60 protein-coding genes (1 of these 60 running past the window's edge) are annotated in these 56351 nt (G+C 59.0%); 9 read left to right on the forward strand and 51 right to left on the reverse strand.

Annotated elements, in window-relative coordinates; all coding sequences use genetic code 11:
* The first annotated feature begins 195 nt into the window (after window positions 1–195).
* A complete protein-coding gene (gene edd, locus GAO09_RS18640; protein ID WP_153355801.1) occupies window positions 196–2016 on the forward strand; it encodes a phosphogluconate dehydratase in 1821 nt (606 codons plus the stop codon).
* Window positions 2017–2093: 77 nt separating this feature from the next.
* Here the strand turns inward: edd and GAO09_RS18645 are convergent, their stop codons facing one another.
* Window positions 2094–2597, reverse strand: coding sequence for a cysteine hydrolase family protein (locus tag GAO09_RS18645; protein ID WP_153355803.1), 504 nt, complete (start codon window positions 2595–2597; stop codon window positions 2094–2096).
* 90 nt (window positions 2598–2687) lie between these two features.
* On the opposite strand from GAO09_RS18645, the gene GAO09_RS18650 reads away from it, so the two are divergent.
* Window positions 2688–3623, forward strand: a complete 936-nt coding sequence (locus GAO09_RS18650; protein ID WP_153355805.1) for a GlxA family transcriptional regulator — start codon at window positions 2688–2690, stop codon at window positions 3621–3623.
* Window positions 3624–3693: 70 nt separating this feature from the next.
* Here GAO09_RS18650 and GAO09_RS18655 read toward each other — a convergent pair whose 3' ends face one another.
* A complete protein-coding gene (locus GAO09_RS18655) occupies window positions 3694–4098 on the reverse strand; it encodes a rhodanese-like domain-containing protein (RefSeq protein ID WP_153355807.1) in 405 nt (134 codons plus the stop codon).
* Between the two features lie 85 nt (window positions 4099–4183).
* Here GAO09_RS18655 and ftrA point away from each other — a divergent pair, with 85 nt between their 5' ends.
* Window positions 4184–5155: a transcriptional regulator FtrA gene (ftrA, locus tag GAO09_RS18660; RefSeq protein WP_153356667.1), complete on the forward strand. Its 972-nt coding sequence runs from the start codon at window positions 4184–4186 to the stop codon at window positions 5153–5155.
* Window positions 5156–5161: 6 nt separating this feature from the next.
* On the opposite strand, the gene GAO09_RS18665 is transcribed toward ftrA, so the two are convergent.
* The 44 genes from GAO09_RS18665 to flgF all read right to left on the reverse strand — a co-directional run bounded on the left by GAO09_RS18665 (window position 5162) and on the right by flgF (window position 46173).
* Window positions 5162–5518, reverse strand: coding sequence for a hypothetical protein (locus tag GAO09_RS18665; protein ID WP_153356670.1), 357 nt, complete (start codon window positions 5516–5518; stop codon window positions 5162–5164).
* Window positions 5519–5702: 184 nt separating this feature from the next.
* Window positions 5703–6794 (reverse strand): ABC transporter ATP-binding protein, encoded by a 1092-nt coding sequence (locus GAO09_RS18670; RefSeq protein ID WP_153355809.1) that lies wholly within the window; start codon window positions 6792–6794, stop codon window positions 5703–5705.
* Between the two features lie 34 nt (window positions 6795–6828).
* Window positions 6829–8487 (reverse strand): beta-galactosidase BglA, encoded by a 1659-nt coding sequence (bglA, locus tag GAO09_RS18675; protein ID WP_153355811.1) that lies wholly within the window; start codon window positions 8485–8487, stop codon window positions 6829–6831.
* A gap of 53 nt (window positions 8488–8540) precedes the next feature.
* A complete protein-coding gene (locus tag GAO09_RS18680) occupies window positions 8541–9767 on the reverse strand; it encodes a carbohydrate ABC transporter permease (protein ID WP_153355813.1) in 1227 nt (408 codons plus the stop codon).
* Between the two features lies 1 nt (window position 9768).
* The gene (locus tag GAO09_RS18685) at window positions 9769–10782 is read right to left on the reverse strand and encodes a carbohydrate ABC transporter permease (protein ID WP_153355815.1); all 1014 of its coding nucleotides are present in this window, start codon (window positions 10780–10782) and stop codon (window positions 9769–9771) included.
* A gap of 286 nt (window positions 10783–11068) precedes the next feature.
* A complete protein-coding gene (locus GAO09_RS18690) occupies window positions 11069–12430 on the reverse strand; it encodes an ABC transporter substrate-binding protein (RefSeq protein WP_153355817.1) in 1362 nt (453 codons plus the stop codon).
* Window positions 12431–12547: 117 nt separating this feature from the next.
* The gene (gene folD, locus GAO09_RS18695; RefSeq protein ID WP_153355819.1) at window positions 12548–13447 is read right to left on the reverse strand and encodes a bifunctional methylenetetrahydrofolate dehydrogenase/methenyltetrahydrofolate cyclohydrolase FolD; all 900 of its coding nucleotides are present in this window, start codon (window positions 13445–13447) and stop codon (window positions 12548–12550) included.
* 127 nt (window positions 13448–13574) lie between these two features.
* Window positions 13575–15380 carry a GumC domain-containing protein gene (locus GAO09_RS18700; RefSeq protein WP_153355821.1) on the reverse strand — a complete coding sequence of 602 codons (1806 nt, stop codon included), beginning with the start codon at window positions 15378–15380 and terminating at the stop codon, window positions 13575–13577.
* Between the two features lie 114 nt (window positions 15381–15494).
* Window positions 15495–16178, reverse strand: a complete 684-nt coding sequence (locus tag GAO09_RS18705) for a hypothetical protein (protein WP_153355823.1) — start codon at window positions 16176–16178, stop codon at window positions 15495–15497.
* Between the two features lie 153 nt (window positions 16179–16331).
* Window positions 16332–16874 carry a hypothetical protein gene (locus GAO09_RS18710; protein ID WP_153355824.1) on the reverse strand — a complete coding sequence of 181 codons (543 nt, stop codon included), beginning with the start codon at window positions 16872–16874 and terminating at the stop codon, window positions 16332–16334.
* A complete protein-coding gene (locus tag GAO09_RS18715; protein WP_153356673.1) occupies window positions 16874–17239 on the reverse strand; it encodes a hypothetical protein in 366 nt (121 codons plus the stop codon). The genes GAO09_RS18710 and GAO09_RS18715 overlap by 1 nt, the downstream gene beginning before the upstream one ends.
* A 25-nt stretch (window positions 17240–17264) precedes the next feature.
* Window positions 17265–17813, reverse strand: a complete 549-nt coding sequence (locus GAO09_RS18720) for a rod-binding protein (RefSeq protein WP_324185771.1) — start codon at window positions 17811–17813, stop codon at window positions 17265–17267.
* Between the two features lie 132 nt (window positions 17814–17945).
* Window positions 17946–18356 carry a hypothetical protein gene (locus GAO09_RS18725; RefSeq protein ID WP_153355826.1) on the reverse strand — a complete coding sequence of 137 codons (411 nt, stop codon included), beginning with the start codon at window positions 18354–18356 and terminating at the stop codon, window positions 17946–17948.
* Between the two features lie 9 nt (window positions 18357–18365).
* A complete protein-coding gene (gene fliR / locus GAO09_RS18730) occupies window positions 18366–19127 on the reverse strand; it encodes a flagellar biosynthetic protein FliR (protein WP_153355828.1) in 762 nt (253 codons plus the stop codon).
* A gap of 55 nt (window positions 19128–19182) precedes the next feature.
* Window positions 19183–21270 (reverse strand): flagellar biosynthesis protein FlhA, encoded by a 2088-nt coding sequence (gene flhA / locus GAO09_RS18735; protein WP_153355830.1) that lies wholly within the window; start codon window positions 21268–21270, stop codon window positions 19183–19185.
* 112 nt (window positions 21271–21382) lie between these two features.
* Window positions 21383–21649, reverse strand: a complete 267-nt coding sequence (gene fliQ / locus GAO09_RS18740) for a flagellar biosynthesis protein FliQ (RefSeq protein WP_153355832.1) — start codon at window positions 21647–21649, stop codon at window positions 21383–21385.
* A gap of 41 nt (window positions 21650–21690) precedes the next feature.
* On the reverse strand, window positions 21691–22248 hold the full coding sequence (gene flgD, locus GAO09_RS18745; protein WP_153355835.1) for a flagellar hook assembly protein FlgD: 558 nt from the start codon (window positions 22246–22248) through the stop codon (window positions 21691–21693).
* Entirely contained in the window at window positions 22239–22688 is a 450-nt protein-coding gene (flbT, locus tag GAO09_RS18750; RefSeq protein ID WP_153355838.1) for a flagellar biosynthesis repressor FlbT, read from the reverse strand. The genes flgD and flbT overlap by 10 nt, the downstream gene beginning before the upstream one ends.
* Window positions 22685–23032 (reverse strand): flagellar biosynthesis regulator FlaF, encoded by a 348-nt coding sequence (flaF, locus tag GAO09_RS18755; RefSeq protein WP_153355841.1) that lies wholly within the window; start codon window positions 23030–23032, stop codon window positions 22685–22687. The genes flbT and flaF overlap by 4 nt, the downstream gene beginning before the upstream one ends.
* Window positions 23033–23069: 37 nt before the next feature.
* Complete coding sequence (locus GAO09_RS18760; RefSeq protein WP_153355844.1) at window positions 23070–24113, reverse strand: flagellar hook-associated family protein; 1044 nt, start codon at window positions 24111–24113, stop codon at window positions 23070–23072.
* A 2-nt stretch (window positions 24114–24115) separates the two neighbouring features.
* Complete coding sequence (gene flgK, locus GAO09_RS18765; RefSeq protein WP_153355847.1) at window positions 24116–25567, reverse strand: flagellar hook-associated protein FlgK; 1452 nt, start codon at window positions 25565–25567, stop codon at window positions 24116–24118.
* A gap of 32 nt (window positions 25568–25599) precedes the next feature.
* Entirely contained in the window at window positions 25600–26811 is a 1212-nt protein-coding gene (locus tag GAO09_RS18770) for a flagellar hook protein FlgE (RefSeq protein WP_153355850.1), read from the reverse strand.
* Window positions 26812–26984: 173 nt separating this feature from the next.
* On the reverse strand, window positions 26985–27656 hold the full coding sequence (locus GAO09_RS18775) for a response regulator transcription factor (RefSeq protein ID WP_153355853.1): 672 nt from the start codon (window positions 27654–27656) through the stop codon (window positions 26985–26987).
* 280 nt (window positions 27657–27936) lie between these two features.
* Entirely contained in the window at window positions 27937–28623 is a 687-nt protein-coding gene (locus GAO09_RS18780; RefSeq protein WP_235938294.1) for a transglycosylase SLT domain-containing protein, read from the reverse strand.
* Entirely contained in the window at window positions 28562–30013 is a 1452-nt protein-coding gene (locus GAO09_RS18785) for a flagellar hook-length control protein FliK (protein WP_153355856.1), read from the reverse strand. The genes GAO09_RS18780 and GAO09_RS18785 overlap by 62 nt, the downstream gene beginning before the upstream one ends.
* Entirely contained in the window at window positions 30010–31329 is a 1320-nt protein-coding gene (motC, locus tag GAO09_RS18790; RefSeq protein ID WP_153355859.1) for a chemotaxis protein MotC, read from the reverse strand. The genes GAO09_RS18785 and motC overlap by 4 nt, the downstream gene beginning before the upstream one ends.
* 2 nt (window positions 31330–31331) lie before the next feature.
* Complete coding sequence (locus tag GAO09_RS18795; RefSeq protein ID WP_153355862.1) at window positions 31332–32630, reverse strand: MotB family protein; 1299 nt, start codon at window positions 32628–32630, stop codon at window positions 31332–31334.
* A complete protein-coding gene (locus GAO09_RS18800; RefSeq protein WP_153355865.1) occupies window positions 32627–33271 on the reverse strand; it encodes a hypothetical protein in 645 nt (214 codons plus the stop codon). The genes GAO09_RS18795 and GAO09_RS18800 overlap by 4 nt, the downstream gene beginning before the upstream one ends.
* 302 nt (window positions 33272–33573) lie before the next feature.
* The gene (locus GAO09_RS18805) at window positions 33574–34533 is read right to left on the reverse strand and encodes a flagellin N-terminal helical domain-containing protein (RefSeq protein ID WP_153355868.1); all 960 of its coding nucleotides are present in this window, start codon (window positions 34531–34533) and stop codon (window positions 33574–33576) included.
* Window positions 34534–34820: 287 nt separating this feature from the next.
* On the reverse strand, window positions 34821–35735 hold the full coding sequence (locus GAO09_RS18810; protein ID WP_153355871.1) for a flagellin N-terminal helical domain-containing protein: 915 nt from the start codon (window positions 35733–35735) through the stop codon (window positions 34821–34823).
* A 341-nt stretch (window positions 35736–36076) separates the two neighbouring features.
* The gene (locus tag GAO09_RS18815; protein ID WP_153355874.1) at window positions 36077–37024 is read right to left on the reverse strand and encodes a flagellin; all 948 of its coding nucleotides are present in this window, start codon (window positions 37022–37024) and stop codon (window positions 36077–36079) included.
* 246 nt (window positions 37025–37270) lie between these two features.
* Window positions 37271–38008 carry a flagellar type III secretion system pore protein FliP gene (fliP, locus tag GAO09_RS18820; protein WP_153355877.1) on the reverse strand — a complete coding sequence of 246 codons (738 nt, stop codon included), beginning with the start codon at window positions 38006–38008 and terminating at the stop codon, window positions 37271–37273.
* Entirely contained in the window at window positions 38005–38535 is a 531-nt protein-coding gene (locus GAO09_RS18825; protein ID WP_153355880.1) for a flagellar basal body-associated FliL family protein, read from the reverse strand. The genes fliP and GAO09_RS18825 overlap by 4 nt, the downstream gene beginning before the upstream one ends.
* Window positions 38536–38564: 29 nt before the next feature.
* Complete coding sequence (gene flgH / locus GAO09_RS18830) at window positions 38565–39284, reverse strand: flagellar basal body L-ring protein FlgH (RefSeq protein ID WP_153355883.1); 720 nt, start codon at window positions 39282–39284, stop codon at window positions 38565–38567.
* Window positions 39281–39805, reverse strand: coding sequence for a MotE family protein (locus GAO09_RS18835; protein ID WP_153355886.1), 525 nt, complete (start codon window positions 39803–39805; stop codon window positions 39281–39283). The genes flgH and GAO09_RS18835 overlap by 4 nt, the downstream gene beginning before the upstream one ends.
* A gap of 14 nt (window positions 39806–39819) precedes the next feature.
* Complete coding sequence (locus tag GAO09_RS18840; protein ID WP_209018759.1) at window positions 39820–40932, reverse strand: flagellar basal body P-ring protein FlgI; 1113 nt, start codon at window positions 40930–40932, stop codon at window positions 39820–39822.
* 2 nt (window positions 40933–40934) lie between these two features.
* A complete protein-coding gene (gene flgA, locus GAO09_RS18845; RefSeq protein ID WP_153355892.1) occupies window positions 40935–41429 on the reverse strand; it encodes a flagellar basal body P-ring formation chaperone FlgA in 495 nt (164 codons plus the stop codon).
* A 20-nt stretch (window positions 41430–41449) separates the two neighbouring features.
* Window positions 41450–42238: a flagellar basal-body rod protein FlgG gene (gene flgG, locus GAO09_RS18850; protein ID WP_153355895.1), complete on the reverse strand. Its 789-nt coding sequence runs from the start codon at window positions 42236–42238 to the stop codon at window positions 41450–41452.
* Window positions 42239–42260: 22 nt separating this feature from the next.
* Window positions 42261–42599: a flagellar hook-basal body complex protein FliE gene (gene fliE, locus GAO09_RS18855; protein WP_153355898.1), complete on the reverse strand. Its 339-nt coding sequence runs from the start codon at window positions 42597–42599 to the stop codon at window positions 42261–42263.
* Window positions 42596–43015, reverse strand: coding sequence for a flagellar basal body rod protein FlgC (flgC, locus tag GAO09_RS18860; RefSeq protein WP_153355902.1), 420 nt, complete (start codon window positions 43013–43015; stop codon window positions 42596–42598). Before flgC ends, fliE begins: the two co-directional genes overlap by 4 nt.
* Before the next feature lie 4 nt (window positions 43016–43019).
* Entirely contained in the window at window positions 43020–43406 is a 387-nt protein-coding gene (gene flgB / locus GAO09_RS18865; RefSeq protein ID WP_153355905.1) for a flagellar basal body rod protein FlgB, read from the reverse strand.
* Window positions 43407–43459: 53 nt separating this feature from the next.
* Window positions 43460–44038 carry a flagellar protein gene (locus GAO09_RS18870; protein ID WP_410769376.1) on the reverse strand — a complete coding sequence of 193 codons (579 nt, stop codon included), beginning with the start codon at window positions 44036–44038 and terminating at the stop codon, window positions 43460–43462.
* 3 nt (window positions 44039–44041) lie between these two features.
* Window positions 44042–45424: a flagellar protein export ATPase FliI gene (gene fliI / locus GAO09_RS18875; RefSeq protein ID WP_153355908.1), complete on the reverse strand. Its 1383-nt coding sequence runs from the start codon at window positions 45422–45424 to the stop codon at window positions 44042–44044.
* Window positions 45425–45438: 14 nt separating this feature from the next.
* On the reverse strand, window positions 45439–46173 hold the full coding sequence (gene flgF / locus GAO09_RS18880) for a flagellar basal-body rod protein FlgF (protein WP_153355911.1): 735 nt from the start codon (window positions 46171–46173) through the stop codon (window positions 45439–45441).
* Window positions 46174–46423: 250 nt separating this feature from the next.
* Here flgF and motA point away from each other — a divergent pair, with 250 nt between their 5' ends.
* The 6 genes from motA (at window position 46424) to GAO09_RS18910 (ending at window position 51747) form a co-directional block, all read left to right on the forward strand.
* On the forward strand, window positions 46424–47299 hold the full coding sequence (gene motA / locus GAO09_RS18885) for a flagellar motor stator protein MotA (protein WP_153355914.1): 876 nt from the start codon (window positions 46424–46426) through the stop codon (window positions 47297–47299).
* A 3-nt stretch (window positions 47300–47302) separates the two neighbouring features.
* Window positions 47303–48256, forward strand: coding sequence for a FliM/FliN family flagellar motor switch protein (locus tag GAO09_RS18890; protein ID WP_153355917.1), 954 nt, complete (start codon window positions 47303–47305; stop codon window positions 48254–48256).
* A 76-nt stretch (window positions 48257–48332) separates the two neighbouring features.
* Window positions 48333–48956 (forward strand): flagellar motor switch protein FliN, encoded by a 624-nt coding sequence (gene fliN / locus GAO09_RS18895; protein ID WP_153355922.1) that lies wholly within the window; start codon window positions 48333–48335, stop codon window positions 48954–48956.
* Window positions 48957–48985: 29 nt separating this feature from the next.
* Window positions 48986–50050, forward strand: a complete 1065-nt coding sequence (gene fliG, locus GAO09_RS18900) for a flagellar motor switch protein FliG (RefSeq protein WP_153355925.1) — start codon at window positions 48986–48988, stop codon at window positions 50048–50050.
* A 168-nt stretch (window positions 50051–50218) separates the two neighbouring features.
* A complete protein-coding gene (gene flhB, locus GAO09_RS18905; RefSeq protein WP_324185685.1) occupies window positions 50219–51307 on the forward strand; it encodes a flagellar biosynthesis protein FlhB in 1089 nt (362 codons plus the stop codon).
* Window positions 51304–51747 (forward strand): hypothetical protein, encoded by a 444-nt coding sequence (locus tag GAO09_RS18910; protein ID WP_153355928.1) that lies wholly within the window; start codon window positions 51304–51306, stop codon window positions 51745–51747. Before flhB ends, GAO09_RS18910 begins: the two co-directional genes overlap by 4 nt.
* Before the next feature lie 68 nt (window positions 51748–51815).
* Here the strand turns inward: GAO09_RS18910 and visR are convergent, their stop codons facing one another.
* From visR to cheD, 5 genes are all read right to left on the reverse strand, one after another.
* On the reverse strand, window positions 51816–52562 hold the full coding sequence (visR, locus tag GAO09_RS18915) for a transcriptional regulator VisR (protein ID WP_153355931.1): 747 nt from the start codon (window positions 52560–52562) through the stop codon (window positions 51816–51818).
* 14 nt (window positions 52563–52576) lie between these two features.
* Window positions 52577–53314, reverse strand: a complete 738-nt coding sequence (gene visN, locus GAO09_RS18920; RefSeq protein WP_153355934.1) for a transcriptional regulator VisN — start codon at window positions 53312–53314, stop codon at window positions 52577–52579.
* 307 nt (window positions 53315–53621) lie between these two features.
* Window positions 53622–55319 carry a flagellar basal-body MS-ring/collar protein FliF gene (fliF, locus tag GAO09_RS18925; RefSeq protein ID WP_153355937.1) on the reverse strand — a complete coding sequence of 566 codons (1698 nt, stop codon included), beginning with the start codon at window positions 55317–55319 and terminating at the stop codon, window positions 53622–53624.
* A gap of 115 nt (window positions 55320–55434) precedes the next feature.
* Entirely contained in the window at window positions 55435–55824 is a 390-nt protein-coding gene (cheT, locus tag GAO09_RS18930; protein WP_153355940.1) for a chemotaxis protein CheT, read from the reverse strand.
* Window positions 55825–55904: 80 nt separating this feature from the next.
* Window positions 55905–56351: the 3' portion of a chemoreceptor glutamine deamidase CheD gene (cheD, locus tag GAO09_RS18935; protein ID WP_153355943.1), read on the reverse strand. Its footprint extends 111 nt past the window's final position; only the last 447 of its 558 coding nucleotides appear in the window; its start codon lies beyond the right edge, outside the window — the gene reads right to left on this strand; the stop codon is at window positions 55905–55907.

A 56351-nucleotide genomic window follows, 5' to 3' on the forward strand; every position in this document is an offset into this window, starting at 1 on the left:
ACGAGATGGACATGCCCATCCGCGCCGTTCTGAACCGTGCCGCTTCACCGCTGCAGATCTACTGGGCGCCGTAACAGGCGCCCTCCCCGGCGCGCCGCTCCATCTGAACGGGCGCCGGCATAAAAATTTACGACAAAAACAATCCCGGTGGCTTCGGCCTCTCCCAAACCGGGATTGACCGAAGGAGGATTGCACATGGCCGCCCATTCCAGCATCGAGGCGATTACCGCGCGTATCGTCGAAAGATCGAAACCGCATCGTGAAGCCTATCTCGACCGATTGAACCGCGCCGTGACGCGTGGCACGCATCGTTCGGTTCTTTCCTGCGGCAACCTTGCGCACGGATTTGCGGTCTGTTCCCCCGCCGATAAGGGCGCGCTCGCCGGCGACGTCGTCCCGAACCTCGGCATCATCACCTCCTATAACGACATGCTTTCGGCCCACCAGCCGTTCGAAACCTATCCGGACCTGATCCGCGAAGCGGCCCGCGAAGCCGGCGGCGTGGCGCAGGTGGCAGGCGGCGTTCCCGCCATGTGCGATGGTGTCACGCAGGGCCAGCCCGGCATGGAACTGTCGCTGTTTTCTCGCGACGTGATCGCCATGTCGGCCGGTATCGGCCTTTCCCACAACATGTTCGACTCATCCGTCTATCTCGGCGTCTGCGACAAGATCGTTCCCGGCCTCGTCATCGCCGCGCTTTCCTTCGGCCACCTGCCGGCCGTGTTCATTCCCGCCGGCCCGATGACCTCAGGGCTTCCGAACGACGAAAAGTCGCGCATCCGCCAGCTTTATGCCGAAGGCAAGGTCGGCCGCGCCGAACTCTTGGAATCCGAATCCAAATCCTACCACGGCCCCGGCACCTGCACGTTCTACGGCACAGCCAATTCCAACCAGATGCTGATGGAAATCATGGGCTTTCATATGCCCGGTTCGTCCTTCATCAATCCGGGCACGCCGCTGCGCGATGCATTGACCAAGGAAGCAGCCAAGCGCGCGCTGGCGATCACCGCTCTCGGCAACGAATTTACGCCTGCCGGCGAGATGATCGACGAACGGTCTATCGTCAACGGCGTTGTCGGCCTGCATGCGACGGGCGGCTCGACCAACCACACGATGCACCTTGTCGCCATGGCGCGTGCTGCCGGCATCCACCTGACATGGGCGGATATTTCCGAGCTTTCGGACATCGTGCCGCTTCTGACCCGCGTCTATCCGAACGGTCTTGCCGACGTGAACCATTTTGCCGCTGCCGGCGGCATGGGCTTTTTGATCAAGCAGCTGCTCGCAGGCGGTCTCGTTCATGACGACGTGCGCACTGTCTTCGGCCAGGGTCTGGAGGCTTACACCATTGAAGCCAAGCTCGGCGACAATGGCGGCGTTGCCCGCGCACCGATCCCGGAAGTCAGTGGTGATCCAAAAGTTCTGACGACGATCGACAAGCCTTTCCAGGCTAATGGCGGCCTCAAAATGCTACATGGCAATCTCGGCAAGGCGGTCATCAAGATTTCGGCCGTCAAGCCGGAGCGCCATATCATCGAGGCCCCAGCGATCGTCTTCCACACCCAGAAGGAATTGCAGGACGCCTTCAAGCGCGGCGATCTCAACAACCGCGATTTCATCGCCGTCGTGCGTTTCCAGGGCCCGAAGGCCAACGGCATGCCGGAACTGCACCAGCTGACACCGCCGCTCGGCGTGCTGCAGGACCGCGGCTTCAAGGTGGCTCTGGTCACCGACGGCCGCATGTCCGGCGCGTCCGGCAAGGTGCCGGCGGCGATCCACATCACCCCGGAAGCCAGTGACGGTGGCCCGATCGCCAAGATCAGGGATGGCGATATCGTCCGCCTCGACGCCACGACCGGCACGCTGGAAGTGCTGGTGGATGCGGCCGAGTTCGCAGCCCGCCCGGCCGCGACCGCCGATCTGTCGGAAAACGAATTCGGCATGGGCCGCGAGCTGTTTGGCGCGTTTCGCCGCAATGTCGGCCATGCCGATCAGGGCGCGAGCGTGTTTGCCTAGAATTTGCAAGGGTCGAACGTAATCGGCCCCTGCCATCCGATCCTGCAGCTGCGGACTGGTTCGCGGCTGCAGTCGTATCAGGGCCAGAGATCGCCGGCATTCACCACGGGCAACTTCGATTTCAGCGCATTGAGGGCAATGGCGTGCACGACCGGCAGCGGCGCTGCACAGAGGTCGCCCACAACCTTCACCTCGAAACGATCGGCTTCGCGTGACATGGCGGTGAAGACGACGCAGTTCTGGGTCATCATTCCGCAAATCAGGAGAGTGGTTACCCCCTCCAGATGGCTCGACAGATCCGTCTCCTGAAAGGCATCGGCGAAGTGCTTGGTGACGACCGGGGCATTGCCTGCGGCGGAAAGTATGGCAGGCCTGATGGCGACACCGGTGCCGGAGGCGGCAAACAGACCTGCATTCCCCGGTGATACGTGGCGTACCAGAATGATCCTGTCTCCAGCTTTCTGCGCCAACCCAAGCGCCACGACGAGGTGGTTTTCGACCTCTTCGGCCTGATGCAGACTCAGTCCCCCGTCGGGGAAATATTCTTCCTGTACATCGATCACAACAAGTGCACGACTCATGATATTTTTCTCCTTTGAGATGCCGTGTCTAGCCTAGCCTTGATTCAAATTTCAGTGGCCCGATGGACATGCTTAGGGTAAATCGGGCCAATGCGTATCGCCATCATCGCCTATGACAAAATAAGCCCTTTCATGCTTTCCACCCCACTTGCCGTATTCGGCGAGCCTTTTGTGGGGAATCGCCATGAGGTAATGATCTGCGGCGAGACGCAACGCGTCGCCGCGATAGGCGGACTGTCGATCGACATCCCTTATCCGCTCAGTCAGGCAGATGACGCAGAGGTCGTCATCCTGCCCGGCTGGCGCCATGTTGACGAGGCGATCCCTGTGGCGATCATCGACGTGATCCGCAGGGCAGCGATGCGCGGCGCCATGGTGGCAGGCCTGTGCCTAGGCGCATTTGCATTGGCTGAAGCCGGTTTGCTGGACGGGCGGCGCGCGACGACACATTGGTCGAGGCTGGACGTATTCCAGTCGCGCTACCCACACATACAGATCGACAAGGGCGCTATCTTCGTCGATGAAGGCATGATCCTGACATCGGCCGGCATCGCTTCCGCAATGGATTGCTGCCTTCACATCCTTGCCCGTCTTTCCGGAAGCACGGAGGCAAACCGGGTGGCACGGCATCTGGTTGTTCCGGTCCAGCGTGGCGGTGGGCAACCGCAGGTCATCGAGCGGCCGACAGCGGCATCCTCAGCCGAGCGCCGTGTTGCAAAAATGCTCGACGATCTGCTTGTCGATCCGACTGGCAACCCCACACTGGACGAACTTGCGCAGAGGACAGGCATGAGCCGGCGCAGTCTCAGCCGGTATATCCGCGCTCATACCGGTGACAGCCTGGGTGCATGGCTGCGTCGCGCCCGCGTGGCATTGGCCCAGGATCTTTTCTTGAAAGGGGCGGACGGTCTGGATCAGATCGCCGGCGTCAGCGGATTTTCCGATGCGAAATCCCTGCGCCATGCCTTCCGAATGGAAACTGGCATGACACCTAAACAGTGGCAGACAAGGCATCGCTTGAGCTAGGGAGTGCCGCAGCCATATGAAAACAACTCTGGAGCTGCTTTCCTTCCGGCAGCCGACCGTAAGCCTGAAATCACGCAGCAACAGCACCGCGCTCAAGCTCAAAACCTTCATCCAGCCATCCGGTGATGCCACCCGCCATGATCTTCACCGGGCGTCCAAGCTCGGCCAGACGCAGCGCGCCTCTCGCCGCGCCATTGCAATGCGGGCCGGCGCAATAGGTCACGAACAGCGTCTTGTCCGGCCATTGCTGCATCTTTGAACGGACGATCTTGCCATGCGGCAGGTTGATGGCACCGGGAATGTGACCTGCGGCGAACAGTGTCGGACTGCGGACGTCGAGAAGGACGAAATCGGGCTGGCGGGACAGCGCATCATGCACATCCCAGCAATCGGTTTCGAAGGTGAATTCAGTGGCAAAATGTTCGCGGGCAATCTCGCTCGGGGCGCTAGCAATGGCGGTAACGGCGCTTGGCATCATGGTCTCCTTTTGTCGGTGACCGCATATTGCTGCTGGCAGTTTTCGATTGCCATTGGCATGATTGCCATCATACATGAAGATCATGCCAAACACTGTTGGACCGCTGGTCACCCCACTTCTCTATGACGGCCTTTGCACGTTCGAATTCGGGATCGTTGCCGAAATCTTTGGCCTGCCCCGACCGGAGATGGGCGAAGGCTGGTATCGTTTTGCCAGTTGTGCCGTCGAACAGGGGCCGCTGCGCGCTCATGGCGGTTTCACGATCATGCCGGATGAAGGTATCGACCTAATCGATCATGCCGATATCATCGTCGTGCCCGGCTGGAAGGGTGTGGACCAAGCGGTTCCCGAGGGGTTGTGCGAACGCTTGCGGCAGGCGCATGAGCGCGGTGCCCGCCTTGTTTCTATCTGCTCCGGCGCCTTCGTTCTGGCGGCGACCGGCCTGTTGGACGGCGGCACCGCGACCACGCATTGGCGATATGCCGAGGCGTTGCGCAAACGCCACCCGGCCATCACCGTGGATGACAGCTCGCTTTACCGTAATCACGAGCGCATTTTCACATCGGCTGGCAGCGCTGCGGGCATGGATCTGCTGATCGAGATCGTGCGTCAGGATTTTGGGCCCGACGCGGCAAGCTCGGTTGCGCGGCGGCTCGTCATGCCGGCCCACCGCAATGGTGGACAGGCGCAGTTTCTGGAGCGGCCGGTGCCGATCCGCCGGCAATCGGAAATCGCACCGCTGCTCGATCAGATGCGTGCCCGGCTTGCGACGGGCTGGACGCTGGAGAAGATGGCAACCGAGTGTCGCATGAGTGTGCGAACATTCATTCGCCGGTTTGCGGAAGCAACCGGAACTTCACCCGGCGAATGGCTGACGGCGGAACGGCTGGAGGAAGCCAAACGGCTTCTTGTGGCGGGGCGTCTCGGTATCGACGAGATCGCGCTTGCCGCCGGTCTTGGAACCGCTGATACGCTGCGTCATCATTTCAGGAAACGGATCGGTATCAGTCCGCGCGAATATCAGTTGCGGTTCGGGCAGGCTCGGTCTTCGTAACGCCTGTTACCAGGTCCGCACATCCAGCTTGCGGTCGCGATGCGCCGGGTGGGTGGAGAAGATGAAAATCCGATCCAGTTCCTTCTGCGTCATCAGGCGCAGGAAACGCACGTCGATCGTGTTGTTGGCGTTCTGGCGCATCAAGAGGCAGCCGATCTTGCTGATGCGGGCGTCCGGAATATCGAGATAGAACTGCTTTGGCAGATTGTACTGGGTGAGGATGCCGAGCACGGCGCCGCTCATCGAGATGCGCAGGACATCGCAACGCCGGGCGGCGAGGTTCATCACCGCCTTTTCGGTATATTCGATGCGGGCGGCATTCATGGTGTCTTCCATGCGGTACCGCGTTTCGCGGTCATACATGAAGGACTCTTCCTTGCTCAGATAACTCGGTCGGCCCCCGGCAATCGCACCCACGTCTATTCTCCTGTTCTCTTGGGCAAAATCTACCGCGCGAAACTTAATAGACCGTGTGAAGCCGAGGCCGGATCACCTTGTGAAACGCTTTCTCTGTGGATGACAATAACAGTTTGCCAATGACCTCAGTCTATTGGCGCAGACTGAGACCATCCGCATCGAAAAGGTGCATCTTTTCCGGCTTGGCCGTGAAGCGGACGCTGTCGCCCTTGTTCACCGGAACGATACCGGGAATTTTGGCGATAATCGGCTCATCCTTGGTCAGCCCTTCGATGTAAAGAAGCGTCACTTCACCGAGCGCCTCGACGATGCCGACCTTGCCTTCGAAAAGGCAGGGATCGCCCTCTGCCGCTACGGCCAGATCTTCCGGGCGGATGCCGAAACTTGCCTGTTTGCCCTGCTGGCCAGCATCGCTCGGAATATCCAGCGTGACCGACTTGCCGCCGGAAAGCGCGACAACCGTCTGCGGTCCGGCGCTGGTGATCTTTGCCGGAATGATGTTCATCGCCGGCGAGCCGATGAAGCGGGCGACGAAAAGGTTTTTGGGCCTCTCGTAAAGCTCCAGCGGTGGGCCGACCTGTTCGATCCTGCCGGCCGAGAGCACGACGATGCGGTCCGCCAGTGTCATCGCCTCGACCTGGTCGTGGGTGACGTAGATCATCGTCGTGTCCGGCATGGACTCTGCTAGCCTCGCGATCTCGATACGGGTGGCGACACGCAGCGCCGCATCGAGATTGGACAGAGGCTCATCGAACAGAAAGACTTTTGGATCGCGGCAGATGGCACGACCGATGGCGACACGCTGGCGCTGGCCACCGGACAGCGCCTTCGGCAGGCGTTCCAGATATTGCGTCAGCTGGAGGATTTCGGCCGCCGCCTTCACGCGACGATCGACCTCCTCCTTGCTTTCCTTCGCAATGCGCATGCCAAAAGCCATGTTGTCGTAGACGGTCATATGCGGATAAAGCGCATAGGATTGGAACACCATGGCGATGCCGCGCCGTGACGGCGGCACCTCGTTGACGACATGACCGTCGATCGACATCTCGCCGCCGGTAATGTCCTCCAGACCGGCGATCATTCTGAGAAGCGTCGATTTTCCGCAGCCGGAGGGGCCGACGAAAACGACGAACTCGCCCTGTTCGATCTCCAGATCGATGCCGTGCAGAACCTGCACCTGGCCATAGGATTTCTTGATATCCTTGAGGATTACCCCGGTCATGCGCATCCCTCCCCTTTTTTATCAGCCAAATTTATCAGGCAAGCCGGGCGAAATAAGCGCCCCAGGCCGGCAGTTCGATGTTTCTGTTCTCGACGGTGCTTTCAAAGCCGTGGCCTTCCAGCACCTGCCAGTCGCCTTCCGGCAGCGGAATGGTTTGCTCATCCGGCCCCATGTTGAAGACGCAGAGCAGCGTTTCGTTGCCAAACATGCGCTCGAACACCAGCCTCGTGCCCTCAGCCGTCACGAAACGGATCTCGCCCTTGGCAAGCGCCGGATGCTGTTTGCGGAAAGCGATGAAGCGGCGGTAATGTTCCAGCACCGAGGACGGATCGCCATACTGGGCGCTGACGGCGTGGATCTGGTGTTCGACCGGGATCGGCAGCCATGTCTTTTCGGCGGTGGAGAAACCGGCCTGAAGCGCCTGCGCATCCCAGACCATCGGCGTGCGGCAACCGTCGCGGCCCTTGAATTCCGGCCAGAACTGGATGCCGTAAGGGTCCTGAAGATCGGCATAGGCGATATCGGCTTCGGTGAGGCCAAGTTCTTCGCCCTGATAGATGCAGACCGAACCGCGCTGGGTAAACAGCAGCGCCGCCAGCATCTTTGCAAACGCATCGCGGTCGAGAACATCGGCACCCCAGCGGCTGACATGACGCACCACATCGTGGTTGGAGAAGGCCCAGCAGGCCCAGCCTTCCGGTGCTGCGGCAGAAAACGCGTTCTGCACTTCGCCGACACGCGGTGCGGTCGGATAATCCGGCGCCAGGAATTCGAAGGCGTAGCACATCTGCATCTTGTCGTTGCCGGATGTGTATTGGCCGACGATTTCCAGACCATACTGGCTGTCGCCGACTTCGCCGACGGCGGCAATGGCCGGGAACTCGTCCAGCACCGCGCGAAAACGCTTGAGGAATTCGAGGTTTTCCGGGCGGTTCTTGTCGTAAAGATGTTCCTGGAAATTGTAGGGGTTCACCGCAGGAGCCGTGGAGGCATTGCGGCGCGACGGATCGAGCGCCGGGTTGCTGCGCAGTTCTTTGTCGTGGAAATAGAAGTTGATCGTGTCGAGGCGGAAACCATCGACGCCGCGCTGCAGCCAGAAACGGGTGACATCCAGCAGCGCATCCTGAACCTCGGGATTGTGCAGGTTGAGATCCGGCTGCGAGGTGAGGAAATTGTGCATGTAATATTGCATGCGGGTCGGATCCCAATGCCATGCGGACCCGCCAAAAATCGACAGCCAGTTATTGGGCGGCGAGCCATCGGGCTTGGCATCGGCCCAGACATACCAATCGGCCTTGGGATTGAAGCGAGAGGAACGGCTTTCGATGAACCATGCGTGCTGGTCCGACGAGTGCGACATGACGAGATCGATCATGACGCGGATTTTAAGGCGATGCGCTTCGGCGATCAGGGCGTCGAAATCCGACAGCGAACCGAACATCGGGTCGATATCGGTATAGTTGGACACATCGTATCCAAAATCCTTCATCGGCGACGGGAAGAAGGGCGAAATCCAGATCGCATCGGCACCCAGAGCCGCGATATGCGGCAGGCGCGCGGTGATGCCCTTCAGGTCGCCGATGCCGTCACCGTTCGAGTCCTGATAGGAACGAGGATAGATCTGGTAGATGACCGCACCACGCCACCAATCCTTGTCGAGCGGCGTTTCGGTCATCTGCGTTACATTGCTCATTCGAAAATCCTGTTAGATAGAAATGCTGTCTGGTGTGATGGTGTGGAAGGGCGTCAGCCGCCCTTCACCGAACCGGCGAGAAGCCCCCGCACGAGGTAACGCTGCAGGGCAAAAAAGACGAGAATGGGGACAATGATGGTGATGAAGGCGGAGGCCGTGAGGATTTCCCACTTGCCGCCCATGGAGCCCAGAAGCGCATTAAGCGCGCCGGTCAGCACCAGCTGATCCTTGCCGGTGCCAAGGAAAACCATGGCGACCAGCAGGTCGTTCCATGTCCACAGGAACTGGAAAATCGAGAAGGAGGCGAGCGCCGGGAAGGACAAAGGCAGCACGATCTTCACGAAGATTTCAAAATCGCTGGCACCATCGACGCGGGCGGATTCGATGATCTCCTTCGGCAGACCGGAAATGTAGTTGCGCAAGAGATAGATGGCGAGAGGCATGCCGAAGGCCGAATGCGCCAGCCAGACGCCGGCGTAGCTGCGTGACGGGATACCGAAGAACGAACCGATATCGTTGTAGAGCGTCAGCAGCGGGATCAGCGCCATTTGCAGCGGCACGACGATCAGGCCAACCACCACGGCGATCAGCAGTGTGCGGCCGGGAAAATGCATCCATGACAGCGCATAGGCCGCGAAGGCCGCGATCAGGATGGGGATGATGGTGGCGGGTACGGCGACGGTGAGCGAATTGACAAAGGCCTGACCGATACCAGCAGAGGTCAGTACGTCGCGATAGTTCTGGGTGGTGAATTCGGGCGCGGTAGCGAGCGAAACGTAAACGCGTTTTGGGCGTTTGTCGTCGAAGGCGGCACCCTTGCTGTAAATGTATGAACCATCCTGATTGATCTGCAGGGTTTCGCCATCGCCGATATCAGCGGGTTTGCCGACCTCGAAGGCCGATGGGTCCTGCACGCGTACACCAAAAGCGCTGACGCTGCCTGCGGCATTGCCCTCGAAGATGGAACCGGAGATGACGAAGCGGCCACCCTCTTCCTTTTGTGTCGCGGGATCGGCGAGCCGGACGGCTTCCATCTGGGTGGAGCCGCTAAAGGCCGTCCACCAGCCGGATGCGGTGATCTGCTCCTTGTCGCGCACCGAGGTGACGAGAATGCCGAGCGTCGGGATCAGCCACAGGATGACGATGGCGAGCACGCTGAGATGCACGAGCAGACGCGGCAAGCCGACGCGGCGCAGGCGGGTGCCAATCGAGGGCGAAGTGGCTCGTGGGTTGCTCGGCAGCGGCGGGACGGTGGTGGTCGTGGTTGCAGTTGCGGCCATGTCAGTGTCCCTCCGCATCGCGATGCGCCTGGCGGATATTCCAGATCATGATCGGCGTGACGGCCAGCATGATGACCAGCGCGATGACAGCACTTCGGCCGCTGTCGCCACCGCCGCGGAACATCCAGTCGAACATCAGGTTGGCGAGCACCATCGTGTTCCATTGGCCATTGGTCATGGTCAGCACGATATCGAAGACTTTCAGAACCAGAATGGTGATCGTCGTCCAGACCACGGCAATCGTGCCCCAGATCTGCGGCACCATGATCTTCCAGAAAATCTGCCAGCCGTTGGCGCCATCGATCACGGCCGCCTCGATGGTTTCCTCCGGAATGCCGCGAAGTGCTGCCGACAGGATGACCATGGCAAAACCGGTCTGGATCCAGATGAGGATGAGCATCAGGAAAAAGTTGTTCCAGAAGGGCAAGGAAATCCAGATCTGTGGGTCGCCGCCGATCGCCTTCACGATGGCGTTCAAGAGGCCGATCTGCGTTTCGTTGCCGCCGCGGAATTCATAGATGAATTTCCAGATGACCGATGCACCGACAAACGAGATCGCCATCGGCATGAAGATGATGCTTTTGGCGATATTGCCCCACCAGATGCGGTCGGTCAGCACGGCGATGACGAGGCCGAAAAATGTGCAGGCGGCGGGCACGACGGCAAGCCAGAGGATGTTGTTGAAAATCGACTGGCGGAACTGCTGGTCGAAAAAGGCCCAGCGGTAATTGGCAAGGCCGACATATTGATCACCGGAGCGATCGTAGAAGGAGAGGATGAAGGTCGCGATCACCGGATAGACGAGATAGACGGCGATCAGGATCAGCGCGGGGCCTAAAAACAGCCAGGGGCGGATGGTGGCGCGGCGGTTGAGATTGACCGAAGCCTGACGGACATTGCCTTCAGGCACCGGCAGCGCCAGCGACAGAAGCCTGTCGGACAGCCAGTAATACAGCGCGCAGGCAAACACGCCAGCGACCATGATGCCGATGGCCGAAACGATCTGCGATATCATTGTTCCCTCCCCTTTGTGCCGCCTGCTTGTTGTGTTGATTGCAGCAACGTTATTCCCGGTATGCGACTTCCAAGTCCGGCTTGTGGTTGGATCCTCGGGTCAAGCCCGAGGATGACGAGTGTGTGGGGATGTGTCCAAGCCAAGTTGAGCGTTTTGCGTGCTGAGGCGTCTTTGGGGGGAAGACACTCCCCCTCCTCCGTCATCCTCACCCTCGGGTTAAACCCGAGGGTGACACGAGGATCCATACCCAAGCTCGCCACCCTCACCGAATCGAGTGGCTCAGCCCCTACTTCAACCCATCCCAGGCCTTCTGGATATCACCCGCCGCAGTCTTGGCATCCTTGCCGCCGACATAATCGATCATGCCGGTCCAGAAGGCACCGGCGCCGATCTTGCCCGGCATCATGTCGGATGCGTCGAAGCGGAAGGTCGTGGCCGTGGTCAGCAACTCGCCCTGCTTGCGCAGCACGTCATTGGCATAGGCATCCGGCTTCACGCCCTTGAACGGTGTCAGGAACGAGGCCTGCGCCATCCACACCTCATGGGCGATCGGCGTTTTCAGAAATTCGATGAAGGCCTGTGCCGCCGGTGAATCCTTGGTGATGGAGAACATCGTGCCCGCGCCGAGAACCGGCTTGCCGAGTTCAGGCTTGGAGGCATAGGTCGGCAGGTAGAAGAAGTCGGCATCGACGCCCAGTTCCTTGTCCGGCGGGAAGAAGGACGGCACGAACGAGGCCTGATGGTGCAGGTAGCACTTTGGCGGGATGTCGAAGAGGCCCTTGGGGCTATCGCGGAAGTCGGTGGAGGAAACGGCTGCCGCGCCGCCCGAGACATATTTGTCGTTCTTGGCAAACTTGCCGAATTCCTCGATGGCGCCGACCACGGCCTGATCATCGAACTTGATCTCGTTCGACACCCACTTGTCATAGGTTTCCGGCGACTGCGTGCGCAGCATCATGTCTTCCACCCAGTCGGTGGCAGGCCAGCCGGTGGCGCCGCCCGAACCGAGGCCAATGCACCACGGCACGCCGCCATCCTCGACGATCTGGTCGGACAGTTTTATCAGGTCCTCCATGGTCTCAGGGACCTCGTAACCGGCTTCCTCAAAGTTTTCCGGCACGTACCAGACGAGCGATTTCAGATCGACCTTGAACGGGAAACCGAAATAGGCCTCCTTGCCGTCCTTGCCCTTGTAGGTGCCGTATTTGATCCAGTCCTCGCCGGAACCGTAATTGGTTTTCACCCACTCATCCGTGCCTTGGGCGAGTGGCGTCAAAAAACCCTTGGTGGCGAGATCGGCCAGCAGGCCCGGCTGCGGAATGATGGCGATATTGGGCGGAGAACCGGCCTGCGTATCGATGACGATCTGCTGCTCGTAATTTTCCGAGGAGGAATATTTGCCGTTGATGCCGGTGGCTGCGTTGAAATAGGCAAGCACGCTGTTGAACAGCACCTCATCCTCGCCGCGCCATGGTCCGAACAGCGTCAGCGACTGGCCCTTGAGGTCGCCATGCGCCGCCTTGAAATCCTCAAAACTCTTCCAGTTGAATTTTGCGTCCTTGCCCGGCTCGAATTTCAGCTCCTGCGCAACCGCTCCCGTTGCCACCAGCGCCGCCAGTGCCGTTCCCATCCAAAATGACAGTTTCATCGTCAGCCTCCCGCCTTGTGCGCGGTCGCGTCGCCGCGCTTCTCCACCGCAGTACGAAAACGTACCATGTGTAGAAGACATAAGGCGCTGCCGGAGGAGTCAACCCCCGGTGAAGGCTCAGAATTTCGGAACCGCAACTCCAAGTGCGCGGCTGGCGGCAACGACGGTGTTTGCCATCAGCATGGCGATGGTCATCGGACCGACTCCACCCGGTACCGGCGTGATCGATCCGGCCACTTTTTCGCACTCTGAAAAGGCAACATCACCCACCAGGCGGGTCTTGCCCACCCCCTTTTCAGGGGCGGGAATGCGGTTGATGCCGACATCGATGATCGTGGCGCCGGGCTTGACCCAATCGGCCTTGACCATTTCGCTGCGTCCAACAGCCGCAACCAGAATGTCCGCATTTTTGCAGATCGAAGCGAGATCCTTGCTGCGCGAATGCGCCATCGTCACCGTTGCATTGGCGGCGAGCAGAAGCAGCGCCATCGGCTTGCCAAAAAGGTTGGAACGGCCGATGACCACGGCATTCAGGCCGGAGAGATCGTCGCCCAAAGCCTGCTTCACCAGAAGCATGGAACCCGCGGGCGTGCAGGAGACGAGACCGGTTTCAAAATCGCCCGTGGCGATCTTGCCCGCGTTGACGACATGCAGACCGTCGACGTCTTTTTCCGGCGCGACGAGTTGCGTCACGCCCTCGCTGTCGAGATTTTTGGGCAGCGGCAGTTGCACGAGGATGCCGTGAATGGCCGGATCGGCATTGAGTTCGGCCACGAGAGCCTCAAGGGCTTCCTGCGTCGTATCACCGGGAAGGCTGTGCTGGATGGAGTTGAAACCGCACTGTTTTGCCATGCGGCTTTTGGCGGCAACATAGGTATGGCTGGCGGCATCGTCACCGACGATAACGACGGCGAGACCGGGGCGGACACCTTTCTGGCCTTCGAGAGCGGCGGACGCTTGCGTGACCGTGGCGATGACCTTTTCAGCCGCCAGTTTGCCGTCGATTACCGTTGCCATGCGCGCCTCGCTTCCAAAATGTCAGTGAACATTGCCTGAGCACAAGGCCTATGCTGGGAAATGCGGCGAATGGCAAGCTTCGCGGCGGACAAACGGTACACCGTTCGCGACGTGGACTACGAAAAGATCAGCGCTGACCGGCAGCGCGGCGTTCGTTGAATTCGGCCACCCGTTCGCGCAGCGACATGATGTCCTGACGCAGGGCGGCGGTCCTACGCTCCTCTTCGGGCTCTTCTTCGTAATGCGGGGCGATGGTCACGCCACCGGCCATGACGGCGGCAACCAGCGGCGGAAGATGCGTTTCGGCCTGTTCTTCCCGCATCCGGTTGGCGAGCAGCAGTTCGCGGACACGGTCTGCCAGCGGCGTGGAACTATTGGCAGCGACCGGATAATCATGCTCATTGCTCAGCAGGTCCGGCTCTTCCTCGGCATACGCGTCGTGATGGCCGTAATATTCCTGATGATATTCCTCGTCATCCCGATCGAGAGCGGCCGGAAGCACATCTTGGGCAATGGTCGCAACGACAGGCACTTCGACGGTCCGCAACGGCACGACCGGCTGTGATTGCAGCAAATCTATTTCCTCGCCGTCGAACAGGTCCTCTTCTTCCTCGGCGACGGTATATTCATCCTCGTCCGCCAGACGGCGCGGAAGCGCAAAGCCGAGGACCAAGCCGAAACCAAGGCCCAGCATGGCGCCGATGCCGGAGAGCATCCACATCGGCAGGCCCACCGGCTCCGCAGTGGCGACATTGGCCGGCGCGACGGTCTTGACCGAGATAGGGCCGGCAACAGCGGCCGCATCGAGGCGCTGGACAGAACCGAGGTAATCCTGCCTCGCCTTTTCGGCTTTGGCCTGCAAATCGGCAAGTGCCTGTGCCTCGGGCGACGGTGGCGTGGCAGCCATCTTCTGCAGGCGCGTTTTCAGTTCTGCCAGATCCTTGGCCACAGTCGCTTCCTGCTGCTTCAGCGATGTGGAAAGACGCATCAGGGCCGCATCGATCTTGCCGCGTGCTTCACTGAGCGCCGCCTGCGCTGCCAGAAGGCGCGGATGGCGCGGCCCGAGACTGGCGGATAGCTGGTCAACCAGAAGCTTGGCATCCACATGTGTCTGACGCATCTGATCGATGCCCGAATAATCGAAGGCAGACGACAAAGTGGTGGTCAGCACATCGGTCGATGATGTTGCAGATACCGTTTTGACATCGTCCCGCAACCGGGCGACATTTGCCTCCTGGGTGGCAATCTCCTGTTCAAGAGCAAGCCGTTCGGTCTCGGTTCGGCGCAAGGCACTGCCGTCACCGCTTTTGGCAAGTGCCTCGGACACGGCGGTATCCGCCTGCTGCATCGCCCGCTCAAGCCCTTCTGCGTGCATGCGGGTCGAGCGGATCGCAGCCCCACTCAGTTCCCGCTGATAAAGTTCCGCCACCGCACGCGCAATGCGCGTCGACTTGCGGGCATCGCGCGTTTCGACGGCGATGACGATGCGCCGGCCGCTCGCATCCGGTACTGCAGTGAAGGTGGCGGACAGGCGCTCCCGCATTTTGGCATCGGCGGCGGATACGGTCATCGCCTTACCGGTGAGGATATCGGAGACGACGCCGATAGCGCTCGGCCCAGATACGGAAAACTCTTCGTCGCGTGCAAGATCAAGCGTGCGGGCCATGCCATCGAGATTGGCGACAGAGCGCACCGCCTTGCCCGCTTCCTCGATCGCGCTCTGCCTTTCTGCCTTTGACAGGCCGGCGGCATCGACGCCGATGATCGTTTCCACGGCATATCTGCGAGTAAGGTCATGACCGAAAAACTGTGGTGCGGCAGCGCCGGCGACAACAAGCACCGACGTTGTCAGTGCCAGCAGCACCTTGCGTGTCTTGCCGCTTTCCGCATTGCTCAGCGGATGCGATCGCTCGTGATGTTCCGGTGCAAACATTGTGCCGAACCGCGCTTGTCTATGATTAAGACATGCTAAAGTTTTCTGGCAAACAAAACGTTAACGTCTTACCGAAACGCACCTATATGGCGAATTTTTCACCGACACGAAACATTAAGGGTTGCGACCGTTAAACGCCGCCCCGGCCATGACGATCAAGCCGTTATGGCGCAGGCTGACCGCCTGCTCGAAACGGATCTCCTCGCCGAAACCGCAGGCATCGACGATGACCAGATCAGGAACCGAACCGACAAAACCGGCAACGCCTTCAGGGGCGACGATGCCGTTACCGATATCTGTGGCGCGGACGACAGTAAGCATATGCCAGGGAGCGTGCTGCGACAGGTGCGCGCGCATCGCTTCAAGTCGAGGAAGACCGGCTCCGACAAGTGCGACATGGCAACGGGGCACGAAGGTCAGCAGCGCATCCACAAAGCCCTTGGTGTCGAACCGGCTCTTCAGCGGACCACCACCCTGCCAACGCGCCATCATCGACAATGTGCGACTGGCGGGCAGCAAGATACGGTTGGCGAGAACGGCGCGACAATCTGCGTCGATGGACAGCCGCAAGGCAGTCTGGCCGTCGATGAACGACAGTGTCCGCGGGGCCTGGCGCAAATTGGAGAGGAGCTCAACATAGGTGAGCGTCTCTGTCCATTCCATGTCGCAAACCGTAACACCGAGCAGGTTGCGAAGGCCATCCGGCTGAACTGCGGAAGTCCATTCGCCCTGATGATCAAGGCCGGCGAAAACGCCGGAATGCGCAGATGGGGAAATCGAAAGTTGAGCGGGTCGCATCGTCGCCATTTCAGCCAGAGAAAGCCTGCGACGAGATGTATCACGCGGTGATGAAATCGCGTTTAAGCCGACAGGTGCAATCCGATGCGGTGGCTTAGGGAATAATTAACCATGACAGACAGGCCGCATTCAACGCGACCTGTCCGGATAGTCTTAATGGCCGCTGCTGGCGGGTGCAGCAACCGGCGTGCCTTCAACGATCTTGGTGGGCGCAACCTGGTTCTTCGCCGAACGCGAGGTATTTTCGCGAATGTCTTCCTTGCCGAGATAGTCGATCTGCTCGACCATCACATCGGTGACAGTGCCCTCACCCATCTTGGTGTTGAGGCCTTCCTTGATCTTCTGCTTGAAAGCTTCGAGCTTGAAAGCCTTGGTATTGGCGAGATCAATCATCTTGTTACCGACCAGCAGCGTATAAAGCTCGTCGGTCATCATCTCCGTCAGCGGCATCTGGGCGACGACATGCATCTTTTCCTTCGCCATCAGGAAGGAAATGCGGGTGATGAAATAACCGTTGACCGTGCCGTTGGCGAGCAACGGCACGTTGATCACTTCGCCCTTCACGACCTGCATGTTGGCAAGGCGCTGCGCTTCTTCATCGAGCGGCGGCGGTGGTGCCGACGCGCGCACGGAGAAGAACACGGCACCGAGCGTAACAACGCAGACCCAGAGACCGGTGAGGATGAGCTTGACCATCAGGCCTCGCTATAAAGGAACTGTTCCTGCGTATAGGTGCCGTCGCCGTCGGCATCGCGCACGGCATTCTTCAGAAGATCGGCAACCGTACGCACGGCATTGAGGTGAGCTTCGACGCGGCGGGCATTGACCTTGAGCTTGGCCTTCAGCGCGTGCATCTGCTCGACATGATTGGCGGCCAGTTCCTTCGGGTCGGCGCTGCGGAAAAGCATGGTCAACTCATAAAGGCAACGGCTCTTGTGCGCGTTCGATACCTTGAAATCGAATTCCGGATCATGGCCGATCCGCTGGTTCTCATTCTCGATGATCATCTCCAAGCGGCCAAGCACCGTCTTGATGCGATAATCACTGGAAACCATTTCCATATGTTCCATTCCTGCTTTTGTCATATCAAGCCCCCTCCCTCTTCATTTCTTCCGTCTTCAGCGTGCGACGCTGAAAATCCTCGATCGCGCCTGTGGCGCGGGCACGGTCATTCTCGTCGGTCTCGGCGTTGAGCGCCTTTTTGGCATCCAGGCGGTCCAGCGCCTGCGAATACATCTGTTCGGCAATGCCGATGCCGCCGGTCTTCGACATGGAATCGGCAATCTGCTCCGACATCATGCTCTTCCAGAACTCGCCGGCAGAGCCTTTGCCGTAGACGTTTTCGCTGTCACTCGGCATCATGGTGTTGACGAAGTTCTGCAGCACCGAGGCTTCGAACTTGCGATATTCCTCCGGCATGTCGGCCGTCTTGGCAGACTTGTCGATGCGGCCGATACCGGCCTTGAATGCGCTGGTGTCCATGGCAGCACCAAAGCCAGCACCGGCTTCGGCAAGGCTGTTGGCGGCAAAGGCCGCTTTGTTGGCCTTCAGCTTGGCCTGTGCTGCCTGCACATCCACCGGGTCGGCGGCGCGAAGCACATCAAGCACGAGGTCGCTTGGAGGAGATATAGCCACGTCAGCTCCTGAATTGAGAAAACTTGGAGCGGACTATGCCGGGTGAAGCTTGCTGCAGGCTGGCGCGAAAATCGAAAACTGAACTTCAGACGGAAAATTCCGCAAAAACTGATATTTAACAACTATCTTTACTTAGTAGGACTTGGGCCCGCCGGTTGCCAGCGTGATCTCGAGAAGCTCATAAATGGCATTGTCGTCCTTCTCGCGCTCTTCCGCTTCGCGCGCGTCCTTCATCTGGTCTTCCAGACGGTCACCCTTGGTACGCTCCTTGATGACGCGCACTTCCTGCGCTTTCTGGATGTCGGTCAGCTGCTTTTCGCGCACCATCAGTTTGCCGAAGCGGCCGGCATAATTATGCGAGAACTGCATATGGATCGGAGAAACCGAACCGATGGCCTCGATGACACGTTCCTTGGACTGGTTGACCTCGACGATCTGGCGCCCGGTGGCGGCCAGTTCGTTTTCGGCCATCTTTTCCATATGGCGCTGCAGATTGACGAGACGCTTGAGTTTCTTGGATCGTGTCTGTTCGCCGCCGGCCATTTTTTACCCTCAGAATGACGTGAAGACCGGCACGAAACCGTCGGCAAACTGCCGGATCATCGCACCGATGGACAGATAAAGCAGGAACAGCCCGCCGAACAGCAGGAACGGCGCCGAGATGAACGACACCGGCACCTGCGGCGCCAGCTTGTTGATGAGGCCGATCGCGATGTTGAAGATCATGCCGAACAGCAGGAACGGGCCTGCCAGCCGCAGCATGATCACCGTCGAGGCTCTGAGCGTGTCGGTCAGCGTGATCAGCATCTTCTGCGGCTCTATGATCGCACCGACCGGCGTCACGCCATAGGAATCGACCAGGGCGCGAAACATGATGTGGTGGAAATCCAGCAGAAACAGCACCATCAGGCCGCCGAAGCTGATCAGGTTGATCAGCTGGTTTTCAGGCATGTCTTCGAGGACATCGCTGCCGCCCGGTGCGTTGAAACCGATAGACGTGCTGATGATCGTGCCGGCGAACTGCAATCCGATCACATAAATACGGGCGATCAATCCGTAGATGATACCGACAAAGGCTTCCGAGACGATGAGGCCGACATAAGCCGGGCCGGGATTGGAGACGCGCGGATAAATCGTATCCCAAAGCACAGGCATGATTGCCATCGATACCGCGACGGCCACGAGAAGGCGAATCTGGGCGGGCAATCGCGCACTCGAAAATCCCGGCATGACCATCATGCAGGCGCCCATGCGGCAGAAACACAGGAACAGCGTCAGTATGATGCCTTGCGCGTCTATCGGGCCGCTGAACATGGTGACTTCCTTGATGACGGTAACGGGCGCGGCCTTGTTTCAGCCGCGCACGCCGTCACGAAATGGCGCCGAGAATCTTGATCTCCAGCCCCTTGGCCAGTTCCACATGGGAAAGGACCGGAAGCGTTGCGAACAGTCGCTCGATGATCATGCGCACATAGGAGCGCGTTTCAGGGGATGTGACAAGAACGAATGGCAGACCGCGGTCCATGAATTCACGGATTGTTTGGCTCGCCTGTTCGGAAAACTCTTCCAGAGCACGCGGATCAATGTCGAACTCGACGACCTCGCCCTTGGCATCGCGCTTGAGCGCCTGATGGAAGATCATGTCCCACTTGCTGCCGAGACGAAGCACGCGCAGCACGCCATTATCGGCCAGATCACCGCAAAGCTGCTGCGACATGCGCACGCGGACATGCTCGACGATCTGCTCGGTCTTGCGGACATGCGGGGCGAGCTCGGCCACGGCTTCTAGGATGAGATGCAGGTTGCGGATCGAGACACGCTCGGCCAACAGAAGCTTGAGCACCGCCTGCAAGCCCGAATAGGACATGTGCGACGAACAAATCTCGTCGGCCAGCTTCTTGTATTCCGGGTCCATGCGATCGATGAGGATCTTCAGGTCCTTGTAGGACAGAAGCTGCGGCAGGTTGTTGCGGATCACTTCCGACATGTGGGTCAGAACGACCGAAACGTTGTCGATCGGGTGAAAACCTTCGCGCTTCAGATCTTCGGCGAAGTTTTCAAGGATCGCCACCGCCGGCATGCCGAAGGCGGGTTCGCGGATCTCGTCGCCCGGAATGGACGGCTTGCGGCCGGAACCGGTGACGACGATGACATCGCCGACGCGCAGCGTGTTGGACGCGATCGTCGTGCCGTGGATGCGGATCTGGTAGGACTTTTCCGGGATGGAGATATCGTCGGCAACCTTGATCTCGGGAACGACGAAACCGTATTGGGTGGCGAATTTCTTGCGCATCTTGCCGACACGGAAGGCCAGTTCCTGATGTGCACCGAGTAGACGGGTGGAAACCTGCTTGCCGAGCGCCAGTTCGATTTCCGCGGTCTTCAGCGCCGACTTGACCGAGTCGCGTTCGGCTTCCTTGGTCTGGACGACCTTCTTTTCCTCGGTCTCGCGCGCCAGCTTGTTTTCCGCTTCCAGCTGGCGCGGGATGTACCACGCACCAAAGCCCATGGCGCCACCAAGAGCCATGAACGGGAGCAACGGCAGACCCGGCACCAGCGCCAGCACCGCCATCAGACCCGCCGACATGGCAAGCGCGCGCGGATAACCACCGAGCTGTTCAGCCACAGCCTTATCGGTCGGGCCTGACGTGCCGCCACGCGACACGAGAAGACCGGCAGCCAGCGAAACGATCAGCGCCGGAATCTGCGAAACGATACCGTCACCGACCGACAGTTTGACGAAGACGTCGGCAGCCTCGGTGATTTCCATGCCGTGGCGGAAATAACCGATCAGGATGCCGCCGAAGATGTTGATGGCGGTGATGATCAAACCGGCGATCGCATCGCCGCGCACGAATTTCGAAGCACCGTCCATGGCGCCGAAGAACATGCTTTCTTCTTCGAGTTCCGAACGGCGGCGCTGTGCTTCCTTCTCGTCGATCGTACCGGCGGCAAGGTCGGCGTCGATAGACATCTGCTTGCCGGGAATACCGTCAAGGGTGAAGCGGGCGCCGACTTCCGCGATACGGGTGGCGCCCTTGGTGATGACGATGAAGTTGACCGTGACCAGGATCATGAAAACGATCAGACCGATCAGGAAGTCGCCGGACATGACGAGCGAGGCAAAACCGGCGATCACGCCGCCGGCGGCGTCATGCCCCTGGTGACCATGCGACAGGATCACACGCGTCGTCGCGATATTGAGCGACAGGCGCACCATGGTCGAGATCAGAAGAATGGTCGGGAAGGACGAGAAGTCCAGCGGCTTCTGGATCCACAGGGCCACCATCAGGATCAGCACCGAGAATGCGATCGAGAAAGCCAGACCAAGGTCGATCAGGAATGTCGGGATCGGCAGGAAAAGGATGCAGAGGATCGCGATGATACCCGTCGCGAAGCCAATATCACGGCCGCTCGGGGCTACCTTCGGAATGGACAGTGCAGGTGGTTGCGCCATGGGTCTTCCGTCTCTTCATGAGAAGGCGACGGGATACACAACCCCGCCAGTTCACCATGCGTAATAGAGACTGAAGCTTGCGCGAGGGTGGCCCGGCCCGCCGGAAGCTCGGTCAGAAACCGGATTGCACGCGGGAGAAGACGAGCTCGGCAAAAAGATAAACCTGACCACCGATGAAGGGCGCCGAAATGGCGATGGTCACGAGGATGGCGACGATCTTTGGAACGAACGTCAGCGTCATTTCCTGGATCTGGGTCAATGCCTGCAGGAAGGCGATGCCGACGCCGACGATCATGGCTGCCAGAACGGCAGGGCCGGAAGCAATCAGGACGGTCCTGATTGCCGCCTGCATGATCTCAAGGGCGTCGGCTTCATTCATTGGAGCTCTCCGGGGCCGCGAATCATCTGCGGCCTTATACGTCAGCTCGTTGTACTGCTCTCGTTCTTGTCCGTCGAGGCATCTTCATTCACCGGCAGGCCGGTTTCCGGATCCTTCACGACGGGGGTCGTGACTTCATCGGTTGTAGCCTTGATTTCCCTGTCGGAAATGACGACGCCTGCCTGCAGCAGAACCTTGTCACCCGCCTCCGTCACGGCAATCACGCCATCGGCGTAAACCTGGGCTTCCTTGACCTTGCCCATGGTCTTGTCGTCAGCACTCATGATGTACTTGCCGACGAGATCACCGGCCTTGGTCAGGGCCTCGGCCTGCAGCATGCTCTTCAGATGCTTGTTGGTCTGGATCGTCTGCTCGACCTGCGAGAACGATGCAAGCTGCGAAACCTGTTCCGACGCATCCATCGGATCCGTCGGGTCCTGGTTTTTCATCTGCGCGATCAGCAGCTGAAGAAAGCTGTCATAGTTCAGCGAGGCCTTGTTGGCATCACTGTTGGAGGCGCCGGCATTGGCCCAGGGGTTGGATGCCGTCGCCGTATCGACCTTGGGTGTGGTAACCGACGCGGTTGGATCTACCGCCATGGCGCGATTTCCTTGCGAATGGTCTCGACCATAGCCGGCGCGATCTCGTTGTTGTTGAGAATGCGGTCTTCGGTCGCGTAGAGGCTGCGGATGGCTTTCAGGGCATCAAAGGCGCGGCCGGAAGCGACCATGGCATCGATACGCTTCAGTTCCGCCAGGACATCGGCATCCTGGAAGCAGGTGAGCAGCATGGCGACCGACTTCTTGAACATCGCCATCGACTGATCCTTGCCCTCAGGGTTGATCAGGATCATCTGGGCGATGAAGTAAAGCTGACGCAGCGGCGTGGTAGCGTCCTGAGGCTGCAGAACGTGGTTTTCGAGAAGGAACGTGACGTCGTTCAGGAATTCCAGAGCAACCTTACGATCGACGCGCAGAACCGCACCATTGATGAAGATTCGTTCGCCGGACTTGAGCGAGATACGCAGAGTGCTTTTCATTTAATGCCATCCCTGATGATGGTGGTTACGTCGATAATGCCTTGGAAATTGTCGGACTGGCGCCGCCTGATCTTTTCGCATTCCTTCAAGATCCAGATTGCGATGGAAATCAGATTGGCACGCAGCTCGGTATTCAGCTCGTTCTCCGGCTGGCGAAGGTCCTCGATGAACCTGATCCAGACCCGCCGTGTGTAGAACAGCGCCTCGATCGTAGATCGAGAATACTCGTTGTCTGCACGAGCTGCCTGAAGGAGTTCGATCGAGCGATCGAGCGTCTGCCGTTCCCGCGCTTTGGCGTCGGCGACGTCATCCTTCATGATCTCGGCATATGAAAACTGGAACATTCATGTACCCTTTATTTTCAATTACTTACCTTTTGCATCAAAGGTAATTAACCAGGCTTAGCTGCTGTATTCTGGAGGTGAGTGTGTAGGACGCCTCAAGAAGGGACTGCAGCGCGCTGACGCGGGTTGATGCCTCGTAGACATCGACTCCCTGCAGCTCATTGATATGCGTCTCGATGATCGACTTCTGGTCAGCGAGCGAACCCGTTGCCTTGCTGACACGTTCCGTCGAAAGGCCGATGGTGGAGCGCTGGTCGTTGAGGCCGGAAATCGCTTTGCCGATTGCCGCCGTCGCGCTTTCCGTAACCGACACACGCGTCGCTTCCGGAATTTCGTTGGTCAGGAATTTGCTCGATACCACCGAGGCGAAGACGAAGCTGCGGAAACCCTGGCTGTTGGCATTGGTCGACGTGTCGACAACTTCGGTCGCGCTGATGCGCGTCGTGATGTTGGTGTCGCTCGACTGTGATGCGTAGGTCGACCAGAAAACGTCGTCATTGAACGTCGCTTCGAGACCGGTCAGGAAGTCGCTCATCTGTCCGGCACTCATCTGCGAGGCAGACGTCAGTCCCTGGGAGAGGAGATAGGTATCGAGTTCGGCATCCACGGCTGCCGCCATAGGCGACCCTTCTTCCGTGTAGGACAACATCGGCTTGACGTCGCTATTGGTGCCGGAAAAAAGATATTCGCCGCTCACCGACGTATTGGCGACATCCGTGAAGGAATTGAGCGCCGAGGTGATCGTCGAGCGCGCCACGTCGAGCGTGCTGGAACTGCTGCTCAGGCCAACCAGCGAATCCATAACGCCCTGGCTGATATCGGCGAGCTGAGAGAGCGCTTCCTCGGAAGAGGTCAGGCGCTGGGTCGCGATCGAATTGGTGGTCATCTGCGATTCGAGGCGCAGCATGTCGCGGGAAAGATCGAGGCTGCGCGAGGTCTGCGCGCCGAGTTCCACGCCGAGGTCGGCATAAACGCCGGTCGTCACCTCTTCATTGGCCTTGGCCAGATCGTTCTGCGCTCTTGCCATGGTTTGCAGGAGCGTCGTCTGTATGGAATGCGTGGAGCTAAAGGAGGTCTTCATGATCAACCCGCTGCGTTCATAAGCGCACTGATCATTTCATCGATCGTGCTGACAAGCTTCGTTGCTGCCTTGTAGGATTGCTCGATGTCGAGAAGCAGCGAGAGCTCTTCATCGAGGCTGACGCCCGTCTCGCTGGACAGGGCTTCAGCGGCGCGAGACTGCATTGCAGACTTGGTTTCGGTGGCCGCGGTCGAGGAGCTGCGCAGGGCTTCGAGCCAACCGGTCGAGTCCGATGCATAAGACATCAGGTCGATATCGGTGCCGCCGACGCCCGTGATCTCATCGAAGGTCTGCTTGGCCTGCATCATCTCCGAATAATGGTCGATCAGGGTCGAATAACCGCTGGCCGCCGTCGGGTTCCATTCATAAGCCGTGCCATTAATACCGCCGTCGCGCAGCAGAGTCGGCTTCTGCTTGACATCAGCGTTAACGGATATCGATGCAGCAAGCCCCACCTGTGCCACACCGGTATCGTTGACCGTGCTGTCGACGCCATTGGTGAAAAGGCCGGCCATGGCGGGCTGATCATCGTTCGGGCCGGTTTCGGCGAAGGAAACGATCAGGCCACGGGCGATTTCATCGAGCTGGCTCTGGAATGTCGGAGCTACCTCATCGCGAATCTGCAACAGGGCCTGCAGCGAACCGCTTGCATTTGTATCGCCACCAACACCCGCCTTGACCTCGACACCATCGATGCTGACGGCGTAGCCTTCGGTCGCAGCCGTATAGGTCTTGGTCGGCGTGAAGGAGACATTGCGCGGGATGGTTTCGAACAGGGTCGTGCCATCGGTTGTGTAGAGCGCCATGTCGTTGCCGGCACGAATGGTCGAGGAGACGCCGACGATTTCGGAAATCTGCTTGAGCAGCGTATCGCGCGTATCGAGTGCGTTATTGTCCTGCTTGCCGATGGCCTCGGCCTGTATGATGGCAGTGTTTGCCGTCTCAAACTGCGCGAGCAGGTTGTTGAGGTCGTCGACCTGCGTCTTGATCTGTGCATCCGTGCGGCCGCGGATGGCCTGAAGTTCGTTGGATGTCGTCTTCAGCGTGTTGACGACATCCTGGGCCGAGGACAGGGCCGTTGCCGCAAGCGTTGCTTCACTCGGCTTTGCTGCATAAGCACCGAGATTGTTGAGCAGCGTGGTCATCGCCTTGCTCATCGACAGTTCGTAATCATTGCCGCCGAGCAGGCTGCGGATCTCTTCGAGACCCGTCGCCAGCGTCGACTGACCGCTCGCCAGCGACGTGCTGGCGATTGTCTGCCGCAGGAGCGGCTGGTTCTGCTCGCGCGTTGTCGTTGCGACCAGCGCACCATTGCCATTGCTTACCAGGACCGCAGTACGCTTCGCATAGTTGGCGTTCTGGGTATTGGCGATGTTCGTCGACGTCACCGACGTTTGCGTGCCGGTGTTGTTGAAGATCTGCTGTGCAGTGGAAATCGCTGAACTAATCGACATCTATCTAACCTCTGCGGGGATCATCCCCGCGATTATCTCTTCAGGTTGACCAGGGTTTCGAGAAGTTCGGAACCGGTCTGGAAGACCTTGGAGTTTGCGGTGTAATTACGCTGCGATTCGATCATGCTGGTGAGCTCACCGGCGATATCGACATTGGAATCTTCCAGTGCCTTGGACAGGATCGAACCGTAACCGCTGTTGCCGGCGTAGCCCATGACGATGACGCCCGAGTCATTGCTCTGCGAATAGACGTTGCCTTCGCGCGGGGTCAGGTTGTTAGGGCTCTGCACGTTTGCCATCGCAATACGATAGGCCGGCATCGACTGGCCGTTCTTATAGAGAATGGACACGATACCGTCTTTGCTGATCTCGACCGTATCGACCGCGCTTGCCGCCCGACCGTCGATGTTGCCTTCGACCGAATAGGGTGAACCGAGCTGGGACATGTCGCTCAGATCGATGTCGAGGGGGCTCAGTTCGGCGCCAGCGATGGTCAGCCCGGCAGTCGAAATGGTGCCGCCTGCCGGTACGACCAGCTTGCCGGCCGCATCGAATTCCAGCGCGTAAGAACCGAGCGGGTGAACCGTGCCAGCATCATCCTTGTAGCTGACGGCGAGCGACCATTCGTTGTCGGCGGTCTTGGAAAAGGCTAGGTCGAGCAGGCGCGAATTGCCTTGGCTGTCATAGGCGACCAGCGACGAAGACTTGGTGTAGGTACCGGCCGTTTCGCCCGACGGCAGGTTGCCCGTGACAACGCCGGCCTTGGACGGCGTCGAGTTCATGCCACCGGCCTGGACGTTGACCTCTTCGAGACCGTCGAAACCGTTGATGACGATGGTCGGATCGGTCGTGGAGGAATAGGGATAACCCATCAGCGTGAAGCCGGCCGCGTTCGTCAGCGAACCGTCGGGCTGAACTTCGAAATTGCCGGCGCGGGTCAGGTAGTTCGAACCGTCGGCGCCGCCGACGATGAAGAAACCTTCGCCATTGATGGCAAGATCGGTCGCCGACGTCGTGTAGGTGAACGCGCCCTGGTCGCTGATCGAATAGCGAACCGTGGTGTTGACGCCGCCCGAATTGTACGAGCCGTTACCCGACGGCAGGATCATCGACGAGAATTGCGTCGAGGCCTTCTTGTAACCGACGGTGCTCGAGTTGGCGATGTTGTCGGCAACCGTGCTGAGCCGGTTCGCCTGCGCATTCATCCCGGACACACCCGTCCGCATTGTTCCGTAAAGGCTCATCTCAAATCCTCGTTTTGCCTATGCTGATGACCCTAGATGACGGGCCTTGCGTGAAGCTGTCTGTTTTGCCCTTTGACGACGGTTTCGATCGCCATCCGCTTACATTTCAAAAACGAAAAAGGCCGGCATCCATTTTCGGATACCGGCCCTTTTTTCAAAATAATTACAGACTGTTAGTTCCAGTCGATGCAGTAGCCCAGGAAGCGCTTGGAATCGACTGGATCGAAGCCAAGCTTCTTGCGCAGCTTCTTGCGCAGCTTGCTGATGTGGCTTTCCACGACGTTCTCTTCGACCTCTTCGTCGAAGATGCCGTAGATGGCGTTGAAGATCTGGGTCTTCGAAACGCGACGGCCACGGTTGGAAATTAGGTATTCCAGGATGCGACGCTCGCGACGCGGCAAGGCAAAAATTTCGCCGTTGATTTCCGGGTCACGACCATCGGAGAAGACGCGGATCGCGCCGACATCCGTATGGGTGGACAATGCCTTCAGACGACGACGGATCGCCGCTGCGCGAGCCAAAATCTCGCGGGGATGGACAGGTTTGCGCACCACATCGTCGACGCCGCTGTCGAACAATGCCAGTGTTGCTTCCAGCGAATGCTGGTCGCTGACCGCGATCACCGGAGCCTGCGAACGGTCGCGGATTGCCCGCGGCAGTTCGAGCGACCGCTCGCTCTGTCCAATCAAAAATGCTTCCACCGCCGCAATGTCGGTATCCGCCGCCGTGTTGACCCACTCACCGAACTCGCTGGGATCAAACCCGGTAGAGGGCACACCCTCACGACCAAACAGGGATGTGTATCCCTCTTTCACCAATTCACGTTCATCAACCACTACGATCATTCAGCCGCCTCCGAATCACTTGTGGTACCTCGATGGCCAATGGATACGAATCGCGGGAATCCCGAACAACTGGGTAAAATTAACCATGGATTTTAATAGTTGATTAAGATTGGCCTCGCGATTTGCACTAGATGTAGTGGGTCCGTCAAAAACCCCTACAACTTTTCAGTGGAAAAAGTTAACGATGCCTAAATTTAGCCTTGTGAGAGGTACAGAGGCCAAAACGTGAACATCGCCACCATCCGCCCAAAACGCCCAACGGTCAATCAACCAAAAATAGTCATCCACGGCAAAAATTGGAGGCGTTTCCGGTCCAGGTGCCATAGCCTGTTGCAACCAGATTGGAGATGACACGGCAGACATAACGTTTCTGGGCGGGGTCGTTATTGGGTCCGGCGTGGTATCTTGCTACCGCCATGGTCCATGTCTCGTGACGACCGTGAAGGTTGCTGAGGAACTTTGCGGCATACTCCACGTTGAGGCGCGGATCGAACATCTGCTCTGCCGATGCGAAATTCTCACCGTGAAAATGGTGGTTGATCTGCATGCAGCCGATATCGATCAGCTTCTTTCCCTCGCTGCGCGCCTCGTGAAACTTGCGCATCGCATCCTCTCGGCTGGGCGGAAAAAACGCCTTCCCCTCGATATTCATGGCGTAGGGATAAAGGCTTCCCTTGCGTCCGGTTTCCGTCAGCCCGACCGAATAGAGGATACCCTCCGGTATGCCGTATTTGGCGGCAGCGGCCTGGATCTGCGCCTCGCAGATACCCGCACCACTGGCAGGCGGGGCGGCCGCGCTGACATTCGGGCGGGTGGCTGAAGGCGGCTGGATGGCGGCCGGCACCGGGGCAACGGACTGCACCGCCGGGGCTGGTGTGGAGAACAGCCCGGCGGCGTCTGCTGCGTCAGAGATAGAGCTGATCAGGGCGAGCGTTGCCAGCAGCGACAGTGTCGGATACCGGTTCATTCGTGCCTCTTGCGTTATCCTCTGCCACGGAGCGGGCATTGTTCTGGCCCTGCTCGCGACCGGCATTGTTGCCCTGACGTCCCTCATTAGCGGCGGCCTGCTGCTGGGCAGACTGACCCGATTGCTGGCCCTGCTGCTGGCTGGACGTATCCGACTGGGTGGTCGAGGCGACGCTGATGGTCACCTGATCGACGGCAAAGCCCTGCGAGCGCAAAGCCTCGATCATGCCGGAACTGTCGTCGCTAAGCTGGCGGTAAGCAGCGTGATTTTCGACCGTCAGGTGGACGTTGAGCGTTTCGCCGGTGAGGCGCAGCGTCGCCGTCACCGAGCCGAGGTCATGCGGGTTGAGCTGCAGCTTGAGCGTATTGACGACATTGCCGGTGCTGGATGCCATCGGATCGCCCAGCGATGCGCCCGACGTCATCGCGGCAGCCCAGGTCTTGTCGTCCGACATGGCCGCGGTCAGGGCAGTGCCATTGGCGCTCTGGCCGAAACCGAGGAAACGGCGCGAATCGAGCACGGTAACGCTTTCGGCGGCACCGTTGCCGCCAGCCTTGGCCTCGAAACCGACCTTGCCCTGTTCATCGGTACCGATCGTCATATCGAGGCTCTGGCCACGGCCGGAAGAAAGCCGGAAGGTGCGCTCGTCGACAAGGGCGGAATCGCTATCGGCCGACATGTCGAGTGCGTCGGATTTCCTGGCGGCAGCAGATGCCTGCGTGGCGCGGCCTTCCGTGGCAGAGCCGACGGTCTTGTCACCACGGGTCTCGCTGCGCTCACGCACCTGCCCGGTCTGTTTCGGCGTCGCGTTCGCGACCGTTTCCACGGCTGCGCCGCCGGTTAGCAGAGAAAGCACCTCGCTCAGCCCGGTTTCCTTAGGGGCGGGCACCGCTTCATCGGCATTCGCCACCTTCTTGTCGGCTTTCGCGTCTGCGTCTTCGCTCTTGCTCGCCTTGTCGGACTTCGATGCCTTGGAGCCGGTCAACACATCGTTTCCGGCCTTTGCGTCGACAAGCACCTGCGCGGCATCCTCGACCACAATCGGCTTTGCCGTGGCCGTGGCCTTGGTGTCAGCCAGAACATCCTTGACGGATGTGGAGGAGCGGCCCACCTCTTCTGCCTTACCGAACAGGACGCGCGCGGTCAGATCCAGCGCGGAGCGGCCCTTGGAAGACGGCGCGTCCTCGACAGTCTCGGAACCGGTCTGTGTGACGTCAGATTCGCCCTTGGAAGTAGTGTCATCCTGCTTGCGGGAGCCATTGCCGGCGCTGGAGAGCGCATCGGAAAATCCGCTCTTTTCACCGTCATTGCCCTGTTTTCCGGCAGATCCCCTCACCGCACCGGTCGCATCAGATGCGCCAGTCCTCGCCGTTACCTCAGCATTGATCATTGCAACGTACCTTCTTCCTTCAGCAGATCATCGATCGCATTCAGTGTCGAACGGCCCCTATCGACATAGGTCTGGAAGTCAGCATCGTACTTCGTCGCACTGCCATCCGCGGTTTCACCGGGGGCAGAGCCTGATCCGCTCACATCATTGGCGGACGACGCGGCTTGAGAAGCCACATCTGGTGTTGTCGCCATATTGGCGACCGTGTCTTGTCCGAGGCTTTCGGCATTCGGTATTTCAGGACCGGAACCAGCAGCAACAGGAGGACGCACCACGGCGTCGGCGATCGCCTTTGCTGCGGCACGCAATGCCTGGTCTTCCGGCGACAGATTGGCCTCCGGCAGATCGGTGATCGCCTTCATCGCATCGGTCACCTTGTCGCTTGGAATGTCGGCCATGCCGCCATAGAGGCGCGCCAGTTGTTCGGCGTTGCGATCATCGGCACCGCCCTTGATGCCGGTCGCCTGCTCAGAGGCGTAACGCGCCAAATCGTTCTTGCCGGAGATTGCCGCCTGGCGGGCAATGCGCAGATAGACCTCACGCTGGCGATCGGCATCCATGAAGGCGATCGTGCCTTCCACATCCGGCGCCGTGATTTCCTTGCCGTAATGGCGCACCACCAGAACCACGAAAAGATCCGCAAACTGGCTGGCATAGGGAGAATGAACATATCGGCGCGCATATTTGCGCGCATAGGCAAGCCCCTTGTCGACGAGGTCGGCCTCCACGGCAATCGACACGGAACGGCGAAGCGCCGCCTCCTCGACGATCGTTCCGGGCGCCGTCAGGCGTGCCCAGTCATAAAGGTCCAGCGCTTCGAGCGGCGTATTGGTGACGGCGACATTTCCAGCCACCAGCGCCAGATAGGGGCCGATGCGCTCATTCCTGTATTCCGGCACCATGGCCTTCAGCGTATTGGCAACAAGCGTGCCCTGCCCGTTCAGATATTTGCGCAGGACATCGGACACGCGGTTGTCAAAATTTCCGGCAACATCACGTGACACGAGATATTCAAGCGTCGCCGGATTGCCGCCGCTCATCGCATAGATCAAGGCCGCATCGACATTGCGTGGGTCGGAATAGACGGAGGCATCGACGGAACGCAGCCGTTTGTCGATCGCGCCAATCATGTAACGCTGCATCTCGCCGGCGGAATGATCGCCGGTGACGACCGTGTCCTGAACGAACTGAAGCGACCGCAGCATCTGATAAGGGGCAAGGTTCTCGCCGTCCTGCTGCGCGGAAGCGCTCTGCAGCGAAAGGGCTGCAAAGGCCACGGAAGCCAGGCATGAAAGACGATGCGGAAGGCGCGCCATGATTATCCCTTACCCGCCTCGAGCAGGATTTCGATACGACGGTTGGCATCCGCGAACGGATCATCCGGCATCTGCAGGCGACGATCGGCAAAACCGGAGATCTGTTTGACACGATCTTCGCCAAGGCCACCCTTGACCAGCATGAAATAGGCACTGTGCGCGCGGGCGGAGGAAAGTCGCCAGTTGTCGTTGCCTTCCGTGGTGAACGGACGACCGTCAGTGTGACCGCGAATGACCACGTCTCCCTGACGTTCCTTGAGGATCTCACCGATCTTTTCCATGGCCAGCACCATTTCGCGACGCGGCACGGCAGACGACAGATTGAACATCGGCGTATTGCTCTGATCGGATATCGTGATCAGCATGCCGCCTTCGGAAGGCGTGACTTCGAGACCTTCGGCAAGACGACCGGAAATACCTGCGATCTGCTTTTCAATGGCTTCGCGCAGTTCTTCGGCCTCTTTCTGTTGTTCGGCCGCCTCCTCGGCTTGAGCTGCATCGGGGCGCGGTTGCGGCACGGCGGTCGCCACCTGGGCCTTGCCCGGAACCGGCGGCTGATCCTTCGTCTGCGCCTGAGCGGCCGTCTGCGGCGTTGCCGGCAACATTTCGGCGGGCTTCGACGGATCAACAGGCTCAGCCGCAGCCACCTGCTGTTGCGTCTCGGCGGCCTTTTCGGCATCCGTTTTTTCAGCGGCCTCGGTCTTGGTTTCCTGGCCTTCGGCGCGGATCACCTGAATCTGCTTCGTCCAGAAATCCGGGTCGAAAGGGTCGCGATAGGCTTCGCCGCCATCGGCGCCGGTCGCGGGGCCCGAGTTCGATGCACCGCCCTCGCCCTTGGCGCTGACATTGGCCTGCTGGCCAACTTCCTGGGCAATCTCAGCCAGAACTGAATATGGGTTCTCGAAGAAATCGGCTTCCGAGTAATTCTGCTCTTCACCGGCACTCGACGTCAGATCGTCGCCGGTGGCAGCTGCGGAACCCACGGTCTGGCCTTCATCAGCCTTGACCTGCGAACGATCCTTCTTTTCCTGGCCCTCAGACGTATCGACGGGCTTTTCCAGCCCCTTCTTGGCCGGCGTCTCGTCCGACAGCTTGATCGGATTGAAATAGCTGGCGACCGATGCCTTGGTTTCCTCGTTGGCGGCATTGACGAGCCACATGACCAGGAAAAACGCCATCATTGCCGTCATGAAGTCCGCATAGGCGATCTTCCAGGCACCGCCATGGTGGCCTTCGTGACCGCCACCGTGCTTTTTGACGACGATGATTTCGTTCTTGCCGTGATGATGATTATCGCTCATCCGAGCACCTTTCTCAGGCTAGCGGCCCAGGCCGAAAGGCGGGTCACCAGCACGCTGCCGTCGATATCGACCGAAAGATCGAGATCATCGGCAGCGACATGACGCAGGACCGGCGCCTCGGAACCGAGCGCCGTCTTCAGTTTTTCAAACATTTCGCCCGGACCCGACACAATGATCGTGCCGATATCGCCGTCGAACATGGCCTTGCGGATGATATCGGCGAGTTCATCGACGGCCTTGTTGGCAAGCGATTCCTCGAGGAACGGCACGATTGCGGCAGCTGTCTGTTCTCCGATCACGCCGGCAAGCCTGCCGGCGATCGTGTTCAGACCTGCTTCGATCTTCTGTGCCGCCTGTGTTTCATAACGTTCACGAAGCGCATCGAGTTCGGCCGCATGGGCTGTTTCCAGCGCCTGCTTCTCGTCTGCCCATTTCTGCTCACATTCGGCACGTGCGGCATCAAAGCCCTCGGCATGCGCTTCGGCACGTTCCGCCGCCACATCGACCACGATTTCTTCCGGGGCGGCAGAAAATTCAAAATCATCGGACATGCCGCCGATATCGAATTCGGGTGTGAATATGGCAGGGGCCGGCTGCGGCTCACCGAAATCCTTGAGGTAACGGGCGATCGACGCGCTCATGCGTGCACTCCGTGAACTGTGCCCTGATATCCGGTCGATCCGCATGCGCATGCGGGAAAGGACCGGGAATTCGCCACTGCAATCATTGCGCCGTCCCGATTAAGAGGGGATTACCGCGACACGGCAAGCGCGCCTCGTGCGGATAACTTTTGCGGCAACCTAGGCAGTCAAACTTGTGCGAAAATGAAGGTGCTGGACCGCGACAGGGCAAATGCGCGGTCCAGCGTCGCCGTTGCCGATGACCGGGGCTCGGCGAAGTAAACGAAACCAGAAGGGAGGCCGGCCGCCTCCCCTGCCGAACCTTACTGCTGGAACAGCGTAAGGATGTTCTGGGCGTTGGTGTTGGCGATCGACAGCGCCTGGATACCGAGCTGCTGCTGGGTCTGCAGAGCCTTCAGACGGGTCGATTCCTCGTCCATGTCGGCATCCACCAGACGACCTACGCCCTTGTCGATCACGTCCATCAGGGTCGAGACGAAGGTCGTCTGCAGGTCGATACGGCTGCTGACAGCACCGAGGTTGGCGGCCGAGTCGGTCAACTGCTGCAGCATGCCCTCGACTGCGTTCAACATGCCGTCGATGTCGTCGTTGCTGGTCGTCTCGTCGAGCGAGACTTCCGTGCCGGTGGCCGCGACGGTGGAGTCCGCGTTGATCAGGAAATAGGTGCCGGTCACATTGCCGTCGGCATCCTGGATTTCCCAGTCCTTGGTGAGGATGCCGCGACCGGCATCGCCGGTGTCAATCATCACCGATAGTGAGGCATCGTAATTGAGTGTGGTCAGCGATACCGAACCATCCGTGGACCGGTTGAAGGAGGCGACGATCTCTTTCGACGGCATGACGTCGGCGGCGGTGTTGTAGAGCCAGTTCTCGCCAGAAAACGAAGCGGATTCAGCAATCGAGGACAGCTGGTTCTTCAGCTCGGAAAGTTCCTTGTCGATCTTGGTCTTGTCGACACCCGGCTCGCGTGCGGCAGTGATCTTGGCCTTGATTTCGGTGACGACATCGATGGCGGATTCAAGGCCGGTATAGGCCGTATCCGTCTTGGCAGCACCAAGGCCGAGCGCATCTTCGACGGTGGAGAGTGCCGAATTGTCGGAGCGCATGGTGGTGGCGATCGACCAGTATGCGGCATTGTCGGCCGCGGTTTCGACGCGATAACCGGAAGAGATGCGTGCCTGCGTGGTTTCCATGTTCGAATTGATGGAACGCAGTGTCTGCAGCGCCGCCATGGCGCCGGTATTGGTAAGAATGCTGGTCATCTGGAAAAATGCCCCTGGAGGAAAACGGGACAGACCGGAGCTTTGCCGGTAACGCGCGGATGCTTCATGCCGCTGGTCAGACGTTTGCCCTGTTGACCAACCCGTGCGCTCTTAATCTACGGTTAACGCTGATATGGTTAACGAGACCTTAATGCAATACGGATTTTTAACCGAGGTTAAGCGGCAGTTAAGCCTCGCGCCAGTTTCGCAGCCAACGGCCAGGGTGGCAAAACGCAAAAAGGGCCGCGCTCGAGGCGTGGCCCTTTTTTTTCGGAATCTTGATACTATTAGCCCTGGAAGAGCGACAGAACGCTCTGCGAGGACGTATTGGCGATCGACAGCGACTGGATACCGAGCTGCTGCTGTGTCTGCAGAGCCTTGAGGCGGGTCGATTCTTCGTTCATGTCGGCGTCCACGAGACGGCCAACGCCCTTTTCGATCGAGTCGCTGAGGTCCTTGACGAAGTCCTGCTGCAGCGTCACGCGGCTGTTAAGGGCGCCGAGATCCGAAGCTGCGTCCGTCATCTTCTGAAGCACGAAGTCAACGCCGCTGATGGCAGCAGAAACTTCATCGACTGTCGTCATGCTGGAAACGTCCAGAGTCAGGATCGAATAGTCCAGCGCGGTCGGCGTTGCAGTGCCGTCGTCAGCGATATCGTTGTAGCCCATCTTTGCAGACAGCCAGGATACGTCGTTGGTTGCGCCATCAGCAGCGTCGATCTGCTGATCGGTATAATCGCCAGCGGTCTTGCTGATCAGCGAGCTCTTCTGGGTGTTGAATTTATTGTTATCGTCGTGGTAAACCCAGTTTTCGCCCGAGAACGAAGCCGATTTGGCAACAGAAACCAGCTGGCTCTGCAACTCGGTGATTTCCTTCTGGATCTTCGACTTGTCAACGCCCGGCTCGGAAGCGGCAACCAGCTTGGCCTTGATTTCGTCGATGACCGAGATCGAGGATTCCATGGCGGTGGATGTAACGTCGGTCTTGGCAGCGCCGAGGCCGAGTGCGTCTTCAACAGCGCCCAGCGACTTGTTGTCGGAACGCATGGTGGTGGCGATCGACCAGTAAGCAGCGTTGTCCGAAGCGGTCTCAACCTTGTAGCCCGAGGAAACGCGACCCTGGGTCGTTTCCATGTCGGCGCTGACCGAACGCAGGGTAGACAGTGCTGCCATTGCGGCGGTGTTGGTAATAATGCTCGTCATTTAACGGACCCTTGTAGACGGGAGAAAGGAGGGGATATTCCGGCCTTTTCCGGTAAGCAGTGGCCAGCGTCATGCCTGTCAACCGTGTTCAAGACTTGGTCAACCCATTGCTTTGATGAGCTGATTAAACACTGACATAGTTAATGAAGACTAAAACCCCGTAAGGAAAACCACTAAAAATAAACCATGATGCGCGAAGCGGCACACCGCATTTGAAGGACTGCAAAAACTTCGGGTGAAATATCCGGCCATAAAGACCAACAGCCGTACCGGCTCAAACGGGAAACGCAAAAAGCCGCGCCAATGGCGCGGCTCCTGCAACTTGCGGAGAAAGTCTCGGATTAACGGAACAGCGAGATGATGTTCTGCGAGTCGGAGTTGGCGATCGACAGAGCCTGGATACCGAGCTGCTGCTGTGTCTGCAGAGCCTTGAGGCGGGTCGATTCTTCGTTCATGTCGGCGTCCACGAGACGGCCAACGCCCTTTTCGATCGAGTCGCTGAGATCAGCAACGAAGTCCTTCTGCAGCGTCACGCGGCTGTTCAGGGCGCCGAGATCCGAAGCTGCGTCCGTCATCTTCTGAAGCACGAAGTCAACGCCGCTGATGGCAGCAGAAACTTCATCGGTCGTGGCCATGCCCGAAATATCCAGGGTGAGAACCGAATAGTCCAGCGCGGTCGGCGTTGCAGTGCCGTCGTCAGCGATAGCGTTGTAGCCCATCTTTGCAGACAGCCAGGATACGTCGTTGGTTGCGGCATCAGCAGCGTCGATCTGCTGATCGGTATAATCGCCAGCGGTCTTGCTGATCAGCGAGCTCTTCTGGGTGTTGAATTCCAGCGTCGTCAGGCTGACGTTGCCGTCAGCGTCACGGTTGAACGAACCGACGATTTCCTTCGTGCCAACGGCATTGTTTTCGTCGTGGTAAGTCCAGTTTTCGCCCGAGAACGAAGCCGACTTTGCAACGGAAACCAGCTGGTTCTGAAGCTCGGTGATTTCCTTCTGGATCTTCGACTTGTCAACGCCCGGCTCGGAAGCGGCAACCAGCTTGGCCTTGATTTCGTCGACGACCGAGATCGAGGATTCCAGAGCGGTGGATGCAACGTCGGTCTTGGCAGCGCCGAGGCCGAGTGCGTCTTCAACAGCGCCCAGCGACTTGTTGTCGGAACGCATGGTGGTTTCAACCTTGTAGCCCGAGGAAATGCGACCCTGGGTCGTTTCCATGTCGGCGCTGATCGAACGCAGGGTGGAGAGTGCCGACATTGCGGAAGAATTGGTGATGATAGACGTCATAAGGGTGTCCCTCGTTTACAAATGACAAGATAGGGACATGCCGGGTTTACCGGCCACCACAATTCGGCTTCATGCCTCAGTTCTTTGTTATCGTTAGAACCGTTCGTCGTGTGAGGCCAATATGGACGAACGGGGTTGCAGAGTCCTTAATGCGGAAACGAATTTTCGCAAGAACCTCAAACACATAGTTAATGGATGGTAACTATCCGCTGTGCGCTTGCCAAAACGGCACAAGCGCGCTGTCGTTCAATTGAACGATCTGACCAGACTTCCGACAAGCAGATTCCAGCCGTCGATCAGCACGAAGAACAGAATCTTGAACGGCAGGGAGATCGAGGTCGGCGGCAGCATCATCATACCCATGGACATGGTGATGGCGGCGACGATCATGTCGATGACCAGAAACGGCAGGATGATCAGGAAGCCGATTTCGAAACCGCGACGGATTTCCGACAGCATGAAGGCCGGAACCAGCACACGGTAATCGATCAGTTCCGGCGTTCCCACCGACTGGCCACGCTCGCGGGCGATATCGACGAACAGGGACAGATCCTTGTCTCGCGTATTGGCACTCATGAACACGCGGAACGGTTCGGCAATGCGCGGCAATGCTTCCGCTTCGGTGATCTGGTTCGACAGCATCGGCTGCACGCCCTCGTTCCAGGCGCGGTCGAAGGTAGGCGACATGACGTAGAAGGTCATGAACATCGCCATCGACACCAGAACCATGTTCGGCGGCGATGTGCCCATGCCCATGCCGGAGCGCAGGATGGAGAAAGCGATCACGAAGCGCGGAAAGCTCGTCACCATGATCATGATGCCGGGAGCGACCGAAAGGACGGTCAGAAGGCCAAACGTGCGGATAATCCACGAGGCGGCAGAACCGTCCGTCGGCAGATTGAGAAGATCTGCCGGCGACTGCTGTGCGTGGGCCAGGCCCGGTGCCGCGACGATGACGGCGAGCAGTACGAGAAGTCGAATCATTCAATCACGAAGGTTCTGAACATCACCTTCGATACGCGGCCTTTTGCGCGCAGGTCAACTCGTTCCTGAAGGTCATCCCGAAGATATTGGAAGCCGCGTGGCCCTTCGATCTGCTGCAGCGAAACGGTGCGCAGATAGGACATGATATCCTGATGGATTTCCTGGGAAAGCGGCACATCCGTCGGACCGCGGAACATCAGCGCCACTTCCAGCCGCACCCAGTTATCGGACGGATAAGCCAGATTGGTGGTGATCGGGTCGAGCAGGACGATGCCGTTGGCCTCGGTGGAAATCGGCTGGATGCCGGCTTCCTTGCCATCCTTGCCCGCTTCGCCATGACCACCGGCCGCAGCATGTGCAGCCTCCGCCACCGGCGCTGCCGGCGGTGGTGGTGCGATCATGCCGCCGAGAACCCAGCCGCCACCGGCGCCGACGAGCGTGACAATCGCCACGCCGACAATTGTCATCACCATGCCGCCCTTTTTCTTGGCCTGGCCGTCTTCCGGTGTCGTTTCGTCTATCGCCATGGTCTTATACCCGATCCCTGCTCTGCCGCTTAGAAGGGCGAATACATATCGACGACCTGCTGGCCGATCGGCGGCTGCTGCACTTCCGTCATGCGGCCACGGCCACCGTAGGAGATGCGGGCTTCGGCGATCTTGTCGTAGGAGATCTGGTTTTCGGAATCGACATCCTTCGGTCGCGCGATACCGGCAACGTTCAAGATACGGATCTCGTGGTTGACGCGCACTTCCTGCGAACCGCTGATCAGAAGGTTGCCGTTTTCAAGAACGCCGGTCACGACAGCGGCCACCATCAGGTTCAGCTTTTCGGCGCGCTTGATCGTGCCCTTGCCGTTGCTTTCGCTCGACGAATCCGTGCCCATGTCACCGGAGGTGCCGGCATCGGTGCTGAAGCCGAGGAAGTTCTTGACGCCCGCCTGCCAGCCGAGGCTGGTGGAATTGGTGCGGCTGCGGTCGGTTTCGTTATCGAAATCGGCCTTGTCGTTGATCTTGATCTCGACCGTCAGGATGTCGCCGATATTGAGCGCACGGGCATCCTTGAACAGGGCTGCCTGGTTGTCGCTCCACAGCGAATAACCGCTGGCCATCTGGCGCGGCTGCTTCGGGTAGGACGACATCTGCGGGGCCTGCGCATATTGCAGGCCGCTGCCGATCGGGCTCATCGCCGGGGCGTTGCCGATTTCCTTCAGCGTCTGGTTCTGGCAGCCTGCCAGAAACATCACGGCCACGAGGGCAGAAGCACGCTTCATCATGTACGGTCCTTAGAAGTATTGGGGTCTGACGCGCTGGCGATGATCGTCGAGATCATGCCCGCCTTTTGCGGGTCCATCTCGGCAAGGATCAGGCCCGACTGGCGCGGGGGCAGTTTCATGATGATCGCAGCTGCGATCTCTATCTTCATTTCGGCAAGCTGCGGTGCTGCCGCATCGGCCTTCATCGTCTTGAAGATATCGACGAGACCGATCTCGGCGCTCTTCAGGAAATCGTTGCGGCGCTTCAGCCAATCCTCGTATTCCGTCTTGCGGGTTTCGAGCGTGGCGATACGGGCATCGACATCCGCTTGCAGCTTTTCCAGTTCCTGCTTCTGCAGCAGGTAACGCTGGTCACGTGCCGGATCGGCGATATTGGTGCAGAACCGCTGGATATCATCGGCCGTGGTCGGTGTGCCCGCTTCTGCGGCCTGCTGCGCATTGACCTGAGGCACGGCAGCGAGAACCATGCCGGCGACCAGAAGCTTGCGAACCATGGATGCGGAAATCGTGATCGTGAACATCGCTTGTTTCTCCGTCATTGCAGCACGAGTTCGGCCTGAAGGGCACCGGCAGACTTGATGCCCTGCAGGATGGCGATAATGCCGTCCGGCTTGACGCCGATGCTGTTGAGACCGGCCACCAGCGTGCGCAGGTCAGGTCCGTTGAGGATGGCGACCTGGCCGCCGTCCTTCATCGCCATGATATCTGTCTGGTCCTGCACCGCCGTTTCGCCGCGCGAGAACGGTTCCGGCTGTACGATCTGCGGCGTTTCGGTAACCTGTACGGTCAGTGTTCCGTAGCTGACGGCAACGCGCGAGACCTTGACATCCGCGCCGATGACGATCGTGCCGGTGCGCTCGTTGATGACGACCTTGGCCGGTGTATCTGTCTGGACGATCAGGTTCTCGATTTCCGCCATCAGGCGCGTCAGATCAGCCTGACGCGGCTTGGAGATGATGATTTCCTGGCTGTCGCGCGCTTCGGCGACCGGGCCGCCATAACGCTGCGAAGCGAACATATTGACGGCATCGGCCATGCGCTGCGCAGTCGAGAAATCCGGATTGCGCAATTGCAGGACCAGATTGACCCCATCCTTGAACTTGGACGGCAGTTCGCGCTCGATGATGGCACCGTTCGGCACGCGGCCGGATGTGGTGACGCCTTCGGTCAGCGTTGCGGCCGCACCCTGTGCCTGGAAACCGGAAACGACGACCGCGCCCTGTGCAACGGCATAGATCTGGCCGTCGGCACCGGATAGCGAGGTCATGACCAGCGTGCCGCCGCGCAATGACGTGGCATCGCCCAGCGAAGAGACATTGACGTCGATACGGCTGCCGGGGCTGGCAAAGGGCGGCAGGTTGGCGGTGACCATGACGGCCGCGAGGTTCTTGGCACTCGACTGCCCACCTTGCGTCGAAATGCCAAGGTTCTGCAGCATGGCGCGCATCGACTGTTCGGTAAACGGCGAGGAGCGCAGACTGTCGCCCGAGCCTTGCAGACCTACGACCAGACCATAACCGATCAGCTGGTTTTCACGACCGGCCTGCAGCGACGCGATATCCTTGATACGCGCGGCGTCGGCGAAGGCCGGCTGTACCGGGCCGAAAAGCGTCGCGATCGCGAGAGAAAGGGCAATAAAACGTTTCATGATCATTTCGCCATCACCTGAACGGTGCCGTCAGCCATGACCGTGCCACTGACGGACAGGCCGGAATCGATATTTCGGACACGGATGACATCGCCGACCGAACCATTCTGCAATGGCGAACCGGAGGCCGAAATTGTCATGTTGCCGATGCCGAAGGTGAGGCGGACGCTGGTGCCGCGCTTGACCAGATAGGGAATCCGCAGCGACGACACGAGAATGGTGCGGCCGGGCAGAAGCGTGCGGTTGGTGATCATCCCCGTCACCTCCTCGACCGTCTGTGCGTAGTCGCCGGCGAGATTGGGATTGGTGACTTCGACCGTGTTGAGCGAGCCGGGAGAGATTTCCTCTCCCGGATAGATGATCCGCGTCGGCACGACGGCCATGCCCATGTCGGCTGCGACCGGCGTGGCCAGGCCCGCGGCGAGAAGCGACAGAAGGGTAAGGACGGTCTTTCGACCGATCCTTGCTGCATTTTCGTGTGTCCGGCGAAACATCATGTCTGCCCTGCCTTTTGGGTTTACTTGAGGTTCTGGCTCACGATCTTCGACATTTCGTCGGCGGTCGTGATGACCTTGGAGTTCATCTCGTAGGCGCGCTGCGCCGAGATCATGTCAGTGATTTCCTTGACGGCATCGACGTTGGAGGCTTCGAGATAACCCTGACGCAGATAACCGTAACCTGGGTCTTCCGGAGCCGCGATGACCGCTTCGCCCGATGCCGGCGTTTCGGCATAAAGGTTGTCACCGAGTGGCTTCAGGCCGGCTTCGTTGGCAAAATTCGCCATCGTCAGCTGGCCGACCTCGGTATATTCGGTGTCATTGCCGATACGCACGCTGACCTGGCCGGTACGGCTGATGACTGTTTCCGTGACATCGGCCGGAAAGGTGATGTTCGGGATGACCTGATAACCTTCGATCGTGACCAGCTGGCCATCGCCATTCTGGTTGAAGGCGCCGGCGCGGGTATACATCGTGCCGCCATCGGGCGACTGGACCTGGAAATAACCGCGACCGACGATGGCCAGATCGAGGTTGTTTTCGGTATGGGTCAGCTGGCCCTGTTCGTGAATGTAGCGAACGGCAGCCGTCTGCACGCCGAGACCGATATTGGCGCCTTCCGGCACGATGGCCTGATTGGCACGGTTCGGCACGCCCTGGGCGCGTTCGGTTTGATAGAGAAGATCGGCAAACTCCGCACGGCCGCGCTTGAAGCCGGTCGTGTTGATGTTGGCGATGTTGTGGGCGATGACCTCAAGATTGGTCTGCTGGGCATCCATGCCCGTCGCTGCAACGGAAAGTGCTCTCATGGGTAAGGTTCCTTATCCGCTACTAGATCTGCATCTTCGAGATATCGAGATAGGCCGAGACCAGCTTGTCGCGCAGCGCGATCGAGGTCTGCAGCGACTGGTTGGCTTCCATGACGGCATCGACGACTTCACGCGTATTGGCCTTGCCCTGGATGGCGTCGATCGACTTGCTTTCGGCGGCCTTCAGCGAGTCCATGGTCGAGGATGCGACGCTGCCCAGCACGCTGGCGAAGCTGACACCGGCGTTTTCGACCGGCTTCTGTAGCTGACCGAGCAACGATGTGGTGTTCTCGTCCGATGAAATGGAGCCGATGCCGCGAGACAGCGAAAGCGAGCTTACGTTCTTGATTGCGTCGATCATTGCGAGCTCTTCAGAAGTTCGATGGTGGAGGAAACGATGTCGCGCGTCTGCTTGATCATCTGGAGATTGGCGTCGTAGCTGCGGTTGGCTTCGCGCATGTCGGCCATTTCAATCAGCATGTTGACATTGGGCATCTTGACCATGCCCTTCGCGTCAGCCGCCGGATGGCTCGGATCGTATTCCTGGGCGAATTCGCCCCGATCGACGCCAAGCTTCTTGACCCCGACCAGTTCCGCACCGGCAGCCTTGTCCATTTCGGCGCCGAAGGTGATGGTCTTGCGACGATAGGGATCGGCGCCGGGCGTGTCGCCCGTGGTGCGTGCGTTGGCGATGTTTTCCGATACGATACGAAGTCGGGTGGCCTGGGCCTCCATCCCCGACCCTGCGATCTTCGAAGCGGCTGCGAGCGGATCCATTTCCTTACCTCTTCACTGTCAAAAGCATCATGCTGTTGAACGACTTCACCAGATTGGCGGAAAGCTCATACTGGCGTTTGACTTCACCGGCCTTCGACAGCTCCTTGGAGAGCGCGACGGTGTTGCCGGATTCCTGGATGCCGATCTCGTCGTTCAGAGCGGCTTCCTCGACCTTCACATTGTTGCTGAGAGTGCTGTCGCCGAAATGCGCTGCATTGGTGCGCGCCATCCGCATCGACGTGTTGTCGAGAACGGCGTCGAAGGATGCGACATCCTTGGCCTTGTATTGCGGCGTGTTGGCGTTGGCGATGTTGTTGGCGACAACTTCCTGGCGCACAGACAACCACTCGGCCTGCTTAGATGCCAGCGCGAATAATTGAATGGGTTGCATAGGCTTCTCTCCATTTTGTAAGCGAAGCCTATGTGAGTAATCTTGCGTCAGACTTACGGACGCGACGTTCCTTCGTTGGAATAGATTTCTCCGGCAGTGGTGACGATCACCCACTTGCCGTCGCGCTGCTCCAGCGTGGCCAGACGGCTGTTGTCGGGCAGGATTGAACCGACCCTGACCATATACATGCCGGCGGCATCCTCGATCAGCGCGCGGCCGTTCGAGACATGCATCAGGCGGAAGCCGCCGCGACCCGGAAGTGGCTGTTCTTCAAGAAGATCCTGCGGCGGCCCCTGACGCACCGCCCCCACGGACGACGTTGTCGCCGTGGTAATATTGTCGATCATGTCGACCGGCGGCTTCGGCTGGTCGTCCTTGCTATTGTCGACCATGGCGAGCGGCGAAACGCTGAAGACATTGCGGGCATGGCCGGGCGGCAGATCACGGGTGTGATCCATCGGATTGACCTTGATGCCGAACTTGTCTTCGTTGAGGAACACATACCAAGGGAAAAAGGCCGAGGCGCCGGCCAGAACGATACCGACGGCCAGAACCATGTGGTCGGACAGTTTCGATTTCTGCTTCGGTGGCCGGATCGGCTTTACCGGAACATCCTGGTCATCTTGGATCACGGCTTATCCTCTCGGTCGTGGGGGCGGCGCCATGCCGGCCCGAAGGGCATTGGCAAGGTCCGCATAAGCATCTGCGCTGGGTTGGTCGGACGGCGTCTGTTTCAGCACGTCGTAGATGATGGGAACCTGCTTGATCGCCATGTCGAGATCGGCATCACTGCCGGCGCGGTAGCCGCCGATCAGGCGCAGGTCGCGGGTTTCCTCGAACCGGTGGATCAACGCCTTCAGCCGCGAAACCAGCTTTTCCTGATCTCCGGTCCAGGCCTTGCGGGCAAGACGCGAAATAGAAGACAGCGGATTGATCGGCGGGTAACGCCCCTCTTCCGCAAGGCTACGTTCGAGCACGATATGGCCGTCGAGAATACCGCGTGCGGAGTCGGCGATCGGGTCGTTGTGGTTGTCGCCATCAACAAGGATGGAGATGATCGCGGTGATGGTGCCGGTGCCTTCCGGCCCCGGGCCAGAGCGCTCCAGCAGACGCGGCAGTTCGGTGAAGACCGAGGCCGGATAACCACGAGCGACCGGCGGCTCACCGGCAGCAACGGCCACCTCGCGGATGGCATGGGCAAAACGGGTGACGCTGTCGGCGATGAACAGGACGTTTTCACCCTTGTCGCGAAAATGTTCGGCGATGGTGATGGCGACGAGCGGCGCCATCTTGCGCAGCATCGGGCTTTCATCGGAGGTGGCGACGACAGCGATCGATTTCGCCATGTTGTCGCCGAGCGTATCCTCGATGAATTCGCGCACTTCACGGCCACGTTCACCGACCAGCGCGATCACCACCTTGTCGAAGGCATCGGCGCGGGCGAGCATGGATAGAAGCGTGGATTTACCAACACCGGAACCGGCAAAGATGCCGAGACGCTGCCCGAGGCAGAGCGGTGAAAAGATATCGATGGCACGCACACCGGTCATGAAACCGGTATCGACGCGCTTGCGCGTCATCGATGGCGGCGCGGTGTTGGAGATCGAGCGCCGATCAAACCCCGAAGACAGAGGGCCGCGATTATCGATAGGCTCTCCGAGCGAATTGATGGTGCGGCCGCACCAGCTGTCGTCGGGCGCGATGCGGAAAGCGCCCTTCTGAATTACGACATCGCCGATACCGATCGGTTCGCCCGGTTCGATCGGGCAGACATAGATCTCGTCCGGCTCGACGCGCACGACTTCGCCAAGATGAATGCCGGTCGCGCTGCGATGGCCGACAAATTCGCCCAGCCGCACATGCCTGGAAAGACCGCTGACCGTATAGTGTCCGGCCGCGATAGTACGCACGCGGCCACCATGGGCAACGGATTGTTCCGGCGCCGCGTGACGCTTGGCAAGGCCCGCGAGATGCGCCAGATGGCCGGAAGCCAGCGTTTCGGCAATGATCGTTTCCATCCGTCAGATGTTCCTTAGCGCGAGCCGCCCAAAGTCTTGATTGCTTCCTTCAGGGACGTTTCACTGTCATTCATCAGCGAGGCGATGCCTTCGAAGGCACGGTTGACCTGAATGAGTTCGGTCATCTGGCCGATGCCGTTGACGTTGGATTCCTCGACATAACCCTGCACGACGGAGGTGCTGATCGTATCGACAACCGGCTGCGGATTCTCGGCCGGGATCACGCCGGAGTTTTCGTAACGCAGGTAACCCTTGGAGATATCGGCGGTGAAGACACCGAGCTGGCCGACGCGAACGCCATCCTGCAGGATGCCGCCATCAGCGCCGACTTCCGGCGGGCCACCTGCACGGTTGAGCTGGATCGCCGCGCCGCCGGCATCCAGGACGGGGAAGCCTCGAACGGATACGAGTTCGCCGGTTTCCTTCATTGTAAAGCGGCCGTCACGTGTCAGAACCTGGCCGGCCGGCGTATCGAGCGCGAACCAGCCGTCACCCTTGATGGCGAAATCCAGCGGGTTGCCGCTTGATTCCAGCGCGCCGCTGCGCGTGGAAAGATAGTCGTTACCCTGTGTGACGAAGGCGACCTTGGCGTTGATATCGTTACGGGTCTTGCTCATGACCTCGTCGAACTTCACTTCCGTGGCGCGAAAGCCGACAGTGTTCATGTTCGCCATGTTGTCGGCAATCGTGTTGAGACGGCGCTCGAGCGCGATCTGTGAAGAAATGCCGACATACAGTCCGGATTGCATATCATCTGCCTCCGTGTTTCAGGGATAAGTGCGAGAGCATGTCCGAACCGACGGCCTTTAAAAGGATGACGCGTCCGCATGGCATGCTCGCTTCGGGCGGGATTCCGACCGGTATTCGCGGAAACTAGGCGGATAGACTTGCGCGAAACTGTCTCAAGTCGGCCGGGCGAAAAGCCAGCTACAGCCAGCCTCACGCAAGCCAGAACCCGTATCCAATCGACACGAGAAAAAGATCGGGCATAGACACACGATGACTATTATTATCGGATTTGTGATCACCGTCGGCTGCATTATCGGCGGCTTCATGGCGATGGGCGGGCACGTGGACGCGCTTTTCCAGCCTTTCGAGCTGGTCATCATCGGCGGCGCCGGCGTGGGTGCCTTTATCATGGGCAACCCGCTGAAAGTCGTGAAAGATTCGGGGAAAGCCCTTGCCGAGGCCTTCAAGTACTCGGTGCCGAAGGAACGTCATTACCTCGACGTGCTGGGTGTTCTTTATTCGCTGATGCGCGACCTGCGCACCAAGTCGCGTAACGAGATCGAAGCCCATATCGACAATCCCGACGAATCCCCGATCTTCCAGTCGGCTCCAACAGTTCTGAAGAACAAGGAACTGACGTCCTTCATCTGTGACTATGTCCGTCTCATCATCATCGGCAACGCCCGCAGCCACGAAATCGAGGCGCTGATGGACGAAGAAATCGAAACGATGATGCACGACAAGATGAAGCCGTATCACTCGATCGTTGCGATCGGTGACAGCTTTCCCGCAATCGGTATCATCGCCGCCGTTCTCGGCGTCATCAAGGCCATGGCCAAGATCAACGAATCGCCGGAAGTGCTCGGCGGCCTGATCGGCGCGGCGCTCGTCGGCACCATGCTCGGCATCTTCCTGTCCTACTGCCTCGTCAACCCGCTGACGTCACAGATCAAGATTGTTCGCGGCAAGCAGCACCGCCTTTACATCATCGTCAAGCAGACCCTGCTTGCCTACATGAACGGCTCCGTTCCGCAGGTTGCGCTCGAATACGGTCGCAAGACCATCTCCAACTACGAACGCCCGTCTATCGACAGTGTCGAGCAGGAGATGATGAACCCGGGCGGCGGCGCAGAGAGGGCGGCCTAAACCATGACCGATGCCAACGCTTCCGAACTCCAGCCACCGGCAATGGAACATTCGCTTCTGGCCAAGCTGACCGGCGGACTGGGCGACCGTCAGACCGTCGAAAAGATCGGTGCCGACTTCGGCCAGCTGTATTCCGGTTTCCTGCCGGATGTCTTTCACAGCGAAACCGGGATTGCCATCCAGGTCGGTTATGTCGCCTGCGAAAGCGGTTTGATGACAGAGCTGACTGCCGATCTCGGCGACACGTTCTGCTTCGTCAACGGAGCCTTGCGCAACTGGAGCCCGAATTTCGTGCTCGCCTGTGGCAACGGCTTCGTTATTGGCCTGATGGAACTGATGCTGGGTGCGGAGCTCGAAACAATCGAGCAGCCCGCTGAACGGCAACTGTCGGAGATCGAACTCGATCTGGCCGCCATGGTGTTCGAGCGTATCGGCAATGTGCTCCGTTCCGGTGTCAACGCGGCCGGTGGCTTCGAAGCAACGCTGGAAATCCCGCACAATGCCGATGACCGTGCGAAACACGAGGATGACAGTCGCCCCGAATATGGCGCGCTGATTCGCATGTCGATCGATTTCGGAACCATCAAATCGGAATTCGCGCTCGTTATTCCGCAGCGCGCGCTTTTGAAGACCCGCGTGGAATTGCCGAAACCCACCGGCCAGATTGCCAAGAGCAAGCAGGAATGGGCCGACCGCATTAACGATCAGGTTCGCCGGTCGCAAGTGACGCTCGAAGCACGTATTCGCCTCGAAAAGCTGACGCTGTCGACGATCTCACGGCTTGCAGCCGGTGATGTCATCGGCTTCGAGGATGCGCGCGATGTCTCGGTGCAGGTCAGTGCCAACGGCAAGGACATGTACATGTGCGAATTCGGACGCTCCGGCGAGCGTTATACGGTTCGCGTAAAGGATAATATCAGCAGCGACGACGAGATCCTCAAACATCTGGCAGGATGAACCGGGATCGTTGACACACCACGAAATCGTGCCCTTGGGCAGGCTGACGCAAGTTTCATAAGGAATAATGTTTTCCATGGCTAAGAAACCGACCCCACTTACAGAGAACGACGATCTGTCCCCGATCGGCAATGAAGCCGATCTCGACCAGGCGATCGACGATCTGCGCGGTGTATTGAAGGCCGACGCCACCGGCGAAGCACCGGCTTTCGATGCCGAATTCGGTGGTGGTTCCAGCGACTTCGATCTCGACGCCTCTTTTGGCGGCGGTCTTGACGACACTCCGGCTTTCGGTGCGGCTGAGACAGGCGCCTCGGATTTCGGTGGCTCCGACTTCGGCGGTTCGGATTTCGGCGGCGGCGCAAGCTTCGGCGGCTCCGACTTCGGAAGTTCGGATTTCGGTGGTTCTTCGGCAGCGGCTTCGTCTGCTCCCGGCAGCGCCCTGAACGCCAATCTCGATCTGATCATGGATATCCCGATCAATCTCGAGATCGTGCTCGGCACCAGCCGCATGCAGGTATCAGGCCTGATGAACCTGGAAGAAGGCGCGACCATCGCGCTCGACAAGAAGATCGGCGAGCCGGTGGAAATCACCGTCAATGGCCGACGCATTGCCAAGGGCGAGATTACCGTCCTGGAACACGACGATACGCGCTTCGGCGTGAAACTGACGGAAGTTTTGAGCACCAAAACAACCTGATCCCGATGTAGGGACAGTGAGGTAAGACCATGATGGACTTCGAGGATTTCGGTGGCGGCGCTGTCGTCGGCTCACCCCTATCCCAGGCTGAAAAAGCGGCTGCGGTTCTGCTTGCCATGGGCAAGGGCGTCGCAGGCAAGCTTTTGAAATATTTTACTCAGGCCGAGCTGCAGACGATCATTGCATCGGCTCAGAACCTGCGTGAAATTCCGCCGGACGAGCTGCTGACACTCGTCAACGAGTTCGAGGACCTGTTCACCGAAGGTGCAGGCCTGATGGACAATGCCAAGGCGATCGAAAGCATTCTCGAAGAAGGTCTTACCCCTGAAGAAGTCGATGGCCTGCTGGGCCGCCGCACGGCGTTCGAAGCCTATCAGACCTCGATCTGGGATCAGCTTCAAGACGCGGAACCTGCCTTCATCGGCAAGTTCCTGCAGCGCGAGCATCCCCAGACGATCGCTTACATCCTCTCCATGATCCCGTCGGCCTTCGGCGCCAAGGTTCTGCTCGAACTGCCGGAAAGCCGCCGTGCCGACATCATGAACCGTACGGTCAACATGAAGGACGTCAGCCCCAAGGCTGCCCAGATCATCGAAAACCGCGTGATCGATCTCGTCTCGAAGATCGAAGCCGAGCGCAACTCGAACGGCGCCAACAAGGTTGCCGAGCTGATGAATGAGCTCGACAAGCCGCAGGTCGACACGTTGCTGACTTCGCTCGAAACGATGAGCAAGGCTTCGGTCAACAAGGTTCGCCCGAAGATCTTCCTCTTCGAAGACCTTCTGGCCATGCCGCAGCGCAGCCGCGTCCTGCTGCTCAACGATATCGCCGGCGACATCATCACCATGGCGCTGCGTGGCGCCTCTATGGAGATCAAGGAAGCCGTGCTTTCGGCGATCAGCCCGCGCCAGCGCCGCATGATCGAATCGGATCTGCAGGCCACCAACGCCGTCATCAACCCGCGCGAAGTGGCAATCGCCCGCCGCGCCGTTGCCCAGGAAGCGATCCGCCTTTCCAACAGCGGCCAGATCCAGCTCAAGGATCCGGATGCGACCGGCGACAAGCCTGCCGAGAGTGCTGCGGAAGCGGCCTGATCTTTCAGGCATTCACGAGATTACAAAGCCGGCGGCCACCCCGCCGGCTTTTTTGTTGTGCATGTTTTGCGCCCTGGCGGTGATGATCCTGCCAAGCAACTGCGTTTGGCCGCCCAATGCGATAGACTGCACTGATAAACCCGGGCGATTCGCAGCAGGACTTCAGCGGTGTCTGACGAAGATAAAGACAGTAAAACAGAAGACCCCACAGCGAAAAAAATGTCCGACGCTGCCGAGAAGGGCAACGTGGCGATGTCGCGCGAGATCACGTTGTTCGCGTCATCCATGGCCTTTTATATCTATCTTGTATTTTTTCTTCCCGGCGCGATCGCTTCGCTTTCCGAGCGCCTGAAGGATATTTTCGAGCAACCGGACCAGTGGCCGCTTGAAAACGCGACAGATGTCGTCTCGATCGGCAGTCGTATAGGCTGGGACATGGCAGGCTTCCTGGCACCGGCAATGATCCTGATGGTCGTCTTCGGACTGGCCTCATCCTTCGCTCAGAACCTGCCTTCCTTCGTGGCGGAACGCATCCGGCCCCAGGCAAGCCGCGTCTCGCTCGCCAAGGGCCTTGGCAGAATATACAGCGTCGCAGGCCTGGTCGAATTCGGGAAATCCATTTTCAAGCTGCTGGTCGTGTCGGTGATCTTCTATTTTGTGCTGTATGGCGACTTCATGAGCTCGCTGGACATCATGTTTTCAGATCCGGCGAACATTCTGGTGAAACTGGAAAAGACCACCAGAAAGATGATGGTGATCGTTCTTCTGGCAACGGCAACACTCGCCATCGTCGACTATTTCTGGACCAAGCACCAATGGTTCTCGAACCTGAAAATGTCGAAGCAGGAAATCAAGGACGAGCACAAGCAATCGCAGGGCGATCCGATGGTCAAGGCGCGTCAGCGCTCGGTCATGCGCAGTCGTGCCCGCCAACGCATGATCCAGAATATCCCTCGTGCGACACTGGTCATCACCAACCCGACACATTACGCGATTGCCCTGCGTTATGTGCGTGAAGAAAACGATGCGCCCGTCATCGTCGGCAAGGGACAGGACCTCGTTGCCTTAAGAATCAGGCAGATAGCAGAGGAAAACAACATTCCCGTGTTTGAAGACCCGCCACTTGCACGCTCCATGTTTGCGCAAGTCTCGGCGGATAGTGTGATTCCACCAGCCTTCTACAAGGCTGTCGCGGAACTCATACACAGGGTCTACGCCGCTCGTACGCCCAAACAACGGACACGCCAACCGCAATGAAAAAATGTAACTTCTCCAGAGAACGTGAAGAAATTCTTGGCTATGCAATCGCACCAGTCGCCTCTGAGTTACGATTACTGGATGCCGGTGACCTGATCGCCCTTCTGCGGCTCGAAAGATACACCAGCATCGCGGACCTGGTGTCCTCTGCAGCCGAACTGTATTTTCATCCCGGCACCGTGAATTTCGGTTCCGGCGGCGATTACCGGCTGGAATGGAGCGGCGCTCCGGAAATCACGCTCGACCTGGAAATCAAGCCCAAGGGCGTTTCGGTCTATGCGCGCCTCACACTGACCGATCAGCTGGCCGCGATCGAGATCGATCATATCGCCTTCCAGAACCCTTCGGACGATCCGGACGAGAATACCCGCTTCCTCGCCCGCAGTCTGTCCGAGGCAAAATTTTCGGTCAGCCATCAGGGCCACGCAGAAGCAGCCTGAGAAACGCCAGACAAACATAAAAAAGCCGCCCGCGATCTCTCCGGGCGGCTTTTTTTAGGTTTTGAATGTCAGTGGATGTAACCGAGGCGGATGGCTTTAGCGATCGCCTGGATACGATTGACCGAATCGAGCTTGATGGTCGCCGAGCCCAGATAGGCGTTGACCGTGTGCACGGACAGGCCGAGCTTGTCGGCGATTTCTTCACTGATCTGGCCATCGCCAGCCAGTTGCAGGCAGGCGATTTCGCGTTCGCTCAGTGTTTCTGACGGTAGCGCCCGTTTTTCCTCCAGCGCCAGAAGATCGACCATGATCTGGCAGCTGCGCACATGCTGGTCGACGATGAGATCGCTGACGAGATCGAGCGTATTCGACAGAAAGGCAACATAACCATTGCCAACCGCGCCAAGCCGCACCGGAAAGGCAATGCCGCCAAACGGCATGGAAACCTGCTCCAGGCGCTTGATCATCGGCGCGAATTCGTTGGTATCCACCCGGTTGGCGAGATCCGTACCATTCCAGACAATCGGAAGCAGCGACAAATCGATATGTTCGAGCAGTATCTCGCCGCATGCCTCGATCAGCATATTGCCATTTTCGACACCCGACGCGCCCCAGTTTTCAAGTTCGCAGACAAGCTTGCGCTTGTTCGGCATACCGGCACCGGCCACCCTGAAGACCGCGAAATTTCGGGCATTCAGGATTTTCTGCATCGACACCAGCTTTGGAAACAAATCCGACCGGCTTGACGCCCGCGCTACGCGTACGAATTGAAATCCTGTTGCAACATCAGACGCTTGTTCGCGCGAATAACCCATTTCAATTGCCGGCCTTATACAAGGTTGTTACGTACAGCATAAGCAATGGCTTCCGAGCGCGTCTTGGTCGCCGTCTTGCGCATGACGCTGGTGATATAGTTGTTGATCGTATTGCGCGAGATTCCGAGGATCATGGCGATCTCGTCGCTGGTCTTGCCCTCGGCGATCCAGAACAGGCATTCCAGCTCTCGTTCGGTGAGTTCGAAGTCACGCTCGATCTTGGCACCGGTGCCCGCACCGAAACTCAGTGAATAGGCGGCCATCAACCCGACTTCACGCAGCCGTTCCTGGGACAGGATGATACCTTCCAGAAAAAGCAGCATCAGCGAAAAACGCGTGCGGCCCGCGCAGAATGTCAGGGAGCAATATTGCCGACTGATCTCCTGAGGCGTTGTCGCCTCTTCCGGCAAGAGCGCAAATTGCGGCGTCAGCATCGACAGGCACTTTTCCAGCTCCGTCGACTTCGCATAACCGCGCGTCAACTCCGCGCCGAGACGGCGCACGAGATCGAACGGCCAGTTGGACGCAACGATGAAATCGAGCCCCTGATCCTGGATAAGGTCATAGCGTGCCAAAAGAAAATGCGACGCACCGACATATTCGGATAAAATACGCATAGTCGCGGGCACGTTGTTTGCCTTGGACGTGATCGCCAGTTTGCGCACGATTTGATCGCGCACTGCCGTGCGCGGCGGTATCGGCTCAAGATAAGCCCGACCCTCAGATTTGCTTTCTGCCCCCAGAAGCTCCATTGCGAATTTCTCCCCTTACTAGGGATAAGCGTTCAGACAAAATCGTATGCATTTTTACGATTTGGGCCGACCCGCGGTAAACATGACCTCCACGAACACAACCATTCGCCGTAACGAATCAGTGCATTGTAGGAATCCGTAAAGGAATTGCTATCGTCGGTGGGCGTTTTATGTTGTGCGCTGCACAGGTCTGTGACGCGTCGCTGTGGAGCGTGTCGGCATTTTCGTAAGCCAACCAATCAGAAGCCCGAAAAACAAAGGGGCCGGCTTACGCCGACCCCTGTCATCACGAAGCCGTGAATCCTTCTCAAGCGGCGCGATCGACCGCCCATTTGCGTAGAATCTTGGCTGCACGTTCTTCCGAAATCTCGACCATGCGGGAAAGGCGCTTTTCCGGGCCTTCCTTCACGCGGCGGTTGAAGCCGCCATTCGGGTCCTCGCCACCACCGAACACATCGTCGGAACTGTCGAAGCCGAAGTCTGCACCGAAGCCGTCCATGAGTGCCGGGCTTGCACCGCCTGGCGAGAAGTCGGGCAGTTCGAGGCCCAGACCTTCTTCCGCAGGCTCTCCGATGGCATTGTTGCTGTTGGCACCGCCACCGGTGACGCTGCGGATCATCGGACGCAGGCCGAGCCAGACCACCAGGAAGGCGACGACAACGAAGGCGAGCGAGTTGATGATGCCACCGAGGTTGCGGTTCAGCACTTCGAGGAAACCCGGACCCGAGGTGACGGATTCTTCCAGCAACTGGTTTTCGAGGAAGTCCATGGCGGTCAGGGTAACGACGTCGCCACGCTCGGCATTGATGCCGGCAGCGGACGAAACGATCTTCTGCATCTCGGCCAGATAGGCGTCGATCTTGGCCTGATCGACCGGTTCGCCGACGAGCTTGCCGATACGGCCCTTGTTGACGACGACGGCAACCGAAATCTTTTCCAGCTTGTAGCTGTTGCGGGTGGTCGCCACGGTCTTGGAATTGATTTCGTAATTGGTCTGCTCTTCGCGCTTGTCGGTCTTGTCGGAAGACTGCGGGCCGGCTGCGCCGCCGGTTTCAGGCGCTGCCTGCGGCACGTTCTGCTCGACAGTCGTGGCCGAGTCGTTCTGCTGCTGCTGCGACTGCTGGTTTTCGCGGGTGTTGCGGACCGAGCGCTCGACACGGGATTCAGGATCGTAGATGGTTTCCTGGATCTGCTGGCTGTCCGTGTTCAGCGCTGCGGTAACGCTGGAACGGAAGTTGTCCATGCCGAGGAAAGGTGCGAGCGCCTTGTCGATGTTCTGTTCGACTTCCTGCTGCACCGACTGGACGATGTTGAGGTTACGGCTCAGCGCGCTGTTGCCGTAGTCATCACCGGAAGCCAGCAACTGACCGGTCGAATCAAGAATCGTCACGTCATCGACGTCGAGGCCGGGAACTGCCGAGGCGACAAGGTGGCGAATGGAGGAAGCGGCCTTGCGGCCGGTGGTGGTGCTGGCGCGGATCATCACCGATGCGGTCGGCTTCTGTCCGGCGCGGCGGAAATTGCCGACGTCGGGCATGACGATGTGGACGCGGGCAGCAGCGACACCGCTGATCTGCTGGATGGAGCGACCGATTTCGCCCTCAAGGGCGCGAACCCTGGTCACTTCCTGCATGAAGGAGGTCAGACCGAGAGAGCCGACCTTGTCGAACAGCTCGTAACCGGCATTGGCGCTATTGGGCAGGCCGCGCTCGGCCAGCACGATGCGGGCCTTGCTGGTCATGCCGACGGGAACATTAATGCTCTGCCCATCGGCTCCGACCTGGAAATCCATATTGTTTTCGGCGAGCGCGATCGAGACCTGATTGAGGTCCGTCGTTTCGAGCCCGACATAAAGGTTTTCGTAAGCCGGTTTGTTGACGTACATGGCGGCACCGATAACGATCGCCATGGACACGATACCGACGCCTGCCATAGCCAGTAGCTTGGTCTGGCCTAAAGACGCGATATTTCTACCGATTTGCTGAAATTGAGCTAACAGATTCATTCTGTTCCCGCATCATGAACAAGGGTGTTGAGCCTTATGCTCACTGGCACCCTAGTCCGCGAAGCTTGTGCGAGCGTTTCGCTGGCGGGAAGAAAAGCCGAGAAATCGCGGCCTCTCAGAAGAAGTCGAAGTCTCCAGCAGCCTTGCTGAGCGGCTGCGAATGACCGTGGCGCATGCCCTTGCCGAGGGCTTTCTGCATGTCGGCAAGCTTGACGAGGCTGAGGGCGGTGGAGACGTCGACCATCCACTCATCCGGAATGGATGCGGTGATCGTATCAACGAATTCGGCAAGACCACGGGTTTTCTGTACCGCAAGATCGATCCCCTGCAGGATCTTGACGGTCTCGGCGGACATGACGTCGGCTTCGCCGCCCATTTCCAGAAGCTGCGGTTCGACACGCTCGATCAGATAGGCAACGTCGTGCAGCTCGGTCACGAGGCGCATCAGCACCTCCGGCAGCGACTCCTCGAGGGAAGCGTACGGCATAGGCATAGGGTCGTTCATAGCTTTCCTCAAATTGGCAGATGGTGAAGGGTGAGGCAGCCCCCTGCCGCCCCTGCCCTTCGCATGTCATGAAAATGGCTTCAGAAAAATTCGATCGTATCTTCAACTGGCTTCGGAGCAGGCTTGGGAATGCGCTGTTCGGCGGCCACAGTCTTCTGGGTTTCGGCACCGGTCAGCGGATACTGACGGGCGCGGCCACTGACGGGCCAGTATTCGAGCTTGCGCCCGAATTCTCCGCCCGTCGACGACCCAACCACGGTGATGCCTTCGTCGCGAAGGAATTCCATGGCGAAAGCCGCATTCTGCTCTCCCACATTGGAGAAGCTGGCAATGGTTTTTGCACCGCCGAAGATCTTGGCCTCCAGACGATGGCGAACCGCACCCTTCTTGAGAAGACCGTTGATCAGCAGTTCCATGAGATGCACCCCGTAACGGCTTGCATCACCGCCCCCGCTCATGGCACCGCCGGATCCCGGCAGAAGAAAGTGGTTCATGCCGCCGACACCGGCGACAGGATCACGAAGGCA

Source organism: Endobacterium cereale (assembly GCF_009617585.1).
GTDB classification, from domain to species: domain Bacteria; phylum Pseudomonadota; class Alphaproteobacteria; order Rhizobiales; family Rhizobiaceae; genus Neorhizobium; species Neorhizobium cereale.

Coding starts and splice junctions, on each gene's coding strand:
- edd (WP_153355801.1), top strand. CDS start 196: ATGGCCGCCCATTCCAGCATCGAGGCGATTACCGCGCGTATCGTCGAA.
- GAO09_RS18645 (WP_153355803.1), bottom strand. CDS start 2,597: ATGAGTCGTGCACTTGTTGTGATCGATGTACAGGAAGAATATTTCCCC.
- GAO09_RS18650 (WP_153355805.1), top strand. CDS start 2,688: ATGCGTATCGCCATCATCGCCTATGACAAAATAAGCCCTTTCATGCTT.
- GAO09_RS18655 (WP_153355807.1), bottom strand. CDS start 4,098: ATGCCAAGCGCCGTTACCGCCATTGCTAGCGCCCCGAGCGAGATTGCC.
- ftrA (WP_153356667.1), top strand. CDS start 4,184: ATGCCAAACACTGTTGGACCGCTGGTCACCCCACTTCTCTATGACGGC.
- GAO09_RS18665 (WP_153356670.1), bottom strand. CDS start 5,518: ATGTATGACCGCGAAACGCGGTACCGCATGGAAGACACCATGAATGCC.
- GAO09_RS18670 (WP_153355809.1), bottom strand. CDS start 6,794: ATGACCGGGGTAATCCTCAAGGATATCAAGAAATCCTATGGCCAGGTG.
- bglA (WP_153355811.1), bottom strand. CDS start 8,487: ATGAGCAATGTAACGCAGATGACCGAAACGCCGCTCGACAAGGATTGG.
- GAO09_RS18680 (WP_153355813.1), bottom strand. CDS start 9,767: ATGGCCGCAACTGCAACCACGACCACCACCGTCCCGCCGCTGCCGAGC.
- GAO09_RS18685 (WP_153355815.1), bottom strand. CDS start 10,782: ATGATATCGCAGATCGTTTCGGCCATCGGCATCATGGTCGCTGGCGTG.
- GAO09_RS18690 (WP_153355817.1), bottom strand. CDS start 12,430: ATGAAACTGTCATTTTGGATGGGAACGGCACTGGCGGCGCTGGTGGCA.
- folD (WP_153355819.1), bottom strand. CDS start 13,447: ATGGCAACGGTAATCGACGGCAAACTGGCGGCTGAAAAGGTCATCGCC.
- GAO09_RS18700 (WP_153355821.1), bottom strand. CDS start 15,380: ATGTTTGCACCGGAACATCACGAGCGATCGCATCCGCTGAGCAATGCG.
- GAO09_RS18705 (WP_153355823.1), bottom strand. CDS start 16,178: ATGCGACCCGCTCAACTTTCGATTTCCCCATCTGCGCATTCCGGCGTT.
- GAO09_RS18710 (WP_153355824.1), bottom strand. CDS start 16,874: ATGGTCAAGCTCATCCTCACCGGTCTCTGGGTCTGCGTTGTTACGCTC.
- GAO09_RS18715 (WP_153356673.1), bottom strand. CDS start 17,239: ATGGAAATGGTTTCCAGTGATTATCGCATCAAGACGGTGCTTGGCCGC.
- GAO09_RS18725 (WP_153355826.1), bottom strand. CDS start 18,356: ATGGCCGGCGGCGAACAGACACGATCCAAGAAACTCAAGCGTCTCGTC.
- fliR (WP_153355828.1), bottom strand. CDS start 19,127: ATGTTCAGCGGCCCGATAGACGCGCAAGGCATCATACTGACGCTGTTC.
- flhA (WP_153355830.1), bottom strand. CDS start 21,270: ATGGCGCAACCACCTGCACTGTCCATTCCGAAGGTAGCCCCGAGCGGC.
- fliQ (WP_153355832.1), bottom strand. CDS start 21,649: ATGAATGAAGCCGACGCCCTTGAGATCATGCAGGCGGCAATCAGGACC.
- flgD (WP_153355835.1), bottom strand. CDS start 22,248: ATGGCGGTAGATCCAACCGCGTCGGTTACCACACCCAAGGTCGATACG.
- flbT (WP_153355838.1), bottom strand. CDS start 22,688: ATGAAAAGCACTCTGCGTATCTCGCTCAAGTCCGGCGAACGAATCTTC.
- flaF (WP_153355841.1), bottom strand. CDS start 23,032: ATGTTCCAGTTTTCATATGCCGAGATCATGAAGGATGACGTCGCCGAC.
- GAO09_RS18760 (WP_153355844.1), bottom strand. CDS start 24,113: ATGAAGACCTCCTTTAGCTCCACGCATTCCATACAGACGACGCTCCTG.
- flgK (WP_153355847.1), bottom strand. CDS start 25,567: ATGTCGATTAGTTCAGCGATTTCCACTGCACAGCAGATCTTCAACAAC.
- GAO09_RS18770 (WP_153355850.1), bottom strand. CDS start 26,811: ATGAGCCTTTACGGAACAATGCGGACGGGTGTGTCCGGGATGAATGCG.
- GAO09_RS18775 (WP_153355853.1), bottom strand. CDS start 27,656: ATGATCGTAGTGGTTGATGAACGTGAATTGGTGAAAGAGGGATACACA.
- GAO09_RS18780 (WP_235938294.1), bottom strand. CDS start 28,623: ATGAACCGGTATCCGACACTGTCGCTGCTGGCAACGCTCGCCCTGATC.
- GAO09_RS18785 (WP_153355856.1), bottom strand. CDS start 30,013: ATGATCAATGCTGAGGTAACGGCGAGGACTGGCGCATCTGATGCGACC.
- motC (WP_153355859.1), bottom strand. CDS start 31,329: ATGGCGCGCCTTCCGCATCGTCTTTCATGCCTGGCTTCCGTGGCCTTT.
- GAO09_RS18795 (WP_153355862.1), bottom strand. CDS start 32,630: ATGAGCGATAATCATCATCACGGCAAGAACGAAATCATCGTCGTCAAA.
- GAO09_RS18800 (WP_153355865.1), bottom strand. CDS start 33,271: ATGAGCGCGTCGATCGCCCGTTACCTCAAGGATTTCGGTGAGCCGCAG.
- GAO09_RS18805 (WP_153355868.1), bottom strand. CDS start 34,533: ATGACCAGCATTCTTACCAATACCGGCGCCATGGCGGCGCTGCAGACA.
- GAO09_RS18810 (WP_153355871.1), bottom strand. CDS start 35,735: ATGACGAGCATTATTACCAACACCGCCGCAATGGCAGCACTGTCTACC.
- GAO09_RS18815 (WP_153355874.1), bottom strand. CDS start 37,024: ATGACGTCTATCATCACCAATTCTTCCGCAATGTCGGCACTCTCCACC.
- fliP (WP_153355877.1), bottom strand. CDS start 38,008: ATGATTCGACTTCTCGTACTGCTCGCCGTCATCGTCGCGGCACCGGGC.
- GAO09_RS18825 (WP_153355880.1), bottom strand. CDS start 38,535: ATGGCGATAGACGAAACGACACCGGAAGACGGCCAGGCCAAGAAAAAG.
- flgH (WP_153355883.1), bottom strand. CDS start 39,284: ATGATGAAGCGTGCTTCTGCCCTCGTGGCCGTGATGTTTCTGGCAGGC.
- GAO09_RS18835 (WP_153355886.1), bottom strand. CDS start 39,805: ATGTTCACGATCACGATTTCCGCATCCATGGTTCGCAAGCTTCTGGTC.
- GAO09_RS18840 (WP_209018759.1), bottom strand. CDS start 40,932: ATGAAACGTTTTATTGCCCTTTCTCTCGCGATCGCGACGCTTTTCGGC.
- flgA (WP_153355892.1), bottom strand. CDS start 41,429: ATGATGTTTCGCCGGACACACGAAAATGCAGCAAGGATCGGTCGAAAG.
- flgG (WP_153355895.1), bottom strand. CDS start 42,238: ATGAGAGCACTTTCCGTTGCAGCGACGGGCATGGATGCCCAGCAGACC.
- fliE (WP_153355898.1), bottom strand. CDS start 42,599: ATGATCGACGCAATCAAGAACGTAAGCTCGCTTTCGCTGTCTCGCGGC.
- flgC (WP_153355902.1), bottom strand. CDS start 43,015: ATGGATCCGCTCGCAGCCGCTTCGAAGATCGCAGGGTCGGGGATGGAG.
- flgB (WP_153355905.1), bottom strand. CDS start 43,406: ATGCAACCCATTCAATTATTCGCGCTGGCATCTAAGCAGGCCGAGTGG.
- fliI (WP_153355908.1), bottom strand. CDS start 45,424: ATGGAAACGATCATTGCCGAAACGCTGGCTTCCGGCCATCTGGCGCAT.
- flgF (WP_153355911.1), bottom strand. CDS start 46,173: ATGCAATCCGGACTGTATGTCGGCATTTCTTCACAGATCGCGCTCGAG.
- motA (WP_153355914.1), top strand. CDS start 46,424: ATGACTATTATTATCGGATTTGTGATCACCGTCGGCTGCATTATCGGC.
- GAO09_RS18890 (WP_153355917.1), top strand. CDS start 47,303: ATGACCGATGCCAACGCTTCCGAACTCCAGCCACCGGCAATGGAACAT.
- fliN (WP_153355922.1), top strand. CDS start 48,333: ATGGCTAAGAAACCGACCCCACTTACAGAGAACGACGATCTGTCCCCG.
- fliG (WP_153355925.1), top strand. CDS start 48,986: ATGATGGACTTCGAGGATTTCGGTGGCGGCGCTGTCGTCGGCTCACCC.
- GAO09_RS18910 (WP_153355928.1), top strand. CDS start 51,304: ATGAAAAAATGTAACTTCTCCAGAGAACGTGAAGAAATTCTTGGCTAT.
- visR (WP_153355931.1), bottom strand. CDS start 52,562: ATGGGTTATTCGCGCGAACAAGCGTCTGATGTTGCAACAGGATTTCAA.
- visN (WP_153355934.1), bottom strand. CDS start 53,314: ATGGAGCTTCTGGGGGCAGAAAGCAAATCTGAGGGTCGGGCTTATCTT.
- fliF (WP_153355937.1), bottom strand. CDS start 55,319: ATGAATCTGTTAGCTCAATTTCAGCAAATCGGTAGAAATATCGCGTCT.
- cheT (WP_153355940.1), bottom strand. CDS start 55,824: ATGAACGACCCTATGCCTATGCCGTACGCTTCCCTCGAGGAGTCGCTG.